Origin of the sequence: Pseudoflavonifractor sp. An184 (assembly GCF_002160305.1) — a bacterium.
GTDB lineage: Bacteria > Bacillota > Clostridia > Oscillospirales > Oscillospiraceae > Lawsonibacter > Lawsonibacter pullicola.
On the sequence record NZ_NFKI01000028.1, the window covers coordinates 1 to 43,418 of the forward strand.

Annotated in this window: 50 protein-coding genes; 3 read left to right on the forward strand and 47 right to left on the reverse strand. The window is 52.2% G+C overall.

The annotated features are described in order from the left end of the window. Window positions 1-106 precede the first annotated feature (106 nt). The 47 genes from B5F19_RS10165 to B5F19_RS10400 all read right to left on the reverse strand — a co-directional run bounded on the left by B5F19_RS10165 (window position 107) and on the right by B5F19_RS10400 (window position 36,673). Complete coding sequence (locus B5F19_RS10165; RefSeq protein WP_087290171.1) at window positions 107-886, reverse strand: hypothetical protein; 780 nt, start codon at window positions 884-886, stop codon at window positions 107-109. A 13-nt stretch (window positions 887-899) separates the two neighbouring features. Next, complete coding sequence (locus B5F19_RS10170; RefSeq protein WP_087290173.1) at window positions 900-1,259, reverse strand: hypothetical protein; 360 nt, start codon at window positions 1,257-1,259, stop codon at window positions 900-902. A gap of 12 nt (window positions 1,260-1,271) precedes the next feature. Beyond that, window positions 1,272-1,625, reverse strand: a complete 354-nt coding sequence (locus B5F19_RS10175) for a hypothetical protein (RefSeq protein ID WP_087290175.1) — start codon at window positions 1,623-1,625, stop codon at window positions 1,272-1,274. A 50-nt stretch (window positions 1,626-1,675) separates the two neighbouring features. Next, the gene (locus tag B5F19_RS10180) at window positions 1,676-2,035 is read right to left on the reverse strand and encodes a hypothetical protein (protein ID WP_087290177.1); all 360 of its coding nucleotides are present in this window, start codon (window positions 2,033-2,035) and stop codon (window positions 1,676-1,678) included. Between the two features lie 18 nt (window positions 2,036-2,053). After that, window positions 2,054-2,566 carry a hypothetical protein gene (locus B5F19_RS10185; protein WP_087290179.1) on the reverse strand — a complete coding sequence of 171 codons (513 nt, stop codon included), beginning with the start codon at window positions 2,564-2,566 and terminating at the stop codon, window positions 2,054-2,056. A 74-nt stretch (window positions 2,567-2,640) separates the two neighbouring features. Next, a complete protein-coding gene (locus tag B5F19_RS10190; RefSeq protein ID WP_204248320.1) occupies window positions 2,641-3,129 on the reverse strand; it encodes a DUF2262 domain-containing protein in 489 nt (162 codons plus the stop codon). A 71-nt stretch (window positions 3,130-3,200) separates the two neighbouring features. Beyond that, on the reverse strand, window positions 3,201-3,950 hold the full coding sequence (locus tag B5F19_RS10195; RefSeq protein WP_087290181.1) for an SMI1/KNR4 family protein: 750 nt from the start codon (window positions 3,948-3,950) through the stop codon (window positions 3,201-3,203). Between the two features lie 36 nt (window positions 3,951-3,986). Continuing rightward, window positions 3,987-4,376, reverse strand: a complete 390-nt coding sequence (locus B5F19_RS10200) for a hypothetical protein (RefSeq protein WP_087290183.1) — start codon at window positions 4,374-4,376, stop codon at window positions 3,987-3,989. Window positions 4,377-4,429: 53 nt separating this feature from the next. Beyond that, window positions 4,430-5,542 carry a hypothetical protein gene (locus B5F19_RS10205; RefSeq protein ID WP_087290185.1) on the reverse strand — a complete coding sequence of 371 codons (1,113 nt, stop codon included), beginning with the start codon at window positions 5,540-5,542 and terminating at the stop codon, window positions 4,430-4,432. Next, a complete protein-coding gene (locus B5F19_RS10210) occupies window positions 5,539-5,817 on the reverse strand; it encodes a hypothetical protein (RefSeq protein ID WP_087290187.1) in 279 nt (92 codons plus the stop codon). Before B5F19_RS10210 ends, B5F19_RS10205 begins: the two co-directional genes overlap by 4 nt. A 28-nt stretch (window positions 5,818-5,845) precedes the next feature. Further along, window positions 5,846-6,709, reverse strand: coding sequence for a CbrC family protein (locus B5F19_RS10215; RefSeq protein WP_087290189.1), 864 nt, complete (start codon window positions 6,707-6,709; stop codon window positions 5,846-5,848). Between the two features lie 15 nt (window positions 6,710-6,724). Next, the gene (locus B5F19_RS10220; protein ID WP_087290191.1) at window positions 6,725-12,319 is read right to left on the reverse strand and encodes a DUF2185 domain-containing protein; all 5,595 of its coding nucleotides are present in this window, start codon (window positions 12,317-12,319) and stop codon (window positions 6,725-6,727) included. 11 nt (window positions 12,320-12,330) lie between these two features. After that, a complete protein-coding gene (locus B5F19_RS10225) occupies window positions 12,331-13,179 on the reverse strand; it encodes a hypothetical protein (protein WP_087290193.1) in 849 nt (282 codons plus the stop codon). 226 nt (window positions 13,180-13,405) lie between these two features. Beyond that, window positions 13,406-13,816 carry a DUF5071 domain-containing protein gene (locus tag B5F19_RS10230; RefSeq protein WP_087290195.1) on the reverse strand — a complete coding sequence of 137 codons (411 nt, stop codon included), beginning with the start codon at window positions 13,814-13,816 and terminating at the stop codon, window positions 13,406-13,408. Between the two features lie 120 nt (window positions 13,817-13,936). Further along, entirely contained in the window at window positions 13,937-14,491 is a 555-nt protein-coding gene (locus tag B5F19_RS10235; protein ID WP_087290197.1) for an RNA 2'-phosphotransferase, read from the reverse strand. A 16-nt stretch (window positions 14,492-14,507) separates the two neighbouring features. Then, window positions 14,508-15,476, reverse strand: a complete 969-nt coding sequence (locus B5F19_RS10240) for a hypothetical protein (protein ID WP_087290199.1) — start codon at window positions 15,474-15,476, stop codon at window positions 14,508-14,510. A gap of 11 nt (window positions 15,477-15,487) precedes the next feature. Beyond that, window positions 15,488-15,898: a hypothetical protein gene (locus B5F19_RS10245; RefSeq protein ID WP_006572377.1), complete on the reverse strand. Its 411-nt coding sequence runs from the start codon at window positions 15,896-15,898 to the stop codon at window positions 15,488-15,490. Between the two features lie 14 nt (window positions 15,899-15,912). Further along, window positions 15,913-16,599, reverse strand: a complete 687-nt coding sequence (locus B5F19_RS10250) for a hypothetical protein (RefSeq protein ID WP_242972778.1) — start codon at window positions 16,597-16,599, stop codon at window positions 15,913-15,915. Between the two features lie 2 nt (window positions 16,600-16,601). Further along, window positions 16,602-16,913 (reverse strand): hypothetical protein, encoded by a 312-nt coding sequence (locus B5F19_RS10255; protein ID WP_087290202.1) that lies wholly within the window; start codon window positions 16,911-16,913, stop codon window positions 16,602-16,604. A gap of 10 nt (window positions 16,914-16,923) precedes the next feature. After that, window positions 16,924-17,187 (reverse strand): S6 modification enzyme RimK, encoded by a 264-nt coding sequence (locus B5F19_RS10260; protein ID WP_087290204.1) that lies wholly within the window; start codon window positions 17,185-17,187, stop codon window positions 16,924-16,926. Beyond that, window positions 17,184-17,624, reverse strand: a complete 441-nt coding sequence (locus B5F19_RS10265) for an immunity 51 family protein (protein ID WP_087290206.1) — start codon at window positions 17,622-17,624, stop codon at window positions 17,184-17,186. Before B5F19_RS10265 ends, B5F19_RS10260 begins: the two co-directional genes overlap by 4 nt. A 23-nt stretch (window positions 17,625-17,647) precedes the next feature. Continuing rightward, window positions 17,648-18,106 (reverse strand): C-GCAxxG-C-C family (seleno)protein, encoded by a 459-nt coding sequence (locus B5F19_RS10270; RefSeq protein ID WP_242972779.1) that lies wholly within the window; start codon window positions 18,104-18,106, stop codon window positions 17,648-17,650. Continuing rightward, window positions 18,094-18,963, reverse strand: a complete 870-nt coding sequence (locus B5F19_RS10275) for an NADAR family protein (RefSeq protein WP_087290210.1) — start codon at window positions 18,961-18,963, stop codon at window positions 18,094-18,096. The genes B5F19_RS10270 and B5F19_RS10275 overlap by 13 nt, the downstream gene beginning before the upstream one ends. A 10-nt stretch (window positions 18,964-18,973) precedes the next feature. Beyond that, window positions 18,974-19,573 (reverse strand): hypothetical protein, encoded by a 600-nt coding sequence (locus tag B5F19_RS10280; protein ID WP_087290212.1) that lies wholly within the window; start codon window positions 19,571-19,573, stop codon window positions 18,974-18,976. A gap of 31 nt (window positions 19,574-19,604) precedes the next feature. Then, the gene (locus tag B5F19_RS10285; RefSeq protein ID WP_087290214.1) at window positions 19,605-20,204 is read right to left on the reverse strand and encodes a hypothetical protein; all 600 of its coding nucleotides are present in this window, start codon (window positions 20,202-20,204) and stop codon (window positions 19,605-19,607) included. 37 nt (window positions 20,205-20,241) lie between these two features. Next, complete coding sequence (locus B5F19_RS10290; RefSeq protein WP_087290216.1) at window positions 20,242-20,601, reverse strand: DUF4304 domain-containing protein; 360 nt, start codon at window positions 20,599-20,601, stop codon at window positions 20,242-20,244. 12 nt (window positions 20,602-20,613) lie between these two features. After that, window positions 20,614-22,095 (reverse strand): hypothetical protein, encoded by a 1,482-nt coding sequence (locus tag B5F19_RS10295; RefSeq protein WP_087290217.1) that lies wholly within the window; start codon window positions 22,093-22,095, stop codon window positions 20,614-20,616. 15 nt (window positions 22,096-22,110) lie between these two features. Then, window positions 22,111-22,347: a hypothetical protein gene (locus tag B5F19_RS10300; protein ID WP_087290219.1), complete on the reverse strand. Its 237-nt coding sequence runs from the start codon at window positions 22,345-22,347 to the stop codon at window positions 22,111-22,113. Between the two features lie 8 nt (window positions 22,348-22,355). Then, the gene (locus tag B5F19_RS10305) at window positions 22,356-23,315 is read right to left on the reverse strand and encodes an NTF2 fold immunity protein (RefSeq protein WP_087290221.1); all 960 of its coding nucleotides are present in this window, start codon (window positions 23,313-23,315) and stop codon (window positions 22,356-22,358) included. Between the two features lie 14 nt (window positions 23,316-23,329). Next, window positions 23,330-24,094: a DUF4241 domain-containing protein gene (locus B5F19_RS10310; protein ID WP_087290223.1), complete on the reverse strand. Its 765-nt coding sequence runs from the start codon at window positions 24,092-24,094 to the stop codon at window positions 23,330-23,332. Window positions 24,095-24,097: 3 nt separating this feature from the next. Then, complete coding sequence (locus B5F19_RS10315) at window positions 24,098-24,445, reverse strand: hypothetical protein (protein WP_087290225.1); 348 nt, start codon at window positions 24,443-24,445, stop codon at window positions 24,098-24,100. 5 nt (window positions 24,446-24,450) lie between these two features. Further along, window positions 24,451-24,777 (reverse strand): DUF5713 family protein, encoded by a 327-nt coding sequence (locus tag B5F19_RS10320; RefSeq protein ID WP_087290227.1) that lies wholly within the window; start codon window positions 24,775-24,777, stop codon window positions 24,451-24,453. Window positions 24,778-24,790: 13 nt separating this feature from the next. Beyond that, the gene (locus B5F19_RS10325; RefSeq protein ID WP_242972780.1) at window positions 24,791-25,525 is read right to left on the reverse strand and encodes a DKNYY domain-containing protein; all 735 of its coding nucleotides are present in this window, start codon (window positions 25,523-25,525) and stop codon (window positions 24,791-24,793) included. A gap of 12 nt (window positions 25,526-25,537) precedes the next feature. Continuing rightward, window positions 25,538-26,383, reverse strand: a complete 846-nt coding sequence (locus tag B5F19_RS10330; protein ID WP_087290229.1) for a YwqG family protein — start codon at window positions 26,381-26,383, stop codon at window positions 25,538-25,540. A gap of 92 nt (window positions 26,384-26,475) precedes the next feature. Continuing rightward, window positions 26,476-26,979 carry a DUF2004 domain-containing protein gene (locus tag B5F19_RS10335; protein WP_087290231.1) on the reverse strand — a complete coding sequence of 168 codons (504 nt, stop codon included), beginning with the start codon at window positions 26,977-26,979 and terminating at the stop codon, window positions 26,476-26,478. 13 nt (window positions 26,980-26,992) lie between these two features. Next, the gene (locus tag B5F19_RS10340) at window positions 26,993-27,832 is read right to left on the reverse strand and encodes a DUF2262 domain-containing protein (RefSeq protein WP_087290233.1); all 840 of its coding nucleotides are present in this window, start codon (window positions 27,830-27,832) and stop codon (window positions 26,993-26,995) included. 14 nt (window positions 27,833-27,846) lie between these two features. Beyond that, entirely contained in the window at window positions 27,847-28,467 is a 621-nt protein-coding gene (locus B5F19_RS10345; protein WP_087290235.1) for a hypothetical protein, read from the reverse strand. Window positions 28,468-28,471: 4 nt separating this feature from the next. Next, window positions 28,472-29,551, reverse strand: a complete 1,080-nt coding sequence (locus B5F19_RS10350; protein ID WP_087290237.1) for an ankyrin repeat domain-containing protein — start codon at window positions 29,549-29,551, stop codon at window positions 28,472-28,474. Window positions 29,552-29,567: 16 nt separating this feature from the next. After that, the gene (locus tag B5F19_RS10355) at window positions 29,568-30,155 is read right to left on the reverse strand and encodes a hypothetical protein (RefSeq protein WP_087290240.1); all 588 of its coding nucleotides are present in this window, start codon (window positions 30,153-30,155) and stop codon (window positions 29,568-29,570) included. After that, entirely contained in the window at window positions 30,146-30,541 is a 396-nt protein-coding gene (locus tag B5F19_RS10360) for a hypothetical protein (protein WP_087290242.1), read from the reverse strand. Before B5F19_RS10360 ends, B5F19_RS10355 begins: the two co-directional genes overlap by 10 nt. Next, a complete protein-coding gene (locus tag B5F19_RS10365; protein ID WP_055270385.1) occupies window positions 30,538-30,750 on the reverse strand; it encodes a hypothetical protein in 213 nt (70 codons plus the stop codon). Before B5F19_RS10365 ends, B5F19_RS10360 begins: the two co-directional genes overlap by 4 nt. Window positions 30,751-30,763: 13 nt before the next feature. Continuing rightward, window positions 30,764-30,997, reverse strand: a complete 234-nt coding sequence (locus B5F19_RS10370) for an Imm17 family immunity protein (RefSeq protein WP_087260252.1) — start codon at window positions 30,995-30,997, stop codon at window positions 30,764-30,766. 18 nt (window positions 30,998-31,015) lie between these two features. Then, window positions 31,016-31,858 (reverse strand): DUF2262 domain-containing protein, encoded by an 843-nt coding sequence (locus B5F19_RS10375; protein WP_087290244.1) that lies wholly within the window; start codon window positions 31,856-31,858, stop codon window positions 31,016-31,018. 10 nt (window positions 31,859-31,868) lie between these two features. Beyond that, the gene (locus tag B5F19_RS10380; RefSeq protein WP_087290246.1) at window positions 31,869-33,251 is read right to left on the reverse strand and encodes a DUF6138 family protein; all 1,383 of its coding nucleotides are present in this window, start codon (window positions 33,249-33,251) and stop codon (window positions 31,869-31,871) included. After that, the gene (locus tag B5F19_RS10385) at window positions 33,248-34,723 is read right to left on the reverse strand and encodes a DUF6138 family protein (protein ID WP_242972781.1); all 1,476 of its coding nucleotides are present in this window, start codon (window positions 34,721-34,723) and stop codon (window positions 33,248-33,250) included. Before B5F19_RS10385 ends, B5F19_RS10380 begins: the two co-directional genes overlap by 4 nt. A 14-nt stretch (window positions 34,724-34,737) precedes the next feature. Next, entirely contained in the window at window positions 34,738-35,853 is a 1,116-nt protein-coding gene (locus B5F19_RS10390) for a hypothetical protein (RefSeq protein ID WP_087290248.1), read from the reverse strand. A gap of 637 nt (window positions 35,854-36,490) precedes the next feature. Beyond that, window positions 36,491-36,673, reverse strand: coding sequence for a hypothetical protein (locus B5F19_RS10400; protein WP_087290252.1), 183 nt, complete (start codon window positions 36,671-36,673; stop codon window positions 36,491-36,493). A gap of 379 nt (window positions 36,674-37,052) precedes the next feature. On the opposite strand from B5F19_RS10400, the gene B5F19_RS10405 reads away from it, so the two are divergent. From B5F19_RS10405 to B5F19_RS10415, 3 genes are all read left to right on the forward strand, one after another. Next, window positions 37,053-40,823, forward strand: a complete 3,771-nt coding sequence (locus B5F19_RS10405; RefSeq protein WP_087290254.1) for an ATP-binding protein — start codon at window positions 37,053-37,055, stop codon at window positions 40,821-40,823. 1,366 nt (window positions 40,824-42,189) lie between these two features. Then, entirely contained in the window at window positions 42,190-42,648 is a 459-nt protein-coding gene (locus B5F19_RS10410; protein WP_087290256.1) for a DUF3990 domain-containing protein, read from the forward strand. Next, window positions 42,641-43,087 (forward strand): hypothetical protein, encoded by a 447-nt coding sequence (locus B5F19_RS10415; protein ID WP_087290258.1) that lies wholly within the window; start codon window positions 42,641-42,643, stop codon window positions 43,085-43,087. The genes B5F19_RS10410 and B5F19_RS10415 overlap by 8 nt, the downstream gene beginning before the upstream one ends. Window positions 43,088-43,418 lie beyond the last annotated feature (331 nt).

Here is a 43,418-nt window from a genome sequence, read left to right on the forward strand (position 1 = left end):
GGCAGGGCTTTGGTTGGTGTTGCCTTTTGGCTGCTCACATAGCTCTCCTATGGCGTTTTCTTCTGTTGTTTCCGTGAATCACCCTCTTGACTTAATACCATTGGACTTAGTAATCAAGCAAAATGGGCACCTGCTGTTCCTCGGCAAACCGCATGGCCCGCCAGAACATGGAGAAGGCAAACTTGGCCAGGGATTGGGTGTCATACTGAGTGTGTTCCGGGATGTCCGCCTTGCTGTACTGTCCATCTGCGTCTATGGTTCCGTCTACCGGGTATCCCTCTGTATCTGCCCAATCAAGGATGGCATCCTCATCAGCCTGCCATGCCAGTTGGTTCAGTTTCTCCAGCTCCTTTCGCAGTCCGCCCAGGGTGGCGATCATTGCCTGATCATCGGTGGGCAGAGGCGCCTGAAAGAAGAAGGGGTCCGCCAGAGGCAGCCACCAGGTAGCCCCATGGAACAGGGACCACACCCGCTCCTCGTCCGATGCAAGACGGGCGACCAGGGGATGCTCCCCGAAGTTCCAGCCCTTCTCCACAGTGGGAGGCACCGGCTCATTGTATGTATGGCAGGCAGCCACCAGAAGCATAGCGCCGAAGGCATCCCAATCCGGCTTGTCGGTGTAATAGGGCTTCTCATTATCTTCCGGCCATGGGGTGTAGGGGGGCTGGCCCGGTTGAGAAATGGCGCTCAAGATCTGATCCCGCCAGTTCTCCACTGCAGTCTGGACCTCAGCTGGGGACATTTCTTCCTCGTTATCAGCAGCTTCTCCATCCGGCGTGATCCGGTTAAAGGCGTATCCGTTTTCCTCCGCCCACTGCTGAACAACAGTTTTCCAGTTGTGAGAATAGTACCGGGTCAGTGTTCCGGCGTAGATGTCAAGTCCCATAGCATTGCCTCCCTCAAAGTTCCCCGCAGGGTATCCTTGCATTTTCATAGCAGGAAATCAGTTTCTTCAGCCATTCGTCCGAGTAGTTCAGCCGTTTGCTATCTGCAATCAGTCCAAAGTCGTCAGAGATGTACCCTGCCAACTCATCATTCTCCGATTTTTCGTAGACGGTGATGTATGCTTTCTTCTCTATTTCTCGGGTATCAGCAACCGTTTTTCCCTTTTTCAGTTCTTCGAGAGCCTGATAAACCCTGACCCATTCGCTATCAAAAGGATCACTGTCTCTTTGATCTAAGAAATCGTCTATATCGAGTTCTTCATAATTGATTTGGCTCAGTTTATCAAGCAACTCATACATTTGCTTCTCCCACATAGATTTCACCTCTTATTCCCACTCAAAGGGTTCCTTTAAGTCAAATTCCTCCATAATTTTCTTTTCCAAAGCTTCATAGGCATCCATATCTTCTGGCTGTGCTGGAATACCCTTTTCCCACCAATAACCGTTCCCATAGTAGAAAAACATAGCCCAGTAATAAGGCAGGTCATGACTGAATACCGCCACTCCCATGACATTGGACACTGGTGCTGCCAGCGGTGAGCGTTCCACTGTCTGGGAGGCTTCCTCATAGGAGATCCCCACCAGTTCCACCAGCAGGTGCTTCACCAATTCGCAGAAGCTGTACTGGTTGAATATGACCTGGCCATCCTCATCTTTGAACACAAGTCCATCTCTCACCATGGTTTTCTCTCCGTTCCTTAACCTGTATCCTTGGCATGGGTATAGTCCCGTCAAGTCATTTCATACAGCAGGGCAGCGTCGCCCTGTACCAGTTCCAGATGGGAGCGCAGCGTTTCAAGCCCGCTTTGCACCGCCTCGGTGGGCAGATCCCAGTCTGGGGCAATTTCAGCGGCCAATTCCGGGAGGTCCTGCTCCCGCAGAGCTGCCAGCACATTAGACGCCAGCTCTCCCTCCAGCAAAGCGCAATCCAGGGTGTCCTCCGTCTGGGGAGCAGGAAAACGGACATCCAGATCCAGCTCGCTCTCACACCAGTCCCAGATGGCCATATAGACCGCGCCGGAGCAGTCGCCGTTGGACAGTTCCTGCCGCTGGCCGTCTTTGAGAAGATAAAAGGATGCGATCTGTGACATAGTGGTTCCTCCCGCATGTTATTCTTTTTCCATCAGCCCTTCTGCCTGCATCCGAATCACATAGAAGGCCCGCACCCAGTCCAACTCCTGTTCCATGGATTCCTCCAAAGCCAGCAGGCGGCGCTTTCCCAGCCTGCGGTCCAGGAGGGCAAAGATGCGGACAAGAGGATTCTCGCTGGCAAGGCTTTTCTCAATGCTCTGGTTGTCAAATTCATGAAATGCCTCATAGAAAAAACCGTTGTCAAAACAGCCATCGTTCAGTGTTCCTTCATGGGCCAGCCGGAAAGGGGCCTTTGGATCGTCCTGGCCGATGCCCTCCCGCCGCAGGGCCTGATATCTGTTCCAGTAGTTCTGTTCATAGGCATAGTAGTTACTTCGCAGCACCTCCACGCCGTCCAGTCGAATGGCCGCCCGGCCTGTTTGGTCATGGCTTTCCCAGTAGCTGGTGGCAAAATACTGGATATGGCCCCGGAGCGCCGGACACAGGTAGTCATTCTCCAGCTTGTTCCGGATTCCGCTCCAGGTTGACATAGGTACTTGTCTCCTTTCTGATGCCGCTGCGGGCGTTGCCCCTTCCGCAGAATTTGCCTTTTGTGTTTGAAGTGTTATCCGTTGAATCCGCCGACTTCAATTTTATATTTGCAGTCGACCTCGATACAAACTAAATGCCCCATGAAATAGTCGGGTTCCGCATCCAAATCGATGTAAAAGCCAGTTTCACTTCCATTTACAAATACCGTTACATTGTTTACAAACAGTGCTTTTACAAACTCATCTTCTGAAATCTTCCCATCCGCTTCCAGCGTTCCATCTTCGATCATTTCATTCACGATGTCTATACAGTCATCGTTCTCATCCAAAAATGCTCGGATAATGGTATCTTTATGGTCATTGACCCAATTTACCCTTTTCAAAACGATATCGCCCATATTTCCCTCTGTGCTCTGAAACTCAAGGAGAATTTTAGTCTTTCTATCCCATACGGTCCATTCTCCAACATGAAAGCCGAGTTTGCGATCAAATACAAATTCCGTATTTCCCAAAATGATTTTATCCGGCATTTCGCCCCTTTTCTTCTTTGAAAATAGTCCCATATATACCTCCATAACTTTACATGTATTACTGTGCCCGCCAGTCTCGATAGCGTTTTTCATGGGCGATGTTTTCAGTGCTCATTGAGATACCTCGCCAATTTCTTCTCCAGCAGTTCTGTCATATCATTGCAGAGGCGTTTTACCTTGTCCTGCTCATGGGCGTAGTACCAGATGGTTTCCTCTCTGGGGCGGAGCAGGAGCTGGTCGCCGTCCGCTTCTTTCCAGAACTCGCCCAGCACACAATACCGCTCTCCATGGATGGTCAGATCAAACATCCCGGAAAGGGTAAGGATCACGCCTGTGGATACATTGATACCTGCGGTCAGCAGGAAGAACTCCCGCACCTGGGACGGGAGTGTGAAGTCCAGCGCACTTTCTTGATTCCCAATCTGCTCCTCCGTGGCGGCAGGCTTGATCTCATCAGAGGTGTCCAGCACCTTTGCCAGCGCCTTGGAGAACTTGGGGTATCGGCCAAACAGCTCCGGGTGGCTGGCCTTGAATTCCTTTTGCTTTTCCCGCTGCACTCGCTCCTGCTCCTTGCAGAAAGCGTCCAGTTCGGCCAGATACCGCTCCTGGTAGAGATTGCTGGCTTCAAATGCTAAGCCGCTCTTTTCCAGAATGGCGATGGCTCCCTTTTGGCTGCCAAACACCGGGACCCACTGAAAACCGTGTCGGCAGGGCTTCAGTTTCAGAAATTCACCCCGACTCAGCAGGGCTTCCAACTCCGTCTCATGTTCGTCCCACCAGTTCTGCCAGGTTTCAGGTGTTTCCCGTCCCTCAGCCAAGTCCAGGAGTTTTTCTGTCAATGATTCTTTGCTCATGGGTGTCCACGCTCTTTCTCCGCCATCACTTCCACATTACTCGGTAGCACAAAGCTCATTCATTTTTGGAATCAGTATTTTATCCATCCATTGACAAACAACCTCAAAGGCATTGTAAATCTTTTCTTCATTTCCTATATCAAGATATATTTCATTGTCTCTTAAACTGTAAAACAGCGGTTGTGTGTTGATGTCTGGTTTGGCATAACCATAAGGGTCGTATGGACGGGTGTTGATTATATAGCAAACCTCTATGCTTATGCTATCCTTTGTGTTCCCGCCGAATGAGGAAAACGCAATCATATAGGTGAAATTTTTACTGTGCCTCGTAAGTGTTTTGTCGGATTTTTTATACTTGAATCCTAAATGCCCGTACTTTCCTTGCAACTTGGTTCCAAGCATTTGCATTGCTTCGCTAAAGTTCATTGTGCCCCCTCCATTTTCTCATCGTAAAAATAAATATAGTTCATTTCTCCGTTTCAGAGGGCGCAGGAATAGATGCTCATGGCCCCGTAATCGGTGTGCAGGACAAGTCCGCTCTTGGTAAAGGCAAAATTCACCTGCCGCACCACAAAGGGGTCGTCAATGGTGGCCAGCAGCTGGCCGCTTCCGGTATCCCACAGCTCTATGGGGGAGCTGCCACGATCCTGCTGAACGGCCATCAGGCTGCCCCTTGTCCTCACCGTACAGGTATCCGAAAAACTCAGCCCCTGCCGGACAGAAAACGGGAAAGGATTGTCCATTTCCTCTCCGTTCTGGGTCAAATAGAACTTGCCGCCCACAGAGAAGCACTGGTCATCTGGAGAGAAGAAGGGATGCCAGCCCTCATTGGGAATCACTACTTTTTGGGCGGACTTCAAATCGACCAGCACATACTCACCCTCGGTGACGCGGTAGGCCGCTTTGCTCTGCCGGGGAGAAAGCATCCCGAAGCAGTAATAGGCAAAATTCGGGTCTTTTGACTTCTTGCATTTTACCGTTTCCCGCCACACCTCTGTGTTGCTGCCAAAGTCAAAGACAACAATCTCCTCGCCCGTGTACCACAGGGCCAGGTCGCCGCTGACATCCAGCATGGTCTTCATGCTGTTTTTCTTGTTGGCAAAGGGTGTGATTTCATGGGAGCGGAGTGAGAACTGCTGGAGAAGATAGCTGTTGTTCAGAAGAAGGGTGTCATTGGGGCAGAGGACCTGCTCATAGGTCATCCGCTTGGCGCCCAGAGAGACCGTTTCAAGGATCGCCCCGCTGCCATCGAAGTGATAGAGGGTTTCGTCCTCAAAATCTCCGACCACCCTCGTCAGGAAGAAGTCATCCCGTGTGAGGGCGGTAGCCAGGGGCATAAAACCGTTACTGTCCTTACCGACAAACCGATGGCACCGCGCCTGCCCAACAGCGGCATCCGGATTCTGATAGACAAATCCTTTCCGCATTTGGCTCATCATGGCGCTGGCAGTCTTGCTCTTGACCTGGAAGGCGGAGTCGCACAGGATCTCCTTGACCTTCCCGCCATTCAAGCAGGTTCGGATGGTATGTCCGTCAATTTCAATCCGCCACTGCTTATTTGTGGCGGGGTTGAGGAAGGTTTTTTCAATCATGGTTTTGGCCGTTCCTCCTTTCGGATCAGGATGCTTTTTCCCTCGGAGTTGATGCTATACAGGTCATCCAGATGGATGTGGAATCCATCCCCGCGAAGAGTTTCTGCCATACCCAAAGCGGCTTTCGCCAATAGAAGCAGCCCCGCCCGGTTTCCCGTTAGCTCCAATTCATTTCCATCAGCATGAGTGGTAAAGGAGAGGTGGGCTTCCGGCTCTACCGGAAGGATGGGCAGTTGTTCATCATTCAGTTGAATGGTCAGTGTTTTGGGTTTCATCGCTTGTATCCCACCTTTTGAAAACTCCTCAATCAAAATCCATCCATACCAGGTGCTTCCCGCAGTGGAGGCACTGGAACAGATAGCATTGCAGATGCCCGCCGTTGACGGATTCCTGGATCATTTCTTTTTGCTCATCGTCCCACATGGAATCGTCCAGCACCTCCTCCAGCACACCCAAGGCCCGCAGTTCTCTGGCACCCACAGGGCCCAGATAGGCGCAGTAGTCGCCGCAGTGGGCACGCCAGTATTCCTGCTGCCAACCGGAGTAGCCGGGAGTTCGGTGGATGAGCTCGTCCAACTGGGCCGGATTCTCCACGCCATCGTCCACGGAGCAATCGTCCTGGAAGCTGCCGTCATATTTCCGGGCCGCCTCGCCGCTGGCGATACACTCCGGGCACAGACACTCAATATCCTCCACAGCGTAAAAGGGGCCTGTATAGAAAATATGGGTCGTCTTGCCGCAGCAGTCGCAGGCAACGCCATCCGCGGACTCCTCAAAAGCGCCTGTTTCCAGAGGGTTGGGGTGATACCGGAAGGTGGGCAGGCCCAGCTGGGCCTGCCGCTCCTTCTCTTTCTGCTTCTCCTCCGGCGTTTTGGGTCTGGGGAGGGCGTAATGATTGCCCCAGTTTTCCGCATATTCCTTCAGCGTGCCCAGCCGCTTGAGGGTCTTTTTATCGGAACGATTTCCGATTTGGCAGAGCAGTTCATAGGCATCCTTCTTGAAGTCCAGCAGATCATACACATCCACCAGCACTTCCTTGGCCTGCTTGTCTTCCGACTGCTCCAGTTTCTCCTTGAAGGTATAGAGAGCGCGGACACTGTCCGGATTTCCTTTTGTCTCCCGAAACTGCTTTTGGAGTTCAATATATTGCTTCAGGTATTCGTTCATGGTCACAATCTCCCATCAATCCCACCAGAAGTACCAGACGGTGGACTGCCGCAGCACATCGGCCAGTGCGCCAACGGTGGCGTCCTCCGGCTCCTGATCCACAATGTCTGGACAGAAACCGTACTGTTCCAATGCCACTTCCATGGCCTTCTCCTTGGGGATGGGGGCCGGGAGCAGGAATTCTAATTCATCGTGGCTCATGGCGGCAGGCACCGCGCCGTACTGCTCGAACCAGTATTTGGCCGCTGCCATCAGCTCCGGTGTGTCGGGGCAGTCATTCCAGTTTCCGAAGGGCAGGTAGGCGAAGATCTCCCAGGGATTCTTCACCGGGATTTTGGCCAGAATAAGGGGATAGGTCATATCGTTGTCAGAATTCCAGTAGCAGGAGAAACGGTCATTGTCATAGCCGCCCTCCATCTCGCCCAGGACTTCCTCATCCCAGTCCATATCGTCATCCTCAGCTTCTTCCTTGCGTTGGCCGATCAATTCATCCATAACCGCCGTTCCGTCTTTGATGGGGGCGGAGAGCATCTTCTTCCGGTACTCCGTTACGGTTTTGAGGTCAAATTCGTAAATGTCCGCATCATTCTTCAGGTCGGCGTTCATCACCAGACACTCCAACAGCGTTTCATCATCTGCCTTGATGAGCACCGGCACAAAGCCTTCTTTGACACTTTCCCGTTTGGCATAGCTGTATGCCGACATGATGGGATCATCGTCCTTCATGGAGGGGAAATAGGTGCATTCACAGTCCAGATACTCCATCAACGCCTCAGCCAGTTCGGAGGGTTCCAGCGTGTCCTCGTCGAAGTCCTGTCCCTGCCAGTTGGTGAAGCGTTCCTCGATCACCTTTGCCATGGCCTGGTAGTAGTCCTCGTCAAAGGGGATAAACAGGTAGGCTTCATCTTGGAACTCATTGGAGTGATACCGTTCCGGGCCGAAGAAGCGGAGGGCGTTGTCATCAACATCGGCAGGATAGTAGGGGCTGTCGCCCTCTCCATAGTAATAGCCTGCAAAAGCACGGCCTTGCTGATTGAATAGCACAGAGAACAAGCAGCCGTCCAACTCATTCTGGATGAATGCCCGCAGGTCCACACTGGCAGGGTCGGCTTTGACCTGTTTGACCACTTCGCCGTATTCTTTCAGAAATTCCTCGCCCATCAAATCATGCTCCATGCACCAACGCAAGTAGATGGCCATATGGTTGTAGGCATTGATGGGGTCAATGGGCAGACCCTTCTCCTCAATGCTCTCGATATGATAGGAGGCATCGTCCATCTCACCGTCAAAATCATCATTGGAAAGGGTGCCACGAGTGATAGCATCCTGACGATCAGGCTCCACCACAAAGCTGATGCCGTTCATTTTGTCCAGCAGGGCGTCCGCGTCATGGGCCAGCTTGTATTCCAATTCATCCCGGTAGAGAGGGATCACCTGATAGAAGTTGACCTCCTCGCCACTCGGCAGGATGCAGACCTCGCTTCCATCTTCGGTGTCCTGGGGACCGGTCAGCATGGCGGCGCACAGCTTTGTGCCCTTTGCAAAGTCCTCCTCATTGTCCATGGTATGGCCGAAGCCCAGCCAGGTATCGCTGGCAATGGGCAGGCGGGCCAGGGTTTTCAGCAGGCGGATAGGCCAGTACCACCGCTCATTCTTCAAATCCTCACGCTTCAGCTTCCAGTTCCCCGGCAGCGCGATGGCCAGCTCCGCCCGCTCCAGCTTATATTCCGCCAGTTCCTTCGGGACATTCATCCGGTGGGCGCCCATACCCATGGTGACCAGGGTGTAGTAGTCCCGCTCCTCGGAGGGCGGCACCACGCAGATGTCCACATGGATGTCCGGGGAAGAAAGCTCGTGGAACACATTCTCGAACTTGCCGAAATACTGCTGGATGTGCCCCTCGATGGCTTCCATCTCCTCCTCGGTGTAGACCTCGGGAACACCGGATTCCTTATCCTCGGGCACTTCACCGTCCGGGTCATCATCATCGTCAGGGTCACCGTCCGATGACGCCCAGGAGATTTTCAGGGTCATCTGCTCCTCCGGCAGTCCGACGCCAGGGCTGCGGGTGATGGTGTGCTTATCATCTGCATCAAAACCGATGGTTTCCCCATCGTGCAGTTCCACATCATTCTCCAGCACATAGGACACAAGGCTGGCCAAAAAGTCCCGCAGATCGCTCGGCTTGGCATCGGTGCCCAGCACCTCCATCTCTTCCTTACCAAACGAATCCAGGCCATAGGTGTAGCCGTTCATGCCATTCTCATTCCGCCAGAGGCCGAACCAGATCCAGTTGAAGATGGGCAGTTCGTCATCCCGCATCATGTCGGCAAAGCCCTCATAGAACCGGGGCTCAAACACCACGCCGCTGGTGTAGATACCGGTGGCATATTCCTGGCGGCAGCAGGCGGCAACCACCTTTGTGAACAGCTTGCCCTTTTCCAGAAGATCCTCCTCTTTACCCAGCACTGCTACCATCAGGTGGGCGCGGTGCTCTTTGGCTACCTTGACCGCATCCTCCCACATATAGTTGTTTTCCGCATTGCCCTCGGCCTCGCCGCCGGGGATAGGATAGGAGGTCAAGCTGACAGCGGCCAGCATATCGCCCACCTCAAACACCAGGGCGTCGTCGTCCTTCTCCTCGCTGGCGTCGTATTCATCCACAGCGATGTCCCACTTTTCCTTCATGTCCCGGATGAACTGCTCTTTATCCCATTCTCCTTTGGACAGCAGCACAAAGCCGGTGAAGACGCCTGTGTGGTCACTCTCGTCCTCGACTTCTGCTCCAGCTCGCTTTGCAATCTCCTCCTGACACGCTTGAATCACCGCCGGGGCGTCCTCGTCCTCCGGGTCCAGCTCCGCCCACCGCTGGGCGTAGGGGATGGCCTTTTCCTCCTGATGGTAGAGATACTGGTATCCATAAGCCATCCGCATATTCCACTGGGACTTCTCCTGGCCTTCCTCCCGAACCAATTCCAGTAATTCAATGGCTCGGAGCAGGGCTTTTTCTGCCTTGTAGTAGGGTGGTTCCTCTTGATGGTCGCCCAAAACTGCGTAGTTTTCCAGCGCCCGGGCCATGGCATAGACGATGCGGTAGTTCCGCCAATCCTCCGGGATGGCGTTCAATGCCTGGATACAGCGGGTGTACTCGTCCTCATCATTCCACTGCTCCAGCTGCTGGAAGAATTCCTCTTCGTTCTGCGGGGTGTAAGGGATATAGTCCACGCCCGTCAGCGTCTCGTCCAGCTCGGGGATCTGATCCTCATCGTCCGGTTCCTCCTCGGGCGGCGTTTTCAGGTTCACAGTGCCTGCTTCTCGACGGAAGGTGTGGAAGCTGGCCCAGGGGATCTCACTGTCCTCGAAGAACTCCTTTGCCATCTGGAGCGCCGTCTGGATGTCCCAGGCAATGAAATCCACATAGCCGCAGAAAAGGCCGGTGGCTCCACCGGTGAGGGTGAGGATCTCCGGTCCGTCGCCGGTGGTAAACACTTCTTCCAGTTTGTCCCGGAAGTCGAAAATCTTCTCCGATCCTTCCTCCTCCCGGAGGGTATCCAGGGGATAGCAGAAGAAGCCCGCCACTGCGCCGTCGGCATGGAGATCGTCCATGAAGTCATTGTCGGCATTCAGATAGCCGTTGATGAGCGGTACACAGCAAGTGGAGCCGACCATCACATCCAGCCGCCAATCGGCGTCGGGATCTTCATTGGGTTTCATTTCGTAGCCAAGATAGCGCTCCAGATAGGCTTCCGGATCAGTGGAGAGTTCCAGCCCCCGCTCCTTCAGAGCGTCGGGAAGCTGGGACATAAGCATGGACGGCTCCGCCTTGGGTTCCTCCAGCACATCAAAACTGTCTATGTATCTCATGTGGGGAATCTCGCCCAGCACTTGGTCGGTGAGGGTGGTGAGCATCCACCAGACTCGGCCTTCCGCCTCCCGGAGCATGGGCAGCAGTTTTTCACAGTAGGCGGAGATAGCGAAGCTGTTTTCGCCCTGTTCCTCCAACCAGATCTGCACATCATCTCCAGAGATGTCCCAGCCATCGTCGGTGCGAAGGCCGATGTTTCGGATGGGCTGACGGCCCACAAGGATGTTCCAGTGCTCCAGCACCTCCCTGGAGGCGTGCTTCTGGAAGTAGACCAGCTCAAACAGCTTGACCTTGTCACCCTCCGGGGTGAGGATCAGCTCGTACTTCTCGCCGTTGAAGCCCATCTCGAAAGAGATCTCATCAAAGACCTGGTTCAAAGCCCCTTCCATTTGGGCCACGATTTCGGCGCCGCGGGTGTGGTCTTTGTCGTCGTCCATCATTTGGCGCAGTGACCCTTCCATTTCGGCAAAGGTCTCCCACCAGTTCTCTGTCCGCTCCCGGAAGCACTGCGAGAACTGAGGCAGAGAAATGCCCTTCTTGCACCAGTCGATCAGCTCCATGGTGTCCTCGTCACCAGGGCGGGCCTCCAATGCCTTTTCAAAGTATCGCAGGGCACGGTCCTCCTGATCCAGATAAAAGTAAGAGTAACCCATGCGGAAGTTCCAGCAGTGGTCTCCCTCGAAGTATTTCTCATGGGGTTTCAAGAGAGCGATGGCCTTTTTGAGCAACGCACGGTTGGAAGGTGCCCCCAGATTGTTGTAAGCCCGGGCCAGCTCGCTGTCCATCTCCGGGGTGCGCTCCTGGGCAGGAATAGCCTCCAACGCGTCGATGATCTTCTGGTACTCGCTGTTTTCATTCCACTTCTGGCACTGCTGTAAAATATCCATATCCGGGTCCTCCTCGTCCTCATCCGGTTTCCAGTCTTTGATCTGCTGGAACACGCCATTCTCATCCCGCTCAAAGGCGCAGGGGGCGGGGGTGTTTAGCAGAGGGATGATGTCGGGATCGTCGTTGCAGATGGTGTTGAGGCCGTAGATTCCGGCGTTATTAGGGTCGTCCATGTACTCGTCACTCTCATCACCAGCGGTAAAGCGCCAGCCGCTGTCCCAGTCGCCGTCCGGCTTCTCACGGTAGCAGTAGCCAACCTTGCAGCCCTCCACCGTGATGCGGTTGGTGGCGATGCAGCCGGTGGCTTCCTCCCAGTCGGGGAGCAGATTCTTCATGTCCTCTGCCTTCACATGGTAGTCCCGGTTGCGGCCAGCGGCCTCGTACAGCTCCTTACGCAGCGCCTCCACATCCCGAGCCATCTCCTGGATCTCCTCGTCGTCCATCATCTCACTGAGGTCATATTCCAGCGGGTTCTGGGCAAAATCCGCCAGGGTCTTGTTCATGGCGTCATGCTCCTCTGGCGTAGCGGTGATGCGGATGCGGCGGGAGGGGGTGTTGTACTCGTCCAGATCCTGGAGGTTCACACTGCCGCTGACGCTGCACTCCAGCAGGATGGCGGCCAGGTCGGTGACCACATCAATGGCGAAGTGGAAGTCCATCTCCACGCCATCGGAGTGTGTAAACTCCAGATACTCCACGGTTTGGTGGAAGTCCCAGTTCTGCTTGTCCAGCCCGATCTTGGCGAAGATCTCGCTGAGGGGGATCTCCTCCTTCTTCTGATCTACCAAAAAGGCCACAAGGTTCAGGCTGTCATCCGAGCCTCCGATAAAGTTGCCCCAGTATTTTTTGATATACATGACCATCCTCCTCACTTGCGCGTCAAAGTTCCGTTATCAATAAGGGCAGCCTCCCGGATGCGCCGGAGGGATTCCGGCTCCAGCAAAAACTCCCGCAGGTTCGGGTCCTCAAAGAAGGACATGGGACGCACCTGCGTCGGCCCGGCAACCGCCCACAGCCGCGATGTTGCCAACCGCTCCGCTGTCTGGAGCGCCTTCTCCTGCTCGCCCAGATAGAGATAGCGGGCGATTGCGTCCCGATAGGAGGAGTCAGCCATGGGCACGCCTTGAATCTCCTCAAAGAGATCTACGGCATCCCTGGCGGTTCCGAACATACAGCAGTGGTTATAGAGCTTCCGCCTGGCATCGGGATCGTCTGGCGAGAGCTTTTTATTCTGTTCCACCAGCTTTGCCCAGAGCTGCTCCTTCGTTTGAGGTTCCTCCGGTTCATGGTAGGGGTAGTTCTTGTCGTTGTCCGCAAAGGGCATAACGCCCCGCTTGAGGTAGTCCATCAGAATGTCACAGAACCGATCCCGCTGGGGGAGGCCGTTCTCAGCCCGGATGCGAGCCTGTTCTTTCATCAGCGCCTCAATCAGTTCCTGCTCCCGGTGGAGCTGGATGGCGGCCACCGTCATGGCAATCATGTGTTCATCGCTCACATTGCTGTAATACCACTCCTCCAGCCAGGGAAGGATGGTCAGATCCAAAGCCAGCGCCTTTTCATAGTCCAGGTTGAAATAGGCGACCTCAGCCTTGACCGCTGCTACCTGATGGGGGTATTTATCGGAAAAGGATTCCAGGGTATCCAAGGCCCCTTCTTTGCCATCCATGATCTCATAGCAGACCATGCGGGCTTTCTTGGGAAGTTTCACGACATCCATGTTGACGCCTCCTTCAGTCTTTTTTCTGTAAATAGTAGGTTCCACACCGGCCCCACAGCCGGGTGTCCAGATTTTCCTTTTTGATATCTGCCATCTGCCGAAAGACCGGCTTGATTGCCTATCAGCAAAGACAGTCGAGGCTGTCAGCGGCGGCTCATGAAATGTGCAGTTCATCTTGACCGTTGCTGGCTCGGTTGGCTTTGCTATCTCCCCGATAAATGGGAAGTTATCGACCTGTTTTTGATAGTCTGTTCTGCAAGAAGATAACAGCGGCTTCATGCACTTCTTCTCTTAATTCGCCCTGTGTAGGACTTTTTGCAATCCTCTGTATATCTGAGAGAATACAATTTATGCTCTCATCGGAAAAAAGAGGTACCAGACAGGTGATAATCCAATACCTCCATATGTCGTCTTTTTCATGTGGACTTAAAACTCTATGAATTAAAGGGACGAGGGCTGATTGGTGTAAAGCGAGCACCGGCAAAATATCACCAGCAACAGGCCAATTACAGTCCTGTATCCACTCCAAAAGAGAGGATAATATCGGCTCAATCTCATTGTCAGTAAGGTGTTTTAGCCTCTCTATATTTGAACTATCAAATTTATTTTTTGGCACTAAGTCGTGAATATCTGTCATATTAGCTCTTAATCTCCATCTCAAATATTATTTTGTCGTTCTCCAAATACTTTTTTCTTTCTTAAAGAAGACGGAGCGTGTTGTTCACCTTGTCTGTACCACACGCGGTACGCATGGCATTCACTCCTCTAAGCGTTTCAGGTACGGAGCAGGGACCACCTTTGTCAGCCACACTCCATTGGCGGATAAATAAAAGAGATATCCGTCGCGGTGCATCTGTCCGGCATCCACCAGGTAAATCACAGGCTGGCCGTGCCGCTGGCCTACTTTTTCGGCGGTTTCGGGATCTGGGGACAGATGGACATACAGGCGGCTTTGGGGAAGCAGTCCCTGGACCTCGATGGAGGCGGCAAACCGCTGGGCTGTTCCGTGGTACAGCGTCTCCGGTGGTTCAGTCACGGGGAGTTCCACATCCACCTGAATGGAGTGGCCCTGGTTGGCCCGGATTTTTGTCCCGTCCTCGCTGAAGGAATACCGCTGCTTTTCATCACTCCGCACGATTTCCTCCAGAATGTCCCGGTTGATGGGGTATTTTCTGCTGATACCCGCCAGCAGCGCATTGACATCCGCCCAGCCGTGGGCATCCAACTGGATTCCAATGACCTCCGGCTTGTGCCGAAGGATCAAGCTGATATACTTGCTGATCCTTGTAAGATCGGGTGTTGTTTCTCTCATGGTGCCCTCCGCATTCTCAAATTGCCTCCACCCGGATAATAGGCCGGTAGAAGTCATAGTCGCCGTTTAGTTCCTTGTCTTCCTGCACTTCCGGCTTGCAGTGGGGCGAACAGGGCAGGAAACCGAGGAAAATTCCAAGTCCGCCGCAGATGCCGCGCCCGCCATCACCGCCGCAGGTGGTAAACTGTTCGGCCTTCACGACCTCCCGCATATAGGGGTCATAGGCGATGGACACTCCGAAGAAGTTAGGCTCCTCCATATCGAAGGGCTTGTCCTCATCCTCCGGGCTTTCGAAGTGGTGCAGGTGCATGGAGTAGTCCATTCCATCTCCCCAGGGGAACAGGGTGCGGCACCCGCCGCCGCACAGATAGGCCCACTCGTCCGCCGTGGGCAGGGAGAGGCCCTGCTGTTCCAGCCCGGCAAGAAGCGCATCGTAGTCTGTGCGGTTATAGATACAGATCTGAAAGCCCTTTTCCGTCCGCTCAATGCGGGCTGACTGGTGCATAGTAAGGCTGTCAAGGTCGCTCCAGGCAAACTCCCGGAACTGCTTCAGCCAGTCAGGATGGGCGGTCAATCTGGGATCGTCCATTGTGACCAGCTCCCAGCACAGTTCCTCCAACTCCCGGCCCACCAGCATAGGGCCAATAGCTACCTGCCGAACGGGAGCCATGCTTTCCCGGATCATCTCCTCTGGGTCCTGTTCCATCTCCCATTCCTGGAACAAATAGTCCAGTTCCTCCCGGCTGTCCTGACTGAGCCCTATGGCGAACCGTTCCCAGCCCAGGGTGACGGTATCGCCGGGAACGAAAACATACTCCCGGCTATCTTTCTCGAATATGCCGGTGGTACAGTTCTGGCCCCAGCGATCAAAGGTATGTAGACCGAGAAAGGTCATATTATAACGAGCAGCCAGGCGTTCCATCAGCGCCTGTTTCTCGGTGGTTTCCATTTGATTGAATTGGGTGCGAAATAGTCTTTCGTTCATAGCAAGTCCTCCTACAGCCTATCCAGATTCTCCTGTAGATCGCCCTGCATCAAGTGTTGGGCAATGGCTTGGTTCAGTGCCTTATGGGGGTGATAGGCTGCCTGCCCTACATCGTGGAGGCACTCCGCCATCAATACCTCTGGCGAAATGCCTTCCCGTTTGCCATAAAGATGGCCGAAGGCATAGCACACAGACTTTAGAAAGTCAAAAATGTAGTCGTGATTTCCGCGCATACTGGGCAGATCATTGAATGAGCCCATACCACCGTATGCCCGAAGATGATGGGCAACCTCCCGCCGCTGGTTCCAGTCCTGAATGTCCCGCTCCAACCAGTCAATCCAGTTCTTGAATTCCGGATGGTCTGCCTGAAGGATTGAGCGCAGACAGATCAGAGCCTCAGTATAAATATCTGTCTGTTTCATCAGATTCCTCCCAACTATTTTCCGAAATGCTCCAGATACAAATCCCGCACAGAATAAGGGCCTACAAGGTTCGTTTCCTGTCGGCCATCCCAGGAATACACATGAATTTTGCCCTCGTCCCCAATGTACTGTTGTTCCTCAAAGGATGCGGGGAATGGGAAACTTTCTACCATGCTCCAGTTGATCTTGGATTTCAGCTCATCAAATTCCTCGCGCTTGAGCCTTTTGAAGTTAAATATCAATGCTGCCCCAATCCCATCGAACAGCAAGTCTGCGTATTCTCTGGGGGTGATGCTTTCGCTCACATTGGCGGCATCAATATTGACATCCAGAACCTTGTTGCCGCAGTTTGTCCAGATTTTATCGGGAGAGAACCAGGTGGTGCGTTCCTCAGAGTCTGCAAAGTCCTCACGGGGATACCATCCGTTTGCGCTGTCCGGCTTGACGCCTTCCCGAAGCGTCCCGTTGTACGGGGAAAGCGGATAATATCGGTGCCGCACCAGATCAAATCGGCCAAAGGCAATTTTCAGCAGATACTTGTGCTTTTCACTACGCATGAGCTTATGGGGCTTCACGATATGTTCTTCGATCAAGCTCCAAATGTACTCATCTACACGGATGGATACACGGGGACGGCTGAATAGTGTGATTTTGTTGGTGTCTGTATCCACATTGAGCCAGACACGATTGATTTCAACCATTGTCATTCCTCGCTTTTCAAAAACGATCCGCTATAAAATCGGCTTTCCCAGATGGCCTCAAATTCTGCTTTCTCTATCAAGCAGGCGTGGAACTCCTCGCCCCAGACATGGGCGTTCAATTCCTCCACGGTGGGGATCGGCGTAATCTCAATGGCACCGTCGTAAAGGTCGGGGATGTCGCGGGTGCAGCCATCCGCAAAGATGTCAATGGAGCGGAGGGCCAGCCGCTCATTTTCGGTATCCACTTCATAGAGGATGACCGATGGTTCACCCTCCGGTGCGCCCTCCCAAAAGAGCTTGATGTACTCGATCATTCCGTTTCCCTCATTTGAACCAATGCCACCCCGTCATGGTGCCGGTTACCTCATCTATCTGTACCGCAATATCATAATTGCCGCGACAGCCCAGCAAGGCCGCAAGATGATCATTTTCCATAATCAAATCATAAAACTCAACCGCTATACCTTGGAATTCCCCTGGGATCTCCAGCACAGAAAAGGAATCCACTGACTGAGCATTTTGGAAAAATTCAATGGCCGTTTTACTGCATTTTACTATAATCCCTGTTTGAGTGGTCAACTCTTTCATGCTTTCGCTGCCTCGCTCATGTTCAGATACATCCCCATCGTTTTTTCATCGGCACAGGCTACTCGGATCATTTTGGCCAGCATCATCAAATCGTCGATGTATTGGGAATACACGCAGAACACATCCTCGTCAGAGTCAAAGTGAAACAGATCCTCACCACTATTGTTTTCCTCAAACTCCCGGATCACGCCCCGGACCAGCCGTTCCCAGTCTCCGCTGCTGCCGGTCAGTCCCAGCCGGCAGAATTCTTCTGTCCGGAACCCGTCACTGATCTTCAGCAGAAGGGAGATGGCATAGGGGTGGTGGGGAATGAGAAAGAATGGCGCGATCTGCTCCGGCTTCACCCAGATTTTGAAGGGCGGACGCGGATCGGGTATCCAGGGCAGCATCTCCCACTGGTCGTCCGGTCTGTTTCCGTATTGGGAAAAGTCTTTCATGTAATCCCTCGCTTCCCGGCACATCAGCAGCCTAGTTGTCCTCCGTTTACCGGGCGGAAGATCCTTCGGCCCGCCAGCAGTTCCTCCAGCTTTTTGGCCAGCGCCTCCACAATGGCGTGGCAGGGATTCTCAACCCCCACGATCTCCAGCTTTTGCAGCTCGACGCAGTGGAGCGTTCCATAGAAGCCCAGCATGAAGTCCGTCAATTCAGCAATCATCCCATAGCCTTCCATGTTGCTCACATCCGTCTGACCTTCTTTTGCGGTCATCAGCCCAATGATCCCCACCGCCACGGTGAAAGCGCCGCAGCAGGAGTGCTCAGTCTGCATCCCAAGGCCCATGACGGAGAACATTTTCCGGGTCTCCTCGGACAAATTCAGATGGTAATATTCATTGCAGGCCATGAACATCGCCTCGGCGCAGGTCAGTTCCGTGCCGATGTGGTAGTGGTTGACCAGTTCATAGAGTTTCATTGTTGCCATACCATACTCCAATCGCAAAGCATTTCATTCTGTGTCACTCTGCGCAGCTCGTCCCGCACCTCCATCAGCGCAAAGCCCAGCAGGTTTTGTCCACGCCACTTCGTGGGGTCCTGAGCCTCCGGGGAGCTGGCCGCGAGGCGGATGCCCCAGATGTTGTCATAGGGGCTGGCCTCCACCAGTACGCTGTCCCCGGTGGAAAGGAGAAACTCCCGCAGTTCGCGGTTCTGGCTGAATTTGTGCCAGTTGCCAAGCAGCACAATGGCGTACTTGAACTTGTCCCATACCTTCTGCTCAAAGCCCCGCACCTTGCGGCCCAGAGCCTTGATCTGCTTTTGGTCGCTGCATTTCAAAATCTGGTCCCGGATCTCTTTGTCGCCGAACAGCTCGGCCTTAGCAGCCATCATATACTGCTCCATGCAGAGGTAGGAGTCAGCCGTCGTATAGAAGTCCTCCATCCACCACTGGCTGAGGCAGCTTTTTGTCAGCTGGCCGTCCTCGGATAGCTGATGGCCCCAGAACAGGCACAGCTCCCGCTTCCGCCCGGCGGCAAACTCCTGCTGGAGCCACTGGCGGGTGTACTTTGGCTGGCCTTCCGGCTGCCACGCATCCACCAAGAAGTCACCATGCTCCAGTACCTCGCTGCTGTCCTCGTCATCCCACCAGCCCTTCCAGGTCACCGGCTCGGGAAAGAGAGTGCGGTATTCCGTCCGCTCCTCCGGGGAGAGGGTGTCCAGCCAATCGCCAAATCGGTCTATGTAATCCTCCCCATAGCCCATGCGCCAGCCAATGGAGTATCGCTCGATCTCCCGGTGGGCCAGCCAAGGGGGAGGCATTATTTTCTTATCTTGTAGTGCCATATTGTTTTCCTCATTTCTCTTGCAGCTTCTTCAGCAGCTTCACGATCCGCTCCCGGTTCTTTGCGGTTTTCATGAAGGTGGGGAGGTGGTCGGCCTGAGTCTTTTTCTGGCTACCCGATGGCTTTTCCCGCAGGTCGGCGCTGAGATAGTCGATCAGATAGGCAAGGTGTTCCCGGTTTAGGGCCCAGACTGGTTTACCCTGGAATGAGGTCAAAAACCACAGTTCCAGGCCGAACCAGGGGTCCTTGCCGCCCTGAATCTCCGCGCCATAGGAGAAAGCCTCCGCCGTCTTGTGTACCTCGCCCGGCATGGTTGCCCCGCAATAGGGGCAGGCCACATGGAGGACGGGAAAGTGTTGTTTTGCCTCATCTTCAATATCCACCCGGTAGTATCTTCCGCAGTTTTTGCACTGGTTATGGACATCGTAGCGGTAGACCGTCCGATCCTGCGTCATCCGATAGCCGCAGCTCAGGCACCGGAAATAGGCGTTGTCATCATCCGCTGTCACCACACCTGCGCCGTGGCACTTGGGGCATTTCACCTGGATGCCGGTGGTGAGGGCGCTGTAGGCACTGTGGGTGAAATAGGGTTCATCAACGATTCGGCTCATGCGCCCACACACTCCTTTCGGGTAATTACTTTCACAGCCGAAACCGGAATGATTTCAAATCTTTTGTTTTGATTGTCAGATCCGAAACGCTCTCTTGCAGGAGCTTTACCTGTTCCAAATATTCCGCAGGTGCGTGGATCTGCTCCAGATAGCCTGCATAGCGGATAATCTGATCCAGCGCCCGTTTCCTGTATTTTGCGATTTCCCCCAAATGGGAATAACTGCGGCCTGACACATAGCTTGGAACATCGATAGACCGAATTGTTTCTATATCAAGCGCCCCATGCTCCTCTTTCTCAGATTTAATGGTGGCCAGCATATCTTCCGCGGAAAAACGGATGCCGCGCTCGCAGAGAAACCGCAGTTCATCAAACAGGTGGTTCGCCACAAAATGTTCAGCCAAGGGCTCAAAAATTACATCATCCTGATACCAGCCTCCGTGGGCGCAGGAGATCAGTTCACGGTAACGCTTATCTGCGATCCACTGGCGCAGTATCTCTTTGCTCCCGCGCATCCATGCGTCCAGTCGGGCTTTTGTTTCTTCGGGGCTATCATAGGCTGTTCCATAGCAGGGCAGACCATTGGCTTTCAGCCACTTGGTCACTGCCTTGCTGAATTTCGTGTAGCTCAATGTACGCCCCTCCAATCAAAAGCCCACACTTATTGTCTTATGCTTTCAGTTTCTCTTTCTCCTGACTTATTGTTCTTTCGAGTATATCGATAAACCTTCCTTCATCGAAATCGCTCTCATAGAAAATTGCTTGCGGGTCACCACTCTTGTTTAATTGAAAAGCAATTCGTCCCCGTCCTCGATCTATTTGGTAATACTTTGGCCAAGGCATATATGGATTGGTTTCCTTATTTGCAACGCCATGCTCAATATAATAATAGCTTCCAAAATCCGAGTGCTGCAGGCCGAAAATTAGGAGGAGCGATCCATAGTCAAAATAAAAATTATTTCCGCGAGCCAGAAATCCATTCCTTTTGAATATATCCCTGCACAGTTTTTGAAACTCTTTTTTGTTCATGCTCGATTCTCCTCAAAAATCACGAAGTTCCTCAAACTTCTCGATCAGCACATCTTTCTGGAGCGTGTCGCCTGGCAGGGCATCCAGGATACCCCGCAGGGCTATATAGATTTCATCCCGCTCCTCGGTTTCGATAAAGCCCATCTTGTTGAAGGTCTGGGTGTAGGCTGTCACCGCATCCATCGCCTGGGCCTGGGCGTCCTCGCCCGGTTCAGCGGCCAGTTTCATCAGCTGGGAACGGGTCTTGCGGTATTGATTGGCTGCCTTTTTCGCAGCGGAGGCGGGGATATGCTCCGCACCGTCCCAGCCTCGGAATGGATTATCCAGGTTTTGCGCCAGCCACTCCGGTTTCCGGGGCTTGGTGATCCACAGATCCATTCCCGGCTTGCCTTTCCAGAGCTGCTTTGCCGCTTTTGCTGCCGTCTCCGGCAGGCTGGTCATCCAGAACCAGCGAAGTTCCGGCATCTGTTCCGGGGTGGGGATGTCGTCCGCCCCGAAACCGAACAGGTCGAAGGTGGAGAGGTTCGTCAGTTCCCGGAACCCTCGCACAGCGGAGAAGTTCCCCAGGTTTCCCGGCGCACCCCAGAGCCTCAGTTCCTTCAGGTGGGGATGAACAGCAGCCAGTCCGGTCAGATCAAAGTCCTTCAGCTCGATGCCATGCAGCCCCCGTAGGTTCGGCAGTTCCGTGTGCGGGCGGTATTCCCCGATAAATTGGAGGGTCAAACCGCTGCCATCTTCGGGGGCATGGATGGTACAGGCGTCCAGCCCCTTGTTCTGGAACAGGAGCTGCTCCGTTCCCTCACACAGCCACAGCTCCTCCAGCCCGGTCATGTCCAGCATCAGCTTTCTGATGCTGGTGCCCCGCAGATCAAGTGTCCTCTGACCGTGGTTCAGCAAAGTCACTTCATCGACAAAGGGGTTTTCCCGCAAAAACTCCAGCAGATCCGGGTGCCATCGCTCGCAGATGAGGGTGGAGAGGCAAGGCAGCGCCTTTAGTTCCAGCGCCGAATCGAATGGTTCGTACTGGTCCGTCACCCGATGGCTGCTGACCTTCACCGGGATACCGCCGATCTCCGTTTGCTCGTCACTGTCCATGGCCACCTTGAAGGCCCGCCGCCGTTCCTCCGGAATGGCCTGCCACCGGATCTGGAGGTACACATCATAGCCGTCACTCCAGCCTCCATAGGAGCGGCAGGGCTGGTCGGTGAAGGGCGGAAGTGTGCCCACCAGCTTATACTGGGGTGGGACCTCCAACGGCACCCGCAGCAGGTGAAGGTTACGGGGCCAGTACATGAAGTCCTTGTAGAGCGGGCGGAGATGGGGCAGTTCCTCCGCAGTCAGAGGGGCGTCGCCCACCCAATCCAGAGAGAGGACCACCGCCCAAGATTCTTTGCTCACCGTGTCCGGCGGCGCAATATAGGCCACCTGGCAGGCGGTGTAGCGTTTCAGATATTGGTTATAGACTGTATAGACCTCTCCGGCGCTGGCTTTCATGGCGCTACGCTCCTCTCATTCGTTCTTTTCCAGATAGAATCCCCATACACAGTTGGAGAACTCCCCGGCGGCAAAGCGGTGGATCTGCCCGTCAATCTCTACCTGCCAGACCTCGAAGGTATGGTCTTGGTGATAGATCGGGTCTTGGACTTTTACTCGCTTGCCGGTGGTTTGCCAGTCGTAGTCAAAAATGTTCACACCGAACAATTTGCATTGACCGTCTGGGCCAAAGGTTTCATATTCCCATGCCATGTGATGCCTCACAATCCCGTGCGCTGCCAGCCGTCCAGCCGCTCCTGCACCGCGTCGATCCTCCAGCCCTCGCCCACACGCTTCATGAGAAAGCGGCGGTCAAAGCCGGTGTTTTTCTCCCTGGTGTAGATGTAGAGCTTGTTCTTGGTGATCTGCTCCGCGTCAAGGAATTCTTCCCCGTTGTAGGTGCCCTGGGCGCTGTATGAGAGGCCCAGAGGCCGGTAGCCCGGACGGGGCTTTTCGCTCACATACTTTTCCCAGATCGCCAGCAGGCGGGGCACAGCCTGGGCATCCTCAAACCCGGCCTGCTCCATGTACTGCTCCCATTCTGTCATTTCCGAAAAGAAAGCGGACAACACCCTGCGGCATTCCGCCGCCGCCTGTTCGTCCAGCGGGACGGGCTTTTTGGCCTTTTCCCGCTGGAGCTGGGAGAAGTGTTCCATCTGCTCCTTGGTGAATTGCACATGGGCCACCGGCTCGATGCGGTTGTTGCCAGCGATGGCCAGCAGGCCCTCATAGGTAACGGCGGTATGGTCGATCTGGATGTGGGAGAGCTTGGGGATGGAGGCCGCCTGGAGCAGACCGGCATCATCCAGCCCGGTGCGGTTGAGTGTCAGAAGGTCCAGCTTGCAGCCTTGCAAGGCGGGCAGGCCGCTACCGTGGATGGCGGCGTTGCCGTCCAGCAGCAGATAGCGCAGCTTGGGCATAGCGGAAAAAACGGGGAAACAGGCATCAGTGAGCGCACTGTCCTCTACGCCGAAGTTGGCCATGCTTTTATGCCCAGCAAAGGGGGCAAGCAGTTCATCGGTCACCGGATAGCCTTTCACATGAAAGCCCACCAGGGTGTAAGCGGCCAGCTGCTCCATGATCTCTGCGGTCAGCTCCGGGACTTCAAATTGCTTTTCTCCGTCTAAGGTCAGGACACCGCTCTCCCAGTTCACTGTCCGCGCCCGTTTTGGCCAATCCATCGCTGCTTCCCTCCTTACGCCTGCTCCTTGTAGCTGGCTTCAATGTCGATGAAGCGCACATACACGGCGCAGATTTCACCTTTCGCGTCATAGCCGAAGTAGACCGGATAGTAGCCGTCCCCCCAGCCAGAGGCAAAGATGGGCAGATTGCAGTCCGTGTCAGGCACCGTCCAGTTGAGCCAGTCGCCGCAGTCTCCCTGATATTTGGGGTAGGCTTTGGCGTTTTCCTCCAGGAGATCGCAGAACAGGTCGTTGTAGGGGTCAATGTCCGGGTCTTCTTCCAAACGCTTGGCCCAGTAGGTCTTGAAGGCCGCCTGGGTCTGGATGTCCGCAACACAGCCCATTCCAGCGTCTACGCCAAAGCCAAAATACTCGTCCTCGCCCAATTCCTCGTCCAGATCCTCTTTGCCGGTCATGCCCAGCTCATAGCGGACAGGCTTTTCCCGGCTAACTTCCACCTTGACACAGGCATAGCGGTCACCATATTTCTCACTGGGCACCACACAGATCTTTACAGGATAAGTCCCGGCGGGGATTGTCTGTATAAAGGGCGGTGTGTCCTCCAGCTCCACCAGCGGATCGCAGGCGAAAATTGTTCCGGTAGGAAAGAGGACGGCCCCGATGTCCAGCACATCCACGCCCATATTCCCAATCACTTTCTCAGTGAAATGAGCGTCCAGGTCCGTTTTGCAGGCCAGTTTGTCCTTAACGGATTCATATTTGTTCAGCCATTCTGTTGTCGGCATACTCGTTTCCTCCTGTTGATTTGGTTTGAGCATAGGTCAGCTCTCTACGATGCGAACCTGTTTTCCTCCAATTTCAAATTCCAGCTTTACGCCATAGTCCGCCGCCCAAGCAGGGCACTTGCTGAGCAGGGCCAGGATGTGCTCATCCGGCTCCCGGCCAAGGGTCACACGCAAGATTACGGGCCAGCCACCATATTCCTTTTGAAACTCCTCACTCTGGGTGTGGTTCAGATAGCCCTCCATCTTGTCCAGCAGGGCCTTCTGCGTTTCCGGGGAGCCGTCAATAAAGCCATTGCAGACCAAAACCATTACCACTTCTCCCGTTTTGGTTTCTGCCAGAATGTCGATCTTATCCAGGTCGCCAAACATATTTTCAATGGACATTGTTTTCACCAGTCCCTTTCTCGGATGGCCTCCTCAATATCAATCGGAATGCCGAACCACTCCAGAATGTAGGCCACAGTGACTCCAATACAATCCCGGGCCACCGTTTCGATTTCGCTGTCGTTCTCGTCAAACTCCTCCTGGAGATCATTGATGCCGCAGACCGCCTCGTCCAGTGTCTCCTGCACCACTTCGATGTCGGTTTCGCCGCTCTCCAACAGGTCGATGACCTTCTGGAGCTCGTCCTTTACCTTATCCACCAGAAAAGCAGGATAGTAATCGTCCTGATACATCTCGTCCAGCAGTTTGTAATTGGGGTCAAATGTTTTCATGGAAGTGCTCCTTTCATTTTTCCTGTATTACTTGAAGCCTTTCCCGCCACAGCGGTTCTTCAATCATCTCATCGTTTTGGTAAAAATGTTCCTTGTCACGGGCCAGATGATCGGCAAGCGGTGGTGCGTCTGGCGGGGTGCATACCGTAAAACTGTCCCGATCCGCCCCCTTAATCTCCCGGTTGAGGTAGTACACCCGCCTGGCATCGCGGGAATACCAGTGACTGAGCAATTCCCATGAGGGCAGATCTGCCTTGGAAAGTTGCTTACCGTAAGCATAGAGTCGTTTCTCATCCCTGGCAAAATAGGTATCGCCCAACGAGAGAAAAGAGGAAACTTCTGCGCCTTTGATGATCTTCACCTTGCCGTCTCCGTTGTGGAAGTAGACCTGCCGGCTGTCCTTTGCATATCCCTGTGGCGCACCCGAATCGTTCTGGCCATTGTCCAACACCTGGAAGGTTGCCAGCTCTACATCTGGGATTCTCCCGCTGGTAGTGTAGACGGCTGTTTTGTCCATCGCGTAGGCATAGTTTAACACTCGAAACGATGCCGGGTCTGCTCCACGCAGGCGAATCCCACCGAGAAAGCAGTCCGCAGAGGACTTACCCCAGTAATGCCAGCAGCAGAAGTCTTTGGGCAAAACACCCTTCAACAAGCCGTTTTCATATAGGCCAGAGAAATAAATGGCTCCATCTTGAAGGAAAAACTCATTGTCCACCGGCTCTGTATTGGTAATTGGGTGCATCATTTTGGTTGCCTCTTAATAACACTGAACCATACCCCAGGCGTTTTCAAACTTTCTGGCAGTCAGATCTTCTTTTTTTATAAACACATAGAGCCGCCCACAGTCGCCAAACATCAGCTCAAAGTCATCCGTTTCCACCATGTCCAGCTGGAACAATAGCTGCCAGCGATCCATCGCTGTTTCAGCAGCCTGTCTGTCATCTGGAGTGATTTTGGCATAGCCTTCTGGGTTTCCCAAATAATAGCCCTTGGTCACCAGATCGCACTCCTCATACATGGAGTCCTGGATGACATCCGCCCAGCCCAGTAGTTTAGAGCACTCCTCTGGTTCCTCTATGTTCAGCTCTTTTTGGACTGATTCAAAAGCCTCATCATCGTCTTCCTCGGGAAATTTCTGGATAAAATCACTCCAGCCGGGATAGGACAGATCGGTATGGGCTTTTATATTTATCGCGGGGAATTGGAAGTCCTCCTCCATATCTTCAGGAAATTCTGCTCTGGACAATGTGGAAAGGTCCTCAAACCAATAAACCTTCAGCCCGCCTTTGTGCTCCGGGGCAAATCCCCAAGGCTGGGAGTCCATCTCATAGAAGAAGGATAGAAGGCCATGGTCAGGCAGAATATGGCGGGCATCCAAAGCAGTAAACTCAGCACAGTTGAACTGAGCCAAAAAGGTTAGTGGGCGCTCCTCGCACTCATAATTATAGCCCTTGCCTTGATAGCGCGGCCACTGGAAGTCCGCTGGCACATCGGGCTGACCTCCAAAATGGGTGCTGTAAGCCTCATACTTCTCCAACTCTTCTGAAATGTCCAATACAATACTGTTCTGCACCAAAGATTGTAGTTTTTCTTTCATGTTCATAATCAGTTCCTCCATTATTTCTCAAGTGGGTAATACCAATCCTGCATAAATTAACGGGTCTGCGTATCTGTCATAGCAAAACCTCCAGCGTTTTAGCTCTCATGGGTGATACAGAAAATCTCCTTGTTCAAGTCAAAGTAGATTACCATCAGCTCGTCGGTGATCTCCGGGTTGAAGGACAGATCCATAATGAAAACTTGCTGATTCATCTCGTCATCCACCAGACTGCCGAACCGCTTGAGCTTCAAAAAGTCCACCATCTCGGCAAAGGACAGCTTGGCCGGGTCGGTTCCCGGAAAAAGTTCCGCCGCAATATCCGGGCCTACATCGTCCCGGTGGAACTCCATGAAAAATGTCACAACGCTATGGTAGCGGCTGTCCTCGTCCGCCAGCGCCGCTTTGATGGCGGCTTTGGCCTTCTCCGCCAATTTCTCCGCCTCATCCAGCATTTCTCCCACCGCATCCATGGCAGCAGGATCGCCGGTCAGTTCTTCCTCTACATCGAAGATAAAGGGTAGTCCCGATTCCTCGGGAAAGTTGAAGATTTCCTCGCCGGGTGTATATGTAAAATCAATGCGTTTACAGTTCAGTTTCATAATGTTATCCTCCTTACCCCTCAATGTTGGCAGTTTTTAGGCCCTTTTTCAAGGAGCCGTAGACCGTCACAGCATGGTCGGTGAACATCTCATCGCAGTCAAACCAGGCGGTGAAGCTGCCGCCAGAGGTGACGGACAGGCTCGTCAGGCTGATTCGCCGGGCAAGTTCGTTCTCTGTGATGGGGTCGGTTTCCGAATTGCGAGGGTTTTCCTCATCTTGGGAGAGCCAGTTGTTGGCCAGCTCGGTCAGGTTCTTGGCTGCAAGCTCCCGCATGGCTTTGTCCCAGGTGTCACAGTCGGCCAGCAGCTTCTTGGCGGCACTGCGAGCGCGGGTCCAGGAGGGCTTGCTCTCGGCATTGACTTCCAGAGAAAGGCTCACATCCTTTCCGCACCACTGGATTTCGCCCTCGAAGGTATCATAGTCCTTGTCCAGTGTCAGTTCTCCCAGCACCTGGTCCTGGATTACCACCGGCTTGTGGTACTCGTCCAGAACGGCCTGGAGTTCCGGGCAGTCCTCGTGGGCCTTGACCACCTGGGAGATACACCAGGGCTGCACCACCAGATCCTTTGCCCATTCTTCCTTCATCCGGCGGATCTTCAGGCGGCAGATCTGCTCGCTTTGAAAGCGTCCCCAGCCCTTGTCGCTGTTACGCTCCTCGTCGGTGACCGGCCATTCCAGATGCTCCTCTTTGGTGCTGACCTTGCCGGTGTCACAGAACACCATACCCAGTGTCACAACGGTCATTTCCCAAAACTTGCCTTTCCAGTTATATCCGCCCCCAATGCAGCGATTGATCAGCGCGACCACTTCCTGCTCCTCGGACTCATACATCTCATAGAATTCTTCAAACATTGGTGCAGTCCTCCTTATCCCGCTGTATGGCTGAGGTACTCCTTCTCCAGCGCGGTGTACCACCGATTCAGCATGGTTTCCAGACTGGTTTTTCCTTTCCGATCATAAAAAGCAAGGAACTTGTCCAGCAACTCAGGAAACAAATTCTTACCGATATTTGTCAGATCCTGATTGAGGTAGACCATCCGCAGGATACGGCCCTGCCGGTCCAGAGGGTTCTTTTTCAACAGCTCCTTTTCAAAGCAGAAGCGCAGGAAGACTACATTCTCATCGTAAAAATCCTCCACCACAGCCGCACCAATGCTGGTGTATGTGATGTCGTACACCAAACGGCTCCAGTCAAATTTCTCGGCATAGAGCAGTTTCAGCGCTTTTGCCCAGTGTTCCTCCGGGATCACCAGCATCCTGTGCTGGGCGGTGCTGGAGTATCCGCGATAGACGGGGTCCGGCTGCCCCAGCAGCTCGCTCACACTGTCGGCGTAGACGAAGCACAGTTCCTCATCGAACAGGCCGCCGATGAAGTTGCCATTGCAGTACAGCATATAATTCTTGGACTTGGCCGGAGAATAAGAGAGGCTATATTCCTGCGAGTCCAGGCTTTTATGTACCTTGTTCAGAAAGTCTATTGATGTCATGGCTTTACTCCTCAAACTCACCCTCGATCATCCCGTTCAGATACCGGCCGGGATCTGCGATGAAGTCATCCCATTTGGCCAGAGGGTGGAATTCCTCATGCTCGATGTCCAGATACCACAGCTTTTTGTCCCTGGGGCTCCACAGCAGCAGGTAGTCGCTGTAGTTGTCCATCTGCACCATGAGGGAGAGCAGCTTCTTCCGTTTCCAGGTCATCTCCTGCACATCCATGAAGGAGTAGAGCTCCGCCCACTTCACCCATTCCTGATCCGGAAACTCCAGCCGCAGGGGGCCGGTCTTCAAGTATTCCACCAGCTTGGCGGGTAGCTTGTAGGGCATGAGCTGCCGGATCTTTTCCTGCTCGTTGTGCCATTCCTCCGGCTCCAGCGCCTTCAGGTAGTCGGCCAGCTCCTGATTCTTGTTCTGCACCGCCACACTGTAGGGACGGTCGCCGTATTTGTCAACAAGAGTGATGTCCGCTCCCTGTTCCACCAGCCAGCGTACCATGGGGAAATTGTTGGAGCGGGCGGCCTCGGTGACAGCGGTGGAGGCGTTCGGAAACACCATGTCCGGCTTGTGATAATTGATATCCGCCCCTTTTTCCAGCAGCAGTTTGGCAAGCTCGGCCTGTCCATCGGACACCGCCGCCCGGAATGCCTCGCTGCCAAACTTGTCCACAGTGATCCCGGCTTGCTCCAGCACCTGGATATTCTCCGGGCGCTTGCCCCAGCGCACTTCCTGGAAGGCCCGCTCTTTTTGCTTCGGGCTGAGTTTTGCGGCCTGTCCAGCAAAGAGCGCCACCACCTCCGGCCCGCAGCAGCGGGCGGCGGTAAGCAGCAGGGGCTGTTCCTCTGCCAGACCGGGATCGGCTCCATGCTCCAGTAGGAAGTGAATCATGGGTACATCATTCCGAAAAACCGCGATCTCCAATGGCATCAGCTTGATGTATTCACTGAGCTGGATGGGAACATCTAAATCCAGACCGCCTTGGAGCAGCGCCTCCAGCTTGGGAGTGTCATGGTCACAGATGGCGGCAGCCGTTTCCGGGAGGGTCTCCCAGCGGCCAATATATGCAATTTGGTACATAAGGCACCTGCTTTCTCTATCCCACAATGGTGGTTTCCTTGACGGCCAGATTGTCGTAATTCATGGCGATCAGTTTCTCAGCGGTCTGTGGGGTACACATGAACCAGGTGCTCACGCCCCAGGCGTCCATCCTTGTAACGGTGAAGAGGTCGGTTTCAACTGGAGTCGGATCTCTTGCGTCAATATAGTGGTCGGAGTAGAGATACACCAGATCCACCTCACGCTCCGGCAGCCACTTAGCCCGGCGCACACGCGGTTTGCCGTTTTTCAGAGTCTTTTCTCTGGGGTTCTCAAACCACGCCAGTTCCTTAATCTTCAGGCCGGTGAAGGTATCCATAAGTCGCTGGGCAATCTCCCGATGGGTAAACACCCCACAGTTCCAGGAGCCCATTAACCATGTCTGTATAAAGTCGCCCACCTTGCTGCCAGGGGCAGGCGGCCCGTAGACGCTCTCATCCGCCCACATGACCTCTATCTTTTCACATTGATCTGGCTGAGGACAGGACTGCTTGTTGCCATAGCGGTACATGATATTTACATAGCCATAGTCTTCGCCGGTTCGGTCATGACCGACGGCTTCCACTTTATAGGCAGTTATGGACATTGCAGTTCCACCTCCTGAGCCAGTACAAATCCGCACAGCCCAAGGGAAGAGTCGATGACAAATACCCGGATGTGCTCCCGTTCCATGCGCTTCCGCAGTTCCTCGATGCTGCAGCAGGCGGGAAAGCCGTAAGAGATGGTCCCGCCCAGCAGGTCTTTGTACTGTTCAAAAAAACCGTCCACGGTGATCTCATCCATGCCGAAGAGGATGTTGTCCTGGATCACATTTTCAAACCAGTGGGCCAGCAGGCCGGTGAAGCGAACGGATACTTTCTCTCCGGCCTCAGTCTGGGTATCCATGTGCAGGGTATGGGCTTCAAAGTCAGCACAGTAGCGCAGGACTCTGTTGTCATGCAGGCCATCAAAAGAGCAAATCAGCGTACTCATAGGGATTCCTCCTCGTCCATGAGCTGCTCCTGGACCTCTTTGGGCAGGTCGTTCCATAAAATGTCGTATGTAAAATCCCGAATCTCCGGGTAACACTCCCGCGCGGTCTTTTCTGCCGTTTCCCGATCCAGGTAGTGCATCTCTTGGTGGAAAAACCAGTTGAGCTTTTCCATCAGCCGATAGAGGCGGATTTGTTCTTCTTGGGTCATGGGACACAGCCTCCTAATTCAGTGCCATTACAAGGCTCCAAATGCTGACCACGATCAGCACGATTCCCAGTAGGAAGAAGATCACCCGCCTGGAGCCGCGGCCATAGCGATGAGAGTCCGGCTTACCGGTGGGGTCGCAGAGCCAGTTCCAGTTCATGATGGCCCCAATCAGCAGGACAGCACCGATGATCAGGGTTACCCAGTTCCAATGTTCCTGTAAAAAACCCGTGATCTGCTCGCTGTTCATTTAGGTTTCCTCCTCTCCTTATCCCTGTATATCAGCGTCAACGGGGCCTTTTTTCAGCGTTCCATTCACCGTGACCACATGGCCCCAGAACATATCGTCGTCCTCATACCAGGCGGTAAAACGCCCACCCGGAGATACTGTAAACTCAGTGAGCAGGATACGCCGGGCGAACTCATCCTCGGTGATGGGGTCTTTCTCCGGGTCCCGGTTGGTCTGGTCATTGTCCGCCAGCCATTCGTTGGCCTGAGCAGTGAGCTTCTGGGCAGCCATCGCTCGCAGGGACTTATCCCAGACTTCCTGATCTGCCACCAGTTTCTTCATCACATTGGTGACGCGGGTCCAGGACGCTTTCTTTTCAATCTCCACATCCAACGAGATCTGGACTTCTTTTCCCATCCACCGGCAGATCCCGGTGAACATACTCATTTCACGATCCAGCGTGAGGGTTCCCAGCACTTCGTCCTCTAGAAGAATGGGCTTTGTGTACTCCTCCCAAATCTCCTCCAGTGCCGGACAGGATACGCCTTCCTCCAGTACCTCCGTGACATACCACTGAGGTTCGTAGAGGGAATCACCTTTCCAGCTGCGGGCTTTGATCCGGTAGATCTGGCCCTTGGCAAACCGCTTGGAATAGTCGCCGGCTTCCCGCTCCTTGTCCGTCAGCGGCCAGCTCAGGTAGCATCGACCGGAGATCACCTCTCCGGTCTGGACATCCGCCATGGCGAGGGCATGGGTATGCGCCGCCCAAAAGGTATCCAGAAAGGTTTTGTCCGCGCTGATACCGTCCTGAATCAGTACCAGCTTTTCCTCATCTTCTGGGGCGTACAGGGCAATAAAGTCCTTGACCGTTCTCTTTTTCATGGCGTTCTCCTTACGCAAATACTTGCTGGTATTTCTCTTTCAGTTCCTTCGGCGCCGACTTGATGACTTTGCTGCCGCCGTTTTCGGAGGCTGAACCCCAAATGGCCCAGAGCAGACTCTGCCAAGCGATGGCCCGGAATTTCGGGTCCTTGTCCTCTTCCGGCAGGAGATAAGCGGAAAAGCGGCGCTTGACTGTCAGCAGCGCATCCAGGCTTTCCGCATTGGCAATCAGGCTGTGGAATCCCTTGGCAGGCTTCAGCCACTGCATAGACAATGCGCCCCGTACCAATACGCCCAGTGTCCATGTTTGAAAACCAAACTTCCGGATAAAGGCATGAAGGAATTTCTCTTGCAGTGAGGAGTGCTCGTCGTCGCAGAGATCCAAATACTCCGCCACCAGCGGCGCCCACGGTTCTCCCTCCAGCCCCAGAGCGAACACAGCAAAAGAGCCGGGCATGGCGCAGGCTTCATCCGCGAGGTTTTGGTACCACTCATACTCCCGCATAGCCAAACGAGCATATCGCTCTATAGCCGGATGCAGATTGGGGTGTTGCACAGCGCAGGCAAAGAGCTGATTGACGCCCTTCTTGGGCAAGCCGGGAATGGGCAGATAGATTTTCTCCTTTCCTCTGAACTCCACCGAGTAACTGCGGGGGAATTCCTCCTGCTCCAGCACCGCACACAGGTAGTCCAAGATCTCGGCATAGCACTCCTCGGTGGAGTCCTTGGCGGTGATTCGGATGGCAGCAAACGCATCATTGGCCGATGCGGTGAAATGCTCCGTCTTACGCTGCTGGATGTCCTTTGGTAATTTGCCGCTGCCGGCTGTTTTCAGTTGCTTCACCATATCTGGGCGAAGCTGGGAGACCAGGCCGAGGATGTGCTCGGTGGTGAGGGATTCAAAACTCTGCCCGTACACCGTATGGCAGACCGCCACATAGCAGGCAAAGCGCAGCAGGCCTTCATCCACATCCTCGGGGCGCAATTCCGGCCACACGGTGCAGGGTGGAAAGACGGTAAAGCCATCATCCCGCTCTCCCACAAGGAAGAACCGCTCCTGCACCTGCTTTTCTATGTATTTCTCCAATGTATAGCGGATCTCCTGCCAGCCCACCAACCGCCGCAGGGCATCGCAGAATATAACAGCTTCCTCATAGGGAAATCCCTTCAAAGGCAGTTTGGACAGATACCGATCCAACAGCTGGCTGGGAAGAAAGGGTGTCCCGTTGTGATTTCGCACCACGGTCGGGTAGGCGGAGTGATTTTCACGAGCGGTTCCGTTCAGCACATCCTGAATGCAGAGATCCGCCTCCGCCAGCACCTCCGGGGAAGTGTCCGGCTTGTGGATCAGATAGTAGCGGTCATGCACACCATCACGCTTTGGCAAACTCATGGCAGGTTACCTCTTTTTTCCGGGTTCTCCACTATCGGAATAAAAATCTGTTGGTAAAGTTCTCTCAGTTCCTCCGGAGCTGCTTCTACCACTTTCTGACCACCCTTGGCGCTGGCTTTGCCCCAGATCACATAGCAGACCGTTTCCCATGCGTATTGCAGCACTTCCTCCGGGCTGGCTTTTGATTCCTCGGCGGGTTCCTCGTCCTCCTCATCATCGTCATCTTCGTCGGAGGAAAAACCGCTTGGAACGATCTCGGACAGATGGATTTTTGCCTCCAGCAGAGCGTCCAGGCTTTCTACATTTGCCATCCACGCGGCATAGTCCTTGGAATACTTCATGTTCTGCATGGACAGCACACCCCGGACAAACATAGGGACGGTGTCGGCAGTAAATCCAAACTGTTTCACATACTCCCGGAGGAATTTTTCCTGTAAGTGGGAGTGCTCATCATCGCAGAGATCGAGATAATCCCATACCAGCTGCCGCCACTCTTGCCCCAGCATTCCCAGGGCGAACACGGCAAAACTTCCGGGGAGCGCGCACTGCTCATCGCTGAGATTGGTGTACTGCTCATATTGCTTCATGGCAAGCCGGGCGTACCGTTCCATCAGGGAGTGGAGGCCGGGGTACTGCACGGCACAGGCAAAGAGCTGGTTTACTCCCTTTTTGGGCAGGCCTGTGATGGGAAGATAACTCTTTTCCGGCCCTTTGAACTCCACCGCATAGCTGCGGGGAAAATCCTCCTGCTCTAGAAGCTCATACAGGTAGTTCAGCACTTCACGGCAGCATTCCTCCGTGTTGTCCCTGGCAGTGATTCGGATAACCGCAAAGGCATCGTTGGCCGATGCGGTGAAGTGCTCTGTTTTCCTCTTTTGCAGAGAGATGGGTAGCCTGCCGGTTCCATTTTCCCGGAGCTTTTTCACCATATCAGGACGGACTTTCTCCACCAATCCAAAGAGGTAATTGGTGTCCAGATACTCAAAGTCCATACCATATACCTTATAGCTCACTGCCACATAGCAGGCGAAACGCAGTAGCGGCTCCGGGACCTCCTCTGCACGGATACCTGGTTTCAGGGAGTACTCCCGATTCCAGCGGTGGTCATCTTCACGACCGGTCACGACAAAATACTTCTCCTGCAGCTCCTGTTCCAACAGGCCAAGTAAATAGTAGTCAATTTCACCCCACCGGCTCTGGCGGCGCAGGTTTTCGCTGAAAGCAATGGCCTTTTCCGCGTCAAGGGTCTCGGTCTGCTGCGCTTCGGTCCATTTTCTCACCAGAGCGTGCACCTCAAAGGGTGCGCCTTCGCTGCTGACCACTACCGGCGGCCAGAGGGAATCAAGCCGCGTGATTCTCCCGTCAATGGCATCCTGGATACACTGGTCAAAGAGCGGTTGCAGTTCTTCCTGTACCTCGGGCTTCATCCAGTAACAGCGTCCGTCCGCACTATTGTGTTTTGGTAAACTCATGAGATGCTCTCCTCTCAGGTCTGCTGATGCTGCATGGATACGATATGGCAGTCCGGGCAGAACTCCACATAGAGCGTGCCCTCCGCGCAGTCAAACACTGTATCCCACTGAATTTGGGCCAGATATTTCATGGGCTTGCCGCAGTGAGGACAGGTCGTATATTCCGCGTCCTGCACCCAGTTGCCAAAGCCGCCAATGGTATTCACATCCTGGCAGGCCGCGCCATAGAACAGGGGCGCCGGCGCCTTACCCAGCACAAAGGGATTTTCGGTGAGAGCCTTGTAGTCCTCGGGACTGACATAGCAATCCGTCTTCTCCGCCCCGTCAAAGAGTTCGGAGGGAAAGACCTCCACGCCGCCATCCAGGGTGAACCGGTTGAAGGCGGGGCCTTTGAGAAATCCCACACAGCTGGGGCAGCAGGTGGCGGTCAGGATGCCGTCCAGTCCCAGGAACCGGAGCCGCTCATCCCGGCCGTCCAATACCAGCATGTCCACCATGCGCCCGCCACAGTGGGGGCATGTGTCCTCCCTTGCCCGGCCAATGCGGACGGGAGATTTCTCACCGGTGGTTCCTTTGACCATAGGATAGCAGGTGTCGAAGTTGAGTTGGATTTTCTGGCCCTCCTTGTTGAAGGTCCAGCCTCCGATTTGCGCATAGCTGGATGGGTCCACATAGAGGCCCTTGCGCCAGGGCCGGGGATTTCGCTCCAGCTCCAGCAGAGTCTGCATTGCCTTGTCATCTCCCTGCATAGCAAGGCAACTCATCAGGTTGGAGGCCTCGCTGGAATATTCCGCGGACAATAGCGCATGAATCAGACCATCCCGCACATCGGCAGGAGCGTGATAATAGATCTCACAGGGCCAGAACACCCCTGCGGCCAGTGCCGCCCGCTGGATCTCCGAGTCGATGGCGTCCCGATACCCCAGCAACTGCCAGAAGTCGGTGAACTCCGGGTCCTCCATATCAGCCAACCTCTGGATGTTCTGGATCAGGTTTCTCTGCTTCTCTGCGATTTGTTCCGGCGTCCAGGACAGCGCAGCTTGCCGATCCTGCTCACACTTACATTTCCAGCACAATCCCTCATAGCCCAAGGAGGTCCCACAGCCGGGGCAGGTGTATTTCAGGCTCATATTCGTTGACTCCTTTCCAAAGATAGAAAAACGCCCTGCGACACCATGTCACTTGGACAGGCTGACGCAGGGCGTGAAAAGGCCGCAAGAGAGGAACCACATCTACCCCCAGATGTGGTTTCCTCCACAGACAAAATAATTTCCTCATATATAAAAGACACAGTGATCAACTGCTCTGGCTTTTCTTTCATCGCATAACCTCATGATTCATTATTATGCCAAAAATCAAGGGCCTGAAAAGGGTGCAATTTGAATAAATTATATCATACTACTGTGCAATCGAAAAGGTGTATTGATACCGCTTATCTGTAAGGTAAAGTTGTAAGTATTATATGCGTTATAGAAAACTCATATTTTGGGACCTTTCAGAGTAACTGTTTCAATCTGTGATAAGTTGTCTTGTCTCTTCATAGCTGTTTACTTGTGTAAAAGTTAATCTTTTGCACAAAGAACATTATTAAGGAGAACTGTTTCGCCGCATACAACGGCTTGTTTGGTTTGGCTCAATGTTGTGAGCAACGAGAAGTTCGTATACTGTTTGTGATAACAAGTTACAACTGCATGAGCCAAACCATACAGCACAAGGGCGCAAAGCAAAAGGCAATATTCCCCCTGCTTTTTGTATAAAAGAAAAACATTAAGTCTTTAAAATTCGATTGATTTCTTCTTCAGAATACCCAGTAATACCCGATACTTCCCGAATACTTGCATTGGCAAGCATTCTTTGTATCAATTGCCGAATCCCCTCCTCGCGACCTTCTTCACGGATATTGTAGCGTTCGATCTCCCATACTTTTTCCTGGTCAAACAGCGTTATCACGATGTCTACAACCTCCTGTGCATCAATGCTTATCAGTAATGAGACAAGCCAACTACTTATATCTAAAGAGGCGTGAAGCGTCCGCAATTTCCAACTTATGTTCTTTTTAATCGCAGACTCAGTATAGCATTCTAAGGAAGCTTGCGTCAATGTGAGTACAACAATTGCAGCGATCTATATCACCAATCGAGATCTAACCGCATGCAGACCTTGGGCACAATTATATTGCGTCTAGTTCCCGACAAAAGTTTGTGGCACATAAGAATCAAGCATTTGTAAAACAAAAGGCATTCAATTGCGCACAATGGGACTGAATGTTAAAATGAAGTTGAACCTTTAGAACCAATGGCTATGACTAATTCGTTTGTGGGGGACAACAATGTCGAAGCTAACAGATATTAAAAATCGAATCGATCAAATGGACGGAGGAGCCTTCCAAAATCTTTGTGATGCCTATTTAAGTTATAAAGGCTACAAAAATGTTTATTCGTTGGGCATGCGCACAGGAACAGATAAAACGGCCAAAGGAAATCCAGATACTTATTTTTTGACGGCAGAAAATAAGTATGTCTTTGTGATGTATACAACACAAAAAACTGACTTCTTAAAGAAAGCAATTGAGGACATTGACAAATGCTTTGATTCTCAAAAGACTGGTGTTTCTGCGGAAGATATTGTAGAGATCATATATTGCCATACATATGGCCGCTTAGGGCCTGGCGATGATCAATATCTTAGACAATACTGCGAGAAGCGCGGTGTCGTACTGACATTAGTTGGCTTGGATCAATTGGGAAATGATATCTTCCGTGAGTGCCCAATTTTAGCCAAAGATTTCTTCGGAATTAGTATCGACTCGGGACAAATTCTGTCAATGGACATATTTGTGGCAAAACATGATGCAAACAAGATGTCCGCTCCGTTGGGAACAGAATTTCTTCTTCGAGAAAAGGAATTGGAAAAAGCAAAGTCCGCTCTGCGCGATAACGATGTTTTGCTGATTGCTGGGCCTGCCGGTGTTGGAAAGACCAGATTTGCGCTAGAATTATGCCGGCAATTAGCAAAGGAAAACGGCTACACTGTGTTTGTCATAAAAAACAACAACTTGCAGCTGTATGAGGATCTGGTATCTGCAATTGAAGAGGGAAAAAATTATCTGGTTCTCGTTGATGATGCAAATGAGCTTTCTGGATTGCACCATGTGTTGGAGTATCTTCCCAAAGCAGCGATGGGAGCACGGCATATTTCAAAATTGATCTTGACCGTACGCGATTATGACCGCAAACAAGTGATGCAAAGGGTTATGGAGATTATTCAACCAGAAACAATTAAAATCTCGACATTTAGTGACGATGATATCCGTAAACTTATAGAAACATGCTACGGAATTACAAATCGAGTTTACACGGACCGCATTGTGGCTATTGCGGAAGGGAATGCGCGCCTTGCTATGCTTGCTGGAAAGCTTGCAGCAGATTCCGAAAGCCTTGCAGCAATTCAGGATGCGTCAGGTCTCTATCATAACTATTATAGCAAGCAGCTAAATGCCCTCGTTGAAAGTGATACGGGTGTGAGCTCGGCTGGGATCATTGCATTTGTTCAAGCAATCCATCTAAAGCATCTCGAAAAGCTTGCCCCAATTTTTGAGGTTACGGGAATAAGCACCAGTGATTTTACATCGGATTTGAAACTGCTCCACAGAGCGGAAATTGTAGATCTGTGCAATGACGAGGCGGCAAGAATTTCAGATCAAAGCTTCAGTAACTTTTTGATCAAGTATGTTTTTATCGAGGAAAAGACTATTCCCCTCAGCACAATGATTGAAACATGCTTTCAGATAAACCAAAGCAGAACGATTGAGGCTTGCAATATCCTCTTAAATGTCTTCTCGGACCAGGGTGTAAGAGAATATGTTGAAGCCCAAATTAACCTTGTGTGGGATAAGTTAGAAAGCAATGTAGAGAAGTTTCTTCCGTTCTTCAAAGCTTTTCATATGGTGCGCCCAACACAAACTCTTTTGTTGCTGCAGGAATATATTGAACAAGAGTCATACCATCCGTTTGATGTGAGAACATTGCCATTTAAAGATGACCGGCAGGGAAAGAGTGTTTCGGATGATATTCTCCAAATTCTTGGCAGCTTTGGAGACCATCCTGAACTGCCAAGTGCGTTGGATCTGCTATTGCTGTATTATAAAAAACGCCCGGATTTGTTCGAACAATTTTACAGCATATATGCCCAACAGTTTGAAGTTAATTTGGACTCCCCTCGCCTTGAATATTTTACGCAGAGGGCGGTAGTCAAAAACCTCTGCGAAGCCGTCAATGCGACCCCAGAGGATATGAATCTATTAATCTTATTCGTTCGCGTTGCGGGCCATTTTTTGAAGCTTGATGTTTCAAAAGCGGAGGGCGGCCGGCACAATACCGTGTCGATTTACACACTGACACTTTCTCCAGATCAGCCTGTTTTGGAATACCGAAAGATGCTTTTGTTGCAGCTCTATCAGATCTACCAGCGTGGAGATGGGCAGGCTGAAATTGAGCAAATCCTATATAAGTACGGTATGCTTCATTATGGCGTTGATACAGGTTTGGATGTGGTGAGGGCCGAGTTTGAAGAAGTATTAAAATTCTTTTCCCTATTCCAGCCAGAAAACTTGTTTCACTGCGTAATCGCGGCACGCATTAAACAAGTTGCAAAGCACATTGATTATTGTGCGCTGGATATGCTGGCCCCATTTCTTAACTCAGAAAAGTATAGGATCTATTCTGCACTTGCGTCCCATTTCGCTGAAGACTATTCGGAGGGATATGAGAAAGGGGTACAGCGACATAAGGAAAGAGTTTGTAGACTTGTGGGGGGATATACACCTCAGGATATAGACTGTTTGATCCAAGTGTGTTTGGAGAGCTCCCAGACTTTTGATAAAGAAGAGAGAGAATTAGGAGCAGGGCTTGGATATGTGTTTGAAGCACTTCAGGATCAGCAACAACTGTACCTATATTTAGCAGAAGCCTACATGAGGGCGGACACTCCGTATCAGATATATGCTGGACAGATCTTAGAGAGACTATTTGAGATCAGACCCGTGTTAGAAGTAAAGAAATTTATCACTCGATATAGGTATAACCAGCAAAATGTATGGCTGTGGTCCTTTTTCTCACTAATGCCCGAACAACAAGTGTCCGTACACTGGGCAGCAGAGCTGTTGCAGTATTTGGACACACCGGATGTAGAGATAAAGGCATCGCCTTACCGAAGAATAGATTCCTTGCGCAAATACGAGATCGTGGAGCCTAAAATAATGGTGAAAGCGCTGCGCACTATTTCAGAGCACTATGAAGAGTCGCCGTTTATTTTCAGCCTGTATGTTTTCTGGATTTTGAATCACAGTAACCAGGAAGCAGATGAAACTTTGCGGGAGTTTTATAATGAACTTCCTCTTCTGGAAGAAATCTATCTGAAAGGGATCTCTTATTCCAATCATGAAGATTTTGACGGAGCGTTGTTGTATGCAATTATCTCAGTTGACACCTCATTCCTATACAGATACCTTGACTGCTTGATCATCGCACAGGAAGGTCACTTCAGGGTACATGACGATTATGATATTGCAAGGCTCCTGAAAATATGGGACACAGAACAGTATATCGATTTGGCGGATGGTGTGTTTGATTATTGCTATGACAAACGAGAAGAATCAATTCATTGGCTATATTGGTCACCAGTAAATATGATGCTGCATCATGAAGCATCTCATCAGGAGATCATTGTAAAGCAAGACCTGTGGATCCAGCATACGATTGAAAAATATGGCCATGATGGGGAGCGAATGCATCAACTATTTGTCGCAATAGAAGAATTATCTTGTGAACGACGAAAAAAGGCAGTGGAGAAGTTCTTATCTCTCAATGCCAATCCAGATGTTTTTGAGCAACTACCTTTAGAACCGTCCCATTGGGGAGGAACCGGCAGCATGATTCCGTATATGCAGGAACGAATTGAGTACCTGCGTTCTCTCCTTCCCCTTGTATCTGGCATAAAGTATTTGAAGCAGAAGCAACGCATTGAGCGGGAGGTAGACTGCTGGAAACAAAGAATCCATTCCGAAGAAGTTCGTGAGTTGCTGGAATCTTGGTATCGCTAATTTCCTAATCTCTGGTCTCACTATATAGTTTTCTTATCTTTATGTTTGGCCGATTGGGGCGACAGAGTTCGGGGGTATGGTTTTCGCGGAGGGTCTCTCCATACTTGTTTGATGTTGAAATCTGGGTAAGCGTCACTTGCCCAGCGACTTGTTAGTGAAGAATTCCTCTGCAAAACCATAAGCGTCTAAAATAGCACAAGGTATGTCGTAAAATAATTGGTTTTGCGGCATATCCTTCTTTGGACATTGGGCATACATCCCATTAAAGATATCCTCGGATATATTGTGCCAAAGATATGGCAGTCGAGCTTGCTCACAAGCATCCCTTCCCCCAAAAGTTCTTTTGTATAAAAGTTCCCACCCATTTCTTTCTCACAAAAAGAATATGATGAAGCTTTAATTATTCTGCCGATATGACGCAGCAATATCTTTGGCTCTGTATCCCACCAATTTAACGACACGAAGAAGAATACAACATTCTTTGTTATCTAAAACATTGGCCTGTGGCATCATTCTGTGGTCAACTTGACGATAAAGTTATTTGTACCTATATATTAGTAATGTAACCGCAGATACCACGGTTTTTTGCGTTTTGCCTTGGACACCATACGGTTTTACGCCGGGATTATGCCGGTGCGGATACCATTTCAGTACGGATGGCAAAGCAAAAAAACAAGATTGCCGGGGAGGTAGGGGTGTTCGGCGAAAATAGAAACGGGTGTAAAACTCTCATTGTTGTTTCAAACACAATTCTCAGTTGCCTTCTGTCACGGGACCGGATAAGTATCCCCGCTGGATCACCTATAGATTGGCCAATTTTGTCGTCCCCCCTCTAGGTCTGTGCAGCTATCAGTCGCCTGCAACAGTAGACCGGCCCGAGTCCCCATCCCCTGCTCTTAGATACACCAGATACATTTTGCCTATTATCTACATATTATCTGCATATTTCACATATTGTCTGCTTATTAGTTAAGTATTAGCTAAATATTAGATACATATAAAACGCATATTACAAAATCAAAAAACATATTGGATGCATATTGAAATTGATCAAAAAAGCCCCACTATATTCCTGGGAGCGAAATCTATGCCATTGGCGGCCAAAGCGTGTTCTATGGCAAACTGTTGGAAATCACGGATTACGATGCGATTGTCCAGCCGGAACCAAGATCAATGACAGCGGATGCGGATAATGGGCAGATATGGCGCCGGCTCTCTGATGGAACTCTGCTTCTGGAGAGGAACCAGGTCATTGTGCAGCGCATGAAGAGCAAATAACACAGGAGAGCCACCAAAAGGCCGGTCGTTGCGAAAGCAAATAAAATAGGCTATAATCAAATCGACCCTATGGGTAAAGGGGGCACCTATGCAAACGCTGTTTCATGGAAGTCGGGTTGCCGTTGAGGTTCCTGAAATCCGTATTCAAAAGTATCATAAAGACTTTTCCTGGGGTTTCTATTGTACGCAGCTTGAAAAGCAGGCTGCGCGCTGGGCAACCAGGTTCGGAACCCCCGGTATCGTTAATGTCTATTCTTTCGATGATGCATCGCTGAACATCAAACGATTCTCTGAACTGTCTGATGAGTGGCTGGATTTCGTGGTGGCCTGCCGTACTGGGGCGACACACGCCTACGATGTAGTGGAGGGTCCTATGGCAGACGATACCATCTTCAACTATGTCCAGAGTTTTTTGGATGGAGAGATCAGCCGGGCGGCTTTCTGGGCGCTTGCTAAATTCAAGTATCCGATGCACCAGATCAGTTTCCACACAGAAAAGGCTTTAGCAGCCTTGCGCTTCGAAAGGAGCTATCAAGCCCATGTGTAAGAAAAACAACAGTTCGCTGTTTTTTGTCTGCTCGCTGATCGAGCAGATCGGCCGCACTCTGCATCAAAAGCGCGGAAAGGTCGTCTCCTGTTTGGGCATAGATCGCATCAGAATCCTCCTGAAAAATGCAGATATTCTCCACTGCGAACCCATCGCAAAGGTCGCAGATGATGTTGTGGCAGAGTTCGGATTGCAACAGGACGACTATGATAATGTTGGCCAATCGAAATATCTGATCCCTGATGTTTGGACGATCGGAAAGGTATATGCGCGGCTGATCGAGGATGTTTCTTCCGATTCCAATGTAGCGGAAACACTTGTTGCAGTCTACGAATCCTGGATCGACGCCAGGCTCAGTGATTACAATTCGGTTTTTTACTTCCAGCCGCGGGAATATATCTCCGAAAGTTATCGCAGCGGGGCTATGCTGGAAGACTAAGATGCCGCCACCGCTTTTGGATATTGTCAGCTGGGGCTAGAATCTCCATATCTCTTACAGTCTGCGCAAATTACATGATCAACAAAGAGAGCGCCGCAGTTTTTAGCTGCAGCGCTCTCTTTTCTCATGGAGGTATAAGGCACACCGGAACCTACCCGAGCCAAGAATCCCCTGCCTTTCTCAATTTGCTAAGCGCCGCCGGCAGCGGTCGCTCGCTGGATGCGTAAGCGTAAAAACAGTCGGCGACTTGTCAGGGTAAAATGCCTTTGCCAAACTATAAGAGTCTGAGGAAGTGCATGGTAGTACAAGGTAGTACCAGAGAGTATCCAAG

Excerpts from the sequence above, each read along its gene's own strand:
- B5F19_RS10230 (WP_087290195.1), bottom strand. The coding sequence starts at position 13,816 with ATGACAGATATTCACGACTTAGTGCCAAAAAATAAATTTGATAGTTCA.
- B5F19_RS10290 (WP_087290216.1), bottom strand. The coding sequence starts at position 20,601 with ATGAACAAAAAAGAGTTTCAAAAACTGTGCAGGGATATATTCAAAAGG.
- B5F19_RS10370 (WP_087260252.1), bottom strand. The coding sequence starts at position 30,997 with ATGAACAGCGAGCAGATCACGGGTTTTTTACAGGAACATTGGAACTGG.
- B5F19_RS10380 (WP_087290246.1), bottom strand. The coding sequence starts at position 33,251 with ATGAGTTTGCCAAAGCGTGATGGTGTGCATGACCGCTACTATCTGATC.
- B5F19_RS10405 (WP_087290254.1), top strand. The coding sequence starts at position 37,053 with ATGTCGAAGCTAACAGATATTAAAAATCGAATCGATCAAATGGACGGA.
- B5F19_RS10330 (WP_087290229.1), bottom strand. The coding sequence starts at position 26,383 with ATGAACATGAAAGAAAAACTACAATCTTTGGTGCAGAACAGTATTGTA.
- B5F19_RS10170 (WP_087290173.1), bottom strand. The coding sequence starts at position 1,259 with ATGTGGGAGAAGCAAATGTATGAGTTGCTTGATAAACTGAGCCAAATC.
- B5F19_RS10345 (WP_087290235.1), bottom strand. The coding sequence starts at position 28,467 with ATGACATCAATAGACTTTCTGAACAAGGTACATAAAAGCCTGGACTCG.
- B5F19_RS10375 (WP_087290244.1), bottom strand. The coding sequence starts at position 31,858 with ATGAAAAAGAGAACGGTCAAGGACTTTATTGCCCTGTACGCCCCAGAA.
- B5F19_RS10340 (WP_087290233.1), bottom strand. The coding sequence starts at position 27,832 with ATGTTTGAAGAATTCTATGAGATGTATGAGTCCGAGGAGCAGGAAGTG.
- B5F19_RS10180 (WP_087290177.1), bottom strand. The coding sequence starts at position 2,035 with ATGTCACAGATCGCATCCTTTTATCTTCTCAAAGACGGCCAGCGGCAG.
- B5F19_RS10320 (WP_087290227.1), bottom strand. The coding sequence starts at position 24,777 with ATGAAAACATTTGACCCCAATTACAAACTGCTGGACGAGATGTATCAG.
- B5F19_RS10355 (WP_087290240.1), bottom strand. The coding sequence starts at position 30,155 with ATGTCCATAACTGCCTATAAAGTGGAAGCCGTCGGTCATGACCGAACC.
- B5F19_RS10350 (WP_087290237.1), bottom strand. The coding sequence starts at position 29,551 with ATGTACCAAATTGCATATATTGGCCGCTGGGAGACCCTCCCGGAAACG.
- B5F19_RS10390 (WP_087290248.1), bottom strand. The coding sequence starts at position 35,853 with ATGAGCCTGAAATACACCTGCCCCGGCTGTGGGACCTCCTTGGGCTAT.
- B5F19_RS10325 (WP_242972780.1), bottom strand. The coding sequence starts at position 25,525 with ATGATGCACCCAATTACCAATACAGAGCCGGTGGACAATGAGTTTTTC.
- B5F19_RS10185 (WP_087290179.1), bottom strand. The coding sequence starts at position 2,566 with ATGTCAACCTGGAGCGGAATCCGGAACAAGCTGGAGAATGACTACCTG.
- B5F19_RS10270 (WP_242972779.1), bottom strand. The coding sequence starts at position 18,106 with ATGGCAACAATGAAACTCTATGAACTGGTCAACCACTACCACATCGGC.
- B5F19_RS10360 (WP_087290242.1), bottom strand. The coding sequence starts at position 30,541 with ATGAGTACGCTGATTTGCTCTTTTGATGGCCTGCATGACAACAGAGTC.
- B5F19_RS10175 (WP_087290175.1), bottom strand. The coding sequence starts at position 1,625 with ATGGTGAGAGATGGACTTGTGTTCAAAGATGAGGATGGCCAGGTCATA.
- B5F19_RS10310 (WP_087290223.1), bottom strand. The coding sequence starts at position 24,094 with ATGCTCAAACCAAATCAACAGGAGGAAACGAGTATGCCGACAACAGAA.
- B5F19_RS10245 (WP_006572377.1), bottom strand. The coding sequence starts at position 15,898 with ATGAAACAGACAGATATTTATACTGAGGCTCTGATCTGTCTGCGCTCA.
- B5F19_RS10295 (WP_087290217.1), bottom strand. The coding sequence starts at position 22,095 with ATGAAAGCCAGCGCCGGAGAGGTCTATACAGTCTATAACCAATATCTG.
- B5F19_RS10305 (WP_087290221.1), bottom strand. The coding sequence starts at position 23,315 with ATGGATTGGCCAAAACGGGCGCGGACAGTGAACTGGGAGAGCGGTGTC.
- B5F19_RS10240 (WP_087290199.1), bottom strand. The coding sequence starts at position 15,476 with ATGAACGAAAGACTATTTCGCACCCAATTCAATCAAATGGAAACCACC.
- B5F19_RS10410 (WP_087290256.1), top strand. The coding sequence starts at position 42,190 with ATGCAAACGCTGTTTCATGGAAGTCGGGTTGCCGTTGAGGTTCCTGAA.
- B5F19_RS10280 (WP_087290212.1), bottom strand. The coding sequence starts at position 19,573 with ATGAGCCGAATCGTTGATGAACCCTATTTCACCCACAGTGCCTACAGC.
- B5F19_RS10315 (WP_087290225.1), bottom strand. The coding sequence starts at position 24,445 with ATGTCCATTGAAAATATGTTTGGCGACCTGGATAAGATCGACATTCTG.
- B5F19_RS10195 (WP_087290181.1), bottom strand. The coding sequence starts at position 3,950 with ATGAGCAAAGAATCATTGACAGAAAAACTCCTGGACTTGGCTGAGGGA.
- B5F19_RS10275 (WP_087290210.1), bottom strand. The coding sequence starts at position 18,963 with ATGGCACTACAAGATAAGAAAATAATGCCTCCCCCTTGGCTGGCCCAC.
- B5F19_RS10300 (WP_087290219.1), bottom strand. The coding sequence starts at position 22,347 with ATGGCATGGGAATATGAAACCTTTGGCCCAGACGGTCAATGCAAATTG.
- B5F19_RS10250 (WP_242972778.1), bottom strand. The coding sequence starts at position 16,599 with ATGGTTGAAATCAATCGTGTCTGGCTCAATGTGGATACAGACACCAAC.
- B5F19_RS10365 (WP_055270385.1), bottom strand. The coding sequence starts at position 30,750 with ATGACCCAAGAAGAACAAATCCGCCTCTATCGGCTGATGGAAAAGCTC.
- B5F19_RS10190 (WP_204248320.1), bottom strand. The coding sequence starts at position 3,129 with ATGGGACTATTTTCAAAGAAGAAAAGGGGCGAAATGCCGGATAAAATC.
- B5F19_RS10220 (WP_087290191.1), bottom strand. The coding sequence starts at position 12,319 with ATGTATATCAAAAAATACTGGGGCAACTTTATCGGAGGCTCGGATGAC.
- B5F19_RS10385 (WP_242972781.1), bottom strand. The coding sequence starts at position 34,723 with ATGAGTTTACCAAAACACAATAGTGCGGACGGACGCTGTTACTGGATG.
- B5F19_RS10205 (WP_087290185.1), bottom strand. The coding sequence starts at position 5,542 with ATGATTGAAAAAACCTTCCTCAACCCCGCCACAAATAAGCAGTGGCGG.
- B5F19_RS10165 (WP_087290171.1), bottom strand. The coding sequence starts at position 886 with ATGGGACTTGACATCTACGCCGGAACACTGACCCGGTACTATTCTCAC.
- B5F19_RS10235 (WP_087290197.1), bottom strand. The coding sequence starts at position 14,491 with ATGAGAGAAACAACACCCGATCTTACAAGGATCAGCAAGTATATCAGC.
- B5F19_RS10210 (WP_087290187.1), bottom strand. The coding sequence starts at position 5,817 with ATGAAACCCAAAACACTGACCATTCAACTGAATGATGAACAACTGCCC.
- B5F19_RS10335 (WP_087290231.1), bottom strand. The coding sequence starts at position 26,979 with ATGAAACTGAACTGTAAACGCATTGATTTTACATATACACCCGGCGAG.
- B5F19_RS10260 (WP_087290204.1), bottom strand. The coding sequence starts at position 17,187 with ATGAAAGAGTTGACCACTCAAACAGGGATTATAGTAAAATGCAGTAAA.
- B5F19_RS10200 (WP_087290183.1), bottom strand. The coding sequence starts at position 4,376 with ATGAACTTTAGCGAAGCAATGCAAATGCTTGGAACCAAGTTGCAAGGA.
- B5F19_RS10225 (WP_087290193.1), bottom strand. The coding sequence starts at position 13,179 with ATGGATGTCGTGAAACTTCCCAAGAAAGCCCGCATGGTCTGCTATGAG.
- B5F19_RS10255 (WP_087290202.1), bottom strand. The coding sequence starts at position 16,913 with ATGATCGAGTACATCAAGCTCTTTTGGGAGGGCGCACCGGAGGGTGAA.
- B5F19_RS10415 (WP_087290258.1), top strand. The coding sequence starts at position 42,641 with ATGTGTAAGAAAAACAACAGTTCGCTGTTTTTTGTCTGCTCGCTGATC.
- B5F19_RS10265 (WP_087290206.1), bottom strand. The coding sequence starts at position 17,624 with ATGAAAGACTTTTCCCAATACGGAAACAGACCGGACGACCAGTGGGAG.
- B5F19_RS10215 (WP_087290189.1), bottom strand. The coding sequence starts at position 6,709 with ATGAACGAATACCTGAAGCAATATATTGAACTCCAAAAGCAGTTTCGG.